Below are 55,583 nucleotides of genomic sequence, written 5' to 3' on the forward strand. Positions count from 1 at the left end.
CCGGGAGCGCGGCGGCGACCACGGCGAGAACGCACCTGCGCCAGAGGCGGGGACGTCTCGATGGGGTCATGGGGGGACCTCCAGAGTGGGGTGGAGCAAGCGCGGGGTGCCTGCCCTCTGGTGCGGCCAATGTCGCCCGTCCGGACCGGTCCGTCAAGAGGTGAGAGAGCGCTCTCATAACGTTGTGCGTATGTGATGTTCGCTCTGACCAGGAAGTATAGCTGGCATAACCTCTGTGAAAGAGCAGTTCTGAGATCGCTCTCTTGACAGGTACCGGGGTCGGGGCCATCCTCTGCGAGAGCGCTCTCTCGACCGAGATCCGGGTCGCATCCCGACACCACCCCCCGAGGACAGCCATGCTCAGATCCCATCGCCGTCTCGCGTCCGGCCTCGTCTCGGCCGCCGTCCTGGCGCTCGGCCTCTCCGCCTGCGGCGGAGACGGCGGGTCCGGCTCGGACTCGACGGTCACGCTGACCGTCGACACCTTCAGCACCTTCGGCTACGAGGAGCTGTTCAAGCAGTACGAGGCCGACCACCCCGGCATCAAGATCAAGCACCGGAACGTGGTGCAGCTCGACGAGTACCTGCCCCGCCTGGAGCAGTGGATCGCCGCGGGCAGCGGCGCCGGCGACGTCGTCGCCATCGAGGAGGGGATCCTCACCAAGTTCATGGCCCACCCCGACAAGTTCGTGAACCTGCTCGACTACGGGGCGGGCTCGCTGCAGGGCAACTTCCTGGACTGGAAGTGGAAGCAGGCGCTCACCCCCGACGGGAAGTACCTGGTCGGACTCGGCACCGACATCGGCGGCCTGGCCATGTGCTACCGCACCGACCTGTTCAAGAAGGCGGGCCTGCCGACCGACCGGGACAAGGTCGGCAAGCTCTGGCCGACCTGGGACGACTACATCGCGACCGGCAAGAAGTACGCCGGCGCGGTGAAGGACTCCAAGTTCGTCGACGGCTCGGTGAACCTCTACAACACGATCCTCGCGCAGGCCGCGAGCCAGAGCGTCGGCTACACGTTCTTCGACCCGTCCGGCAAGCTCGTCGCGGGCAGCAACCCCGCGGTCAAGAGCGCCTGGGACACCACCCTGAAGATCCAGCAGGCCGGGCTGTCCGCGGGCCTGAAGTCGTTCGAGCCGAGCTGGGGCTCCGGCTTCAAGCAGGCCAAGTTCGCGACGATCGCGTGCCCGTCCTGGATGCTCGGCGTCATCAAGGAGAACGCCGGCGCGGGCGCGGCGGGCAAGTGGGACGTCGCCGCGATCCCGGGAGGCTCGGGCAGCCGCGGCGGCTCGTTCCTGGCGGTGCCGAAGCAGAGCAAGCACGCCGAGCAGGCGGCCGAGCTGGCCAAGTACCTCACCAGCGTGAACAGCCAGATCGTCGCGTTCAAGGCGCGCAACAACCTGCCGTCGTCGCCGCAGGCGCTGGACGACCCGGCGGTGAAGTCGTTCAAGAACGAGTACTTCAGCGACGCGCCGGTCGGGGAGATCTACGCCGCCGGAGCGAAGGCGGTCAAGCCGCTCTACCTCGGCGCCGACAACAACCCGGTCGGGCAGCGCTTCGAGGACGCGCTCCTCGCGCTGGAGCAGGGCCGGCTCGCGCCCGGCGCGGCATGGAAGAAGGCCCTCGCCGACGCCGAACGTGAAGCTCGATGACGATCTCGATCGGTTCCCGTACGGGGCCCCGGGCGGCCGGTCCGCCCGGGCCCCCGGCGCCGCGCCGCCGGGCGCGCACCGTGCTCGCCCGGTGGGATGTGAAGTTCTCGCCCTACCTGTTCGTCTCGCCGTACTACCTGCTGTTCTTCCTGTTCGGGCTGTTCCCGATGGGATACACGGTCTGGGTGGCGATGCACGACTGGGAGCTGCTCGGCGCCCACGAGTTCATCGGTTTCGAGAACTTCCGGCTCGTCCTGGCGGACCCGCAGTTCTGGAACTCCGTCCGCAACACCCTCGCGATGTTCGTCATCGCCACCGTCCCGCAGCTGCTGCTCGCGCTGGTGCTGGCGAACGCGCTCAACCAGCGGATGCGCGCCCGGACGCTCGTCCGGATGGGCGTGCTCGTCCCGATGATCACCTCGATCGCCGCGGTGGCGATCGTGTTCAGCCAGCTGTTCAGCCGTGACTTCGGCCTGGTCAACTGGGTGCTCGGCTGGTTCGGGCCGGAGCACCTCGACTGGGCGGCGCGGCGCTGGACGTCCTGGCTGGCGATCTCGGTGATGGTCGACTGGCGGTGGACGGGCTACAACGCGCTGATCTACCTGGCCGCGATGCAGTCGATCCCGCGCGACCTGTACGAGGCGGCGGCGATCGACGGGGCGTCCCGCGCCCGCCAGTTCTGGACGATCACGCTGCCGATGCTGCGGCCGACCATCATCTTCACCGCGATCGTCTCCACGATCGGCGGGTTCCAGCTGTTCACCGAGCCGCTGCTGTTCGGCAACGGCGACATGGCCGGCGGATCGCTGCGGCAGTTCCAGACGGTCACCATGTACATGTTCGAGAACGCGTTCCGGCGGTTCGACTACGGCTACGCGTCCGCCGTCTCCTGGATGCTCTTCATGCTCATCCTCGCCGGGTCCCTCCTCAACTTCGCCTGGTTGCGGCGCGTGGGAGGCGGCGCCAAATGATGATCGTCAGGACGCCGGGCAGGCCCCGGCGGAGGCGCGGCGGTTCCGTCGCCGCTCTGTGGGACGCCGGCCCGCTCACCCGGGTCACGCTGCTCGCGACGATCGTGCTGTCGCTGTTCCCCATCTACTGGATGTTCGTCGTCGCGACCCGCACCAACGACGTCGTCGGCGCGACGCCGCCGCCGCTCACGCCGGGCGGCGAGCTGGGCCGCAACCTGTCCCGGCTGTTCGGCAACGAGCAGGCGCACTTCACGCTCGGGCTGGTCAACTCGGCCATCGCCGCCTCGACCGTCACCGTCTCCACGCTGCTGTTCGCCTCGCTGGCCGGCTTCGCGTTCGCCAAGCTGCGCTTCCGCGGGCGCGGGGCGCTCCTGCTGGTCATGCTGGCGACGATGATGGTGCCGGTCCAGATGGGCATCATCCCGCTCTACATGCTGATGGCCGAGATCGGCTGGACGGGGAAGCTCCAGGCCGTCATCGTGCCGTTCCTGGTCACCGGCTTCGGCGTGTTCATGATGCGGCAGTACACGATGCAGGCCGTCCCGGACGAGCTCATCGAGAGCGCCCGCATCGACGGCTGCTCGACGTTCCGCATCTACTGGAGCGTCGTCCTGCCGGTGCTGCGGCCCGCGATGGCCGTCCTCGGGCTGTTCACGTTCATGCAGACCTGGAACGAGTTCATCTGGCCGCTGGCCGTCCTCAACCCCGACAACCCGACCGTCCAGTACTCCCTCAACCTGCTCAACGGCGCCTACTACACCGACTACTCGCTGATGTTCACCGGCACCGCCGTGGCGACGCTCCCGCTGCTGGCCGTCTTCGTGCTGTTCGGACGCCAGATCATCAGCGGGATCATGGACGGCGCTCTCAAGGCATGACGAGCCGCCCGCGCAGCCGCCGTCCGACGCGCCACCCTTCACCAGCGGAGAGACCAGCCGAAACGATGACCGCCACGACGCTCCGTACCGACGACCGGCCCCTCACCTTCCCGCCCGGCTTCGCCTGGGGAGCCGCCACCGCCGCCTACCAGATCGAGGGCGCCGTACGCGACGACGGGCGCGGCCCCTCGATCTGGGACACCTTCTGCCGCGTCCCCGGCAAGGTCGCCGGCGGGCACACCGGCGACGTGGCCTGCGACCACTACCACCGCTTCCGCGACGACGTCCGGCTGATGGCCGACCTCGGGCTGGACGTCTACCGGTTCTCGGTGGCCTGGCCGCGGGTGCAGCCCGACGGCTCCGGCCCGGTCGACCCGCGCGGCATCGGCTTCTACGACCGGCTGGTCGACGCGCTGCTCGACGCGGGGATCACGCCGTACGCCACCCTCTACCACTGGGACCTGCCGCAGGCGCTGGAGGACCGCGGCGGCTGGACGTCCCGCGACACCGCGCTGCGCTTCGCCGACTACGCCGGCTTCGTGCACGCCCGCCTCGCCGACCGCGTCGACACCTGGACGACGATCAACGAGCCGTGGGTCGCCGCGTACCTCGGCTACGGGGCGGGCGTGCACGCCCCCGGCCGGACCAGCGCCGCCGACGCCTTCCGCGCCGCGCACCACCTGCTCCTCGCGCACGGGCTGGCCGCCCGGCGGCTGCGCGCCGCCGGCGCCGGGAGCGTCTCGCTGACCCTCAACCTCGCGCCGGTCGTCGCGTCCGGCTCCGCGGAGCCGGACGCCGCCGCGGCCGGCCTCGTGGACGCGATGCTCAACCGGCAGTTCCTCGACCCGGTGCTGCGCGGCGAGTACGCCGGGCCGGTGCTGGCGGCGGCGTCCCGCCACGGGGGGCTCGACCACGTCCGCGGCGACGACCTGGAGGTGATCTCCGAGCCGATCGACTCACTCGGCATCAACTACTACAACCCGACCTACGTGGCGGCCGCCCCCGGCACCCCGCCGAACCCCGCCTACCCCGGCTCGGCGGGCATCGCGTTCCCGCCGGCCGGGCCGCCGCACACCGCGATGGGCTGGCCGATCGTCCCGGCCGGCCTGGGCGACCTGCTGATCCGGCTCAGCCGCGACTACCCGGGTGTGCCGCTCGTCGTCACCGAGAACGGCGCCGCGTTCGACGACGTCCCGGACGCGGACGGGCGGGTGCGCGACGACGCCCGGATCCGCTACCTGGACGCGCACCTGCGCGCCGCGCACGCCGCGCTCACCGCCGGTGCGGACCTGCGCGGATATCTCGTATGGTCGTTCCTGGACAATTTCGAATGGGCCGAGGGTTACGGCAAGAGGTTCGGCATCGTCTACGTCGACTACGCCGACCAGCGCCGGCTGCCGAAGGACAGCGCGCAGTGGTTCCGTGACGTCATCGCCCGCAACGGGCTCGGGGGAGAGGCGGAGTGAAACGTCCCACGCTGGAGGCCGTGGCGGCCAGGGCGGGGGTCTCCCGCGCCACGGTGTCGCGCGTGGTCAACGGCTCGTCCACGGTCAACCCGGAGATCCGCGCGGCCGTGGAGCGCGCCGTCGAGGAGCTCGGCTACGTCCCGAACTCGGCGGCGCGCAGCCTGGTGACCCAGCGCACCGGGTCCATCGGCCTGGTCGTCTCCGAGCCGCCCGCCCGCGTCTTCTCCGACGACCCGTTCTTCTCCCAGGTCATCCGTACGGTGAGCCAGGAGCTGGAGGCCGCCGACAAGCAGGTCGTGCTCATGATGCCGTCCTCGCCCGCCGGCCAGGCCAGGGTCGAGCGGTACGTCGCGGGCGGCCACGTGGACGGGGTCATCCTGCTCTCCCTGCACGGCTCGGACCCTCTCCCGGCCGCGCTGATCCGGACGGGCGTCCCCGTGGTGTCGCACGGCCGCCCCGTCTCCACCGCGCGCCCGCCGTACTGCGACGTCGACAACGTCGGCGGCGCGCGCACCGCGGTGGAGCACCTGCTGTCCAGGGGCCGCCGCCGCATCGCCACCATCACCGGCCCGCTCGACATGTCCGCCGGGCTGGACCGCCTGGCCGGCTACCGGGAGACGCTCTCCGGCACCGGCCGCCGCTCCCTGGCCGCCATGGGCGACTTCACCCGCGAGTCGGGCGCGGCCGCGATGCGGCAGCTCCTTGAGGACGACCCCGGTCTCGACGCGGTGTTCGCCGCGAGCGACCTGATGGCGATCGGCGCCGTGTACACGCTGCGGAAGGCGGGCCGCCGCGTCCCCGACGACGTCGCCGTCGTCGGTTTCGACGACATCGACGCGGCCCGCTTCACCGACCCGCCCCTGACCACGGTCCGCCAGCCGATCGACGACGTGGCCCGGACCATCGTCCGCCTGCTCCTGGCGGGCGTCGACGACCGGGCCGAGCCGGTGATCTTCCCGACCGAGCTGATCGCCCGCGACTCCACCTGACGCCGCCGCCCGGCATCAGTGCCGCCCGATGCCGGCGCCGGTGTGGCCGGAAGAGGCCAGAATGCCATTCCGTGGCCGCGGCATAAAGTGCCGCATTTCTGGAAATATTCTTTACCGGATGGTGGTCCGTTCAGTCGCCGGAGGCGGCCGGCGCGTCGTCATCGTGTTCTTCCATGAGGTCGAAGAACCGCCGGATCGCCGCGGCCCGATCACCGCCGTCGGCGTTGGTGATCTCCATGCTGCCGCGCCCGGGGATCTTGACGACGATCTTGCGGTCCGGGGCGCGGCGCACCCATTCCCGCAGGAAACGGCCGAGCGATACCAGTACCGGGGAGCTGCCCACGGCCAGCATGATCGCGCCCACCGCCGCCGGATCGAACCCCTTGCCGGAATCGGCCGCCGAACTCCGCCGCGGCTCGATTTTGACATCGAATGCACGCAGTTCCGTGCGAAGTTGGGTCTCCAATCGATCGACCTGAATAGGGTCGCCCTCGATACCGATCGAAACCGTCGTCGTCATTGGCGCGATGATACACTACGGCGCTTATAGCGGGAAGTGCGGTGCGCAAGGGGGTTGAATGGCCGGGCTGCGTCGTGCGCTCCTGTTCGTCACGGACGACTACGCGGACCCGGAATTCGGTCGTCTGCTCGCCCCCGCGGTCGACGCCGAGCGGCTGTCCGAGGTGCTCGCCGATCCGCGCATCGGCGCCTTCGAAGTGAAGAAACTGCGCAACGAGCCCGCCAGTGCCGTGCTGGAGGAGATCGACGACTTCTTCGCCGACCGCGACCCCGACGACCTGCTGCTGCTCTATTTCTCCGGGCACGGCGACAAGGACGCCGACGGCGAGCTGCACTTCGCGATGACCAACACCCGAAAGTCCCGGCTGGTCTCCACCGGCGTGCCGGCCTCGACGGTGCGCAAGATCATCGATGCGAGCGGCTCGCAGAGCGTCCTCGTGTGGCTGGACTGCTGCGTCAGCGGCGCGTTCCCCGAGGGGCTGAGCCCCAAGGGGGAGCCCGGTGACGGCGTCGCCGGGCAGCTCGACCCCGGGCGCGGCTGCTACGTGATGACCGCGGCCACGTCGGTCCAGACCGCCTTCGAGGACGCCACCGACGAGGACGCGCCCTACTCGGTGTTCACCGACGTGATCATCACCGGGCTCGGCACCGGCCAGGCCGACCTCGACGCCGACGGCAGGATCACCGCCGCGGAGCTGTTCGACTACGTGCGCGCCGAGATGCGCAGGCGCGACGCCCGGCAGACCCCGACCAAGAGCCACCGCGGCACCGAGGAGCCCGTGGTCGCCTGGAACCGCCACCTCGCGGAGCTCCCGGCGGACGTGCCGGCCGAACTGCGCGCCGTGCTCCTGCGCGGGACGCCGCAGCAGCAGCGCGACGCCCTTCGCGACCTCGCCCTGAAGGCGAGGCGCGGCGGCGACGCGACCGTCCTGGAGCTGCTGACGGGGTCGCCGAGCGCCGCCCTGGCGGGCCTGGCGGCGGAGGTCGTCGCCGAGGTCGACGCCGAGCTGCGGGCCCGCGGCATGGACGACGAGGCGGTGCTGGAGGCGGCGCGCGCCGACTACCTGCGCTGGGTCGTCGCCACCCACGACCACCTCCAGATCACCGGCCTGCACCGGGCCGGCGGCACGGTGGAGATCCCGCTGGAGCGCATGTACGTCGCGCTGCGCGTCGACCCCACCAGCCCCACCGAGCGCGCCGCCGCGCACGAGATGCTGGTGCGCGACCTCGAGCAGCGGGTGCGGCTGGCCGACCTCACCCCGGAAGAGGAGGAGCGGCTGTGGTGGAAGGCCCACACTGAGCTGCCGGTGGCCGACCACATCGCCACCGGGGCGCGGCTCAACACGCCCCTGCTCAACATCGGCGAGGTCTGCCGGACGCGCACGCCGGTGGTCGTCCTCGGCGACCCGGGCAGCGGCAAGACGACGATGGCGCGGTGGCTGGCCATCATGCACGCCCGGGCCATGCTGGACGGCGCCGACGAGGTGACCGTGCCGGTCGGCAAGATCGACGCCGCCCGGGCCGACTCCGACGCCGGCTTCCGGCTGGGCCGGCCGCTGCTGCCCGTGCTGGCCAGGGTCGCCGAGTTCGCCGAGCGGATCGACGCCGGCGGCGAGGGCGCGCCGAGCGTCCTGGACTTCCTCGCCGAGCACTCCTGGTTCGGGTCCCGCCCGGTGTGGAGCCGCGACGTCGCCGGGCACCGGACCGGCGACCCCGTCCCGGCGCCGATCCGCCGCGAGCTCCTGCGGCGCGCCGTCGCCGAGGGACGCGCCCTGATCGTCCTCGACGGCCTCGACGAGATCGCCGACCCGGCCGCGCGGGTCAGGGTGTCGGAGGCGGTCACCGAGTTCGTCCGCGCCGCCTCCCGCGAGGGCAGCCGGCTGTTCATCACCAGCCGGATCGCCGGGTACCACCTCCGGCCGCTGCCGGCGTCGCTGACCCACGTCACGATCGAGCGGCTCACCGACGAGTCGATGCGGGTGTTCTTCCACGCCTGGATGCGCGAGGTGGACCGGCAGATCCGCGGGGCGGACGCCCGTACCGGCGATGACACCGGCGATGACACCGGCGATGACACCGGCGACGAGACCGGCGCCGACGAGGCCGCCCGGCGCGCCGACCACCTGCTGGAGCTGCTGCACCGGCCGGACGGCCGCTACGTCCACGAGCTGGCGACCAATCCGCTGCTGGCGAGCACGATCGCGACGATCTACGAGGCCGAGGACGGCTCGCTGCCCCGGCAGCGGGTGGAGGTCTACCAGAAGGCGGTCGACCGGCTCGTCGCGGTCTGGTACGAGCGGATGTCCGCCGCGGACGTGGCGCGGCTCACCGAGCACATGTTCGCCGTCCTGCGCAGCGTCGCCTACCACGTCCACACCCGCAAGCCGACCGGGGTGATCGCGGAACCGGAGTTCCGCGACCTGTTCCGCACCGAGCTGGCCCGGCTGCGCCCCGACTCGGTCGAGGAGATGCTGGAGACGCTGCTGCGCGCCATGCGCGACGAGGTCGGGCTGCTCGCCTCCAGCGCGCCCGGCGCCTACCGCTTCTCCCACCAGACCTTCCAGGAGTTCCTCGCCGCGCAGTACCTCCTCGACCAGCCCGCCGCGCGGGTGCTGGGGCATCTCGGGGACCCGCGCTGGCGCGAACCGATCCTGATGCTGCTCGGCCTGGTCAACTGGCGGCACCCGAGCCGGCTGCCGGGCCTGGTCGAGGCGATGCTCGCCGAGGGCGGCGCGCTCGGCGAGCGGTTCCCGGAGTCGGCGCTGCTGCTGGCCGACGCGTTCGCGGAGATGGCGGACGCCGCGCCCGGCCCGATCCGCACCGTGCTCGGCAGCCTGCTGCGCAGCCACCGGGTGCTGTCGACCGGCGGCCGGCTGCCGCACGTCCGCGAGCTGATCGAGGGGGCGGTCGCCGGGCTGCGCCGCGGCGAGCACGGCCCGGTCGTCGACGAGGTCCTGACCGAGACGCTGCGCCGGCCGCCGGACGACACGGTGCTGGCCTGCACCACCGCCAGGATGGTCACCGCGCTGGAGATCCACGAGCCGGGCGTGGTCGCCGCGCTCGCCGAAGCCGCCGCCCGCTGGGACGACGCCGGCCTCGGCCACCCGATCGCCGAGGCGCTGGGCGTCGCGGCGGCGCGCGCGGCCGACGCCGGCTCCGCCGCGGCGCTGCTGCCGCACAACCGCGTCCGCGCCGTGCTGCGCCGCAACCCGGACCTCGTGACCCGCATCGCCGGGGACCCGCGCTGGGGCGCGGTGCTGCTGGCCCTGTTCGGCGGCGTCCTCGACCTGGCCACGCGCGAGGACCTGCACCAGTACATCCGCATGGCCAACTACCTCCAGCTCGACGAGGAGGTGCGCGCGGGCTTCCTGCCCGTCTTCACCAGGCGGTGGGGCAGGGACGACCCCATCTACGCCATCGCGGTGCACCTGGACGTGAAGGGCATGGCCGACCGCAAGCGCCACGCGCGGCCGCCCGAGCTGAGCGCCGACGCGATCGTGCGCGACTCCCCGTTCGCCGGCGACTTCCTCGCCGCGCTGGCCCGCGACGACTTCGCGGGACTGCTCGACACGCTGCGGTCCCGCGTCCGGGACGGCGACCTCCGGTACCGCGGCGACGCGCTCCTCGCGCTCTGGGCGGCGGGCGCCGACATCGACGAACGGCTCGCCGCCGACCCCGAGGCGGCCGGCGCCGTCCGGCAGCGCATCGGCGCGCTGGCGGTCACGCTGCGAGACGGCGTCCTGCGCGCCGGGCAGCGCGCCGAGCGGGACCTGCAGGCGGCCGCGGTCTCCGGACGGCTCGACGCCGGGAGCTGGGGCCGGCTGGCGGAGGCCGTCACCGCCGTGCTCCTGCGGGCGGGCGCCGAACCGCTGCGGCTGGACTCCGACGAGCTCCCGCCGGAGCACCGGCGCCGCGCGATGGTCGAGGACCTCTTCCACCGCTTCGCCGGCTGGGGCGACAACGCCCTCCTCGACGCCGCGAAGTTCGCCGACGCCCACAAAGGCCGGACGGACGCGGTGATCACGGCGCTCAACGACGCCGGGTCGGCGCGGCACGCCGACTACGGCCTGTACCGGTACTGGTGGCCCGCCGACCGCCTGGCCTTCCCCCGGCACGACCCGCTCGACATCCCGGTCGGCGTCCTCGACATGCTGTCCCGGGTGCCGAGGGACTTCACGCTCGCCGGCCACTGGGTGCTGTCGGACGTGCTGCCCGCCCTCGTCAAGGTCGATCCCGAACTGCTTCCCGAGGCGCTCGCCATCGCGGCGGCCGTGGTGGAGTGGCGCGGTGAGGTCGTCGCGGCGCTCGATCCCGAGCTGCTCCGCGCCGACGACCCGGTGCGGTACGTCCTCGCCCGCGCGCGCCGGCTGGCCGATCCGTGGCACCGGACGCGGTCGCTGGCCCGGCTCGCGGAGCTGTTCCCCGACCACCGCGACGTGCTCACGGCCGAGGCGGTGGAGGCGGCCGGGCGGCTGACCGCCCCGCGGCAGCTGTTCGAGGCGCACGAATGGCTGAGCCGGCTGGTCCGCGGCGCCGCGGACCGGGACCGGCACGTGCGCGCGTGCGAGCGTGCGGCGGACCTGCTGACCGACCCGGTCGACGCGGTGATCGCGCTGCTGCGGCTCGCGCGGCTGCACCCGCCGGGCAGGTTCGCGGAGCTCGTGCACGCCGCCGTCGAGCGCAGCCGGCGGGTCCCCGGCAGCGCCGACCGGGCCAGGCTGCTCCAGGTGATCGGCGAGCACTACGCCGACGACGAGCGGACCGCCGCGGCGGTCGCCGCCGCCATCGCCGGACTCGGCGACCCCGCCGAGCGGGCGTACGCGGCCCGGCGCTGGGGCGACCTGCTGTGGACGCTGCCCCGCGGCCCCGGATGGGACGCCGAGCTGTGGACGCTGCTGGGCGTCTACGCGCGGGCGGCCGAGTACGCCGACCCGGCGCCCGGCGGCGAGAGCGCGGACGCCGGGAACGCGGACGCCGGGAGGGCGGAGGTCGTGCGGGCGGACGGCCGGGCCGTCCGCGCCCTGGACCGGACGCTGGAGCCGCTGGCGGCCGGCGACCTGGACGGCCCGCTCCGCGAACGGCTCGGCGGGCTCGTCGACATCGACCCCGACTCCGAGCCCGTCGTGACCCGCTGGCTGCACCACCCCGACCAGACGGTCGCGCGGACGGCGGCGCTCATGCTGGCCGAGTACCGGGGCCTGCGGGTCGACATGGTCGACGCGCTGTTCGGCCTGCAGTCGGCGCAGGCGGACCTCGTCCGGCACCGGGCCATGGACGTGCTCGCCGGCATGTCGGGCCGGCCCTACCGCTGCCTCTCGACGGTGGGCGCCGCCTTCTGGCTGGACTCGACGGTCCGCGCCGGTCAGATCCGCGACATCGACCCGGTGGCGGCGCAGGCGCTCACGTGGTTCCCCGAGAGCGTCCTGGTGGACACGCCGGGGGAGTTCGACGCCCTGTGCGACATGGTCGAATCGGGCGCGGGCGAAGCCGTCAAGCAGGTGATCCGGAGAGCCTGCGCGCTGAGCGACCGGACGTGGCGGCGGTTGCTGGAGCGGCTCGCGCACGGCTCGCCGGCCCTGCAGGCCGTCCTTCTGGACTCGGTCAGCGCCATCGCCTCGCGCTCGTTCCGCAAGGACGATTCCGACTGGATGGACGACCAGGCCAAGGAATGGCTGCTGAACCAGGACCGGCGCCGTGAGCTGTGGAGCGTGCTCGAAAGCCTGGACAGGGACCGGCTCGCGCGGCTCCCGCTGCGCTCGCTGGACGAGGACGCCGTCCTCGCCGCGGTCGTGGACGCGCTCAAGGAGACCGGCGGGTCGCTCGCCGGCGACAGCGTCGCCCGCGCCCGGCGCAGGGTCGAGGCCACGGCGGCCCGGTCGTTCGGCGAGCTGCTGTCCGGGGAGCCCGCCGAGGTCCTGCCCCGGCTCGCCGGCCACGGCGCCACGTTCTTCGGCGGCGCGAGGCGCTCCGAGGAGGCCGTCACCCGGTACCTGAACTCCGGCGACACCGGCCTGCCGTGGATCGAGCTGCTGGTGCGGTGGGCCGAGGAGCTGCTCGCCGAATCCGTCAACGACGGGCCCGGCGACCCGAACTACCTGCGGTCGTACGTCCTCCAGCTGCTGGCCGCGGCGGCGGACATCAACCGCGACACCTTCCGCAGGGCCGCCGATCCGTCCCGCTTCGAAGGGCTGCTCGTCGAAGCCCTCCTGTTCGCCTACGCCTACCCGACCCGGACGAGCGCCGCCAAGCTGCTCGGCATCCTGCGGCTCGGCTCCGAAGCCGTGCTGAACGCGCTGCTCAAGGCGCTGTCGGACGTCCAGTTCGTGCGGCTGGCGGCCATCGACGCCATCCCCGAGCTGCGCGGCATCGACCAGGCCGCGGTCGACCGGCTGACCCGCGGCCTGCACGAGCCCAGCGCGACCAGGGCCTGGGCCGCGGCCCAGCTGCTGGCCGCGATCGCGCGGACGCGCACGCTGCCCGACGGGCTGCGCACCATGATCATCGACGCGCTGGCCGGCGCGGTGGCCGACCCCCGGTCGCACCGGACGATCCATTTCGCGCACACCATCTCCGCCATCCCGGAGATGCCGCAGCTCGACGACGCCTTCGCCGACGCCCTGCGCATGGTCTACGGCTTCCGCGACACCGTCCCGGAGGCCCCCGCCGCCGGCGACGCCGCCGCGCCGTCCGCCCAGAACTGACCGGACGCGCCGAGCCGGGGGCTCCGAGAGCACCCTGGGCGGCGCCGCGCGCCTTCCCGGCCGAGCCGCCCGCCGGCCGGCGTTCCACGAACAGAGCCATCGTCCCGGCACGCCGGAGCCGGGGTGGTCCGAAACGGCGCTGCTGCCGGCACGGCCGAAAAAAGCTGCTATCGATCTATTGAATATATTCAATGCGCCCCTTACGTTGGTGCGCCATGAGGACGCGCCGCCGGAAGGGGCAGAGCCGTGGCTGAGCAGACGATCGACGCCGCCGTCGCCGAACTGCTGCGCCGCGAGCGCGGCCGCGAGGACGGGGGCAGGCTCACCGAACACTGGCCCGGCCTGGACGTCGCGACCGCCTACCGCATCCAGGACGCCGTGCTGGACCGCAAGGTGGGCGGCGGCGAGACCGTCGTCGGGGTGAAGCTCGGCCTCACCTCGCGTGCCAAGCAGCGCCGCATGGGCGTCGACGTCCCGCTGACCGGCTGGCTCACCGACGCGATGACGCTGGCGCCCGGCGAGCCGGTGCCGGTGGGGGAGCTCATCCACCCGCGCGCCGAACCCGAGATCGCCTTCGTCATGGGCGGGCGGCTGACCGGGCCCGGCGTGACGGCGGAGCGGGCGATGCGGGCGGTCGCGAGCGTGCACGCCGCGTTCGAGATCATCGACAGCCGCTTCCGCGACTTCGCCTTCGACCTGCCCGACGTGGTGGCCGACAACGCGTCCTCCGGCCGGTTCGTCCTGTCCGCCCGCGCCGTCTCCCCGGACGGCCTGGACCTCGCCGCCGAGAAGTGCCGGCTCGACGCCGGCGGCGGCACCGCCGCCACCGCGACCGGCGCGGCCGTCCTCGGGCACCCCGCGAACGCCCTCGCGCTCGCCGCGAACGGCCTGGCCGAGCGCGGGAAGGCGATCGAGCCCGGCTGGATCGTGCTGACCGGCGCCCTCACCGACGCCTGCCCACTGCGGGCCGGCGGCGTCATCGCCGCCGAGTTCGCCTCACTCGGAGCCCTGTCCGTCACCGGAACCCACTGACGACCTCGCCGCGCCCAGCGCGCCTCCTCCCTGGAGTACCGACATGTCCCTTCTCCACCGCGACCACCCAGGACGCCCGCTCGCCGCGTGCGCGGCCGCCGCGGCGCTCGCCCTCACCGCCCTCACCGGCTGCGGATCCGGCGCCGCGGAGGTCTCCGCCGACGGCACGGCGGAGGTGAAGCTCGGCGTCATCCCGATCATCGACATCGCGCCCGTGAAGCTCGGGATCACCAAGGGCGTGTTCGCCCGCCACAAGCTGAAGGTCACCACGCAGGACGCGCAGGGCGGCGCGGCCATCGTGCCCGCCGTGGTCAGCGGCGACTTCCAGTTCGGCTACTCCAACATCGTCAGCCTCCTGGTCGCCCGCGAGAAGGGCGTCCCGGTGACGATGGTGTCGGTCGGCGCCCGCGCGTCCGACGACGTCATGGACGACGGGTCCGGGCAGCTGATGACCCGCGACCCCGAGATCGCCAAGGTGGCCGACCTCAAGGGCAGGAAGGTCGCGGTCAACACCCTCAAGGGCATCAACGAGGTCGCGGTCGCGTCCGTCCTCAAGAAGAACGGGCTCGCGCGGAGCGACGTCGAGCTGGTCGAGGTGCCCATCCCCACCATGCCCGCTGCGTTGAAGAACGGCCAGGTCGACGCCGCCATGCTCAGCGAGCCGTTCATCACCGTCGCCGAAGGGCAGGGGGCGAAGCCGCTGCCGGTCAGCTACGCGGGCATGGGCGAGCACCTGCCGTTCGCCGGCTGGTTCACCTCCAAGCAGTACGCCGCGAAGAACCCCGGCGTCGTGAAGAGGTTCACCGCCGCGCTGAAGGAGGCCCTGGCGTACGCCGAGGGCCACCCGGACGAGGCGAGGGCGGCGCTGAACGGCTACCTGAAGCTGGAGCCGGGCCTCAGCGACAAGGTGACCCTGCCGGGCTGGAACCCGGAGGCGGGCAAGTCGGAGATCGCCCCGCTCGCGCGGCTCACCGTCGAGACCGGCCTCATCGGCAGCACCCGCCCGCTCGACGAGCTGTTCGACGAGTGACATGACCAGGACCGTCCCGATCATCGCGAAGAGCCGCTCCCGGGGCGGCGCGGCGCCCGCCGGACGGCGGCGGGCGCCGGCCGCGCCGGCGGCGGCCGCGCCCGAGCCGCGCGGCCGCGGCGTCCCCGACCGGCTGCTCGGCCCGCTCGGCGTCGCCGCCTTCCTCGTCCTGCTGGAAGTGGTCCCGCGCAGCGGCGCGGTCTCGCCCGACGACCTGCCCCCGTTCAGCGCCATCGCCCGTGCGCTGGCCGACGAGGCCGGCGACGGCGCGTTCTGGGGCGCGCTGCTCGACACGCTCCGCGGCTGGGGGTACGGGCTTGCCATCGCGATCGCCGCCGGCCTGAGCCTCGGGCTGCTGATCGGCAGCGTGCCGTTCCTGCGCGAGGCCACCGCCTCCACCATCGAGTTCCTCCGCCCGATCCCTTCGGTCGCCCTCGTCCCGCTGGCGGTGCTGCTGTACGGGACGCGGCTCGGCTCCACGCTGATGCTGGTGGTGTACGCCGCGACCTGGCCCGTCTTGCTGCAGGCCGTCCACGGGGTGCAGGACGTCGATCCGGTGGCGCGGGAGACCGCGGCGACCTTCCGGTTCTCCCGGTGGGCGCGGCTGCGGCACGTGGTCTGGCCGACCGCGCTGCCGTACCTGCTGACGGGCGTCCGGCTCGCCGCGTCGGTGGCGCTGATCCTCGCCGTCGCCGGCGAGCTGATCATCGGCGCGCCGGGGCTCGGCAGCGAGATCGCGCTGGCCCAGGCGAGCAACGCCGTCGCCGACATGTACGCCCTGATCCTCGTCACGGGCGCGCTCGGGGTCGGCGTGAACCTGCTGACCCGGGCGCTGGAGCGGCGGGTGCTGGCCTGGCACACGTCCGTGCGGACGGAGGTGCCCGCGTGAGGACCGTACTGCGCGGCGCCCGCCGCGCCGGCCACCTGCTCGCACTGCCCGCGCTGCTGCTGGCGCTCTGGTGGGCGGCGACCGCGCGGAGCACGGACTTCTACTTCCCCCCGCTGCACACCATCCTGAGCGCGTTCGGCAAGACGTGGTTCTCCGGACGCCTCGTGGCCGACGTGCTGCCGAGCGTCCTGCGCCTCGCCGCCGGCTACGCGGGCGCCGTCGCGGTGGGCGTGGGCATCGGCGTCCTGATCGGATCCCACCGCCGGGTGCGGCTGGCGGCCGAGCCGGTGCTGGAGTTCTTCCGCGCGGTCCCGCCGCCCGTGCTGATCCCGGTGCTGATGCTCTTCACCGGCATCGGCGACACCATGAAGATCACCGTCATCGTGCTCGGCTCGATGTGGCCGGTGCTGCTGAACACCGCCGAGGGCGTCCGCGCGATCGACGACGTGCTGGCCGACACCGCCCGCTCCTACGGGCTGACCGGGGCCGCCCGGCTGCGCCGCCTGGTGCTGCCGTCCGCCGCCCCGCAGATCGTCACCGGCATGCGGCAGGCGCTGTCCATCTCGATCATCCTCATGGTGATCAGCGAGATGTTCGCCAGTTCCAGCGGCCTCGGCTACACGATCGTCCAGTTCCAGCGGGGGTTCGCCGTCCCCGAGATGTGGAGCGGGATCCTGCTGCTCGGCCTGCTGGGATTCGCGCTCTCCCTGCTGTTCGGGCGGTTCGAGTCGCGCGTGCTCCGCTGGCACCGCGGCCGGCGTCAGGCCCAGAGAGGAAAGTCATGACCGGCACGGACATCGCGTCCCGCGGCGCCGTGGACGGCGCGAGCGGCCCCGCCCTGCTCGACGTGCGCGGGCTCACCAAGACCTACCAGGCCGCCGACCGGACGGTGGAGGCGGTGCGCGACCTCACCTTCGGGGTCGGCGCCGGCGAGCTGGCCTGCATCGTCGGCCCGTCCGGCGCGGGGAAGACCACCCTGCTCAAGTGCGTCGCCGGCCTGCTCGCGCCGAGCGGCGGCGAGGTGGTGCTGGAGGGCCGCCCGGTCCACGGGCCGCCCGAGAACATGGCGGTCGTCTTCCAGGAGTACGGGCGCAGCCTGTTCCCGTGGATGACCGTCGAGCAGAACATCGACCTGCCGCTCAGGCAGAAGAAGGTGCCCAAGCGGCGGCGCGCCGAACTGGTCGCCGAGTCGCTGGCGTCGGTCGGCCTCGCCGACGCGGCGGGCGCCTACCCCTGGCAGCTGTCCGGCGGGATGCAGCAGCGGGTGGCGATCGCCCGCGCCGTCGCCTACGAGCCGGCGGTGCTGCTCATGGACGAGCCGTTCGCGGCCGTCGACGCGCAGACCCGCGCCGAGCTGGAGGACCTCACCCGCGAGCTGTGGCGGCGGCTCGGCATGACCGTCCTGTTCGTCACCCACGACATCGAGGAGGCGGTGTACCTGGGGCAGCGCGTGCTGGTGCTGTCCGCCGCGCCGACGGTCGTCATCGAGGACGCCGCGATCGACCTGCCGGCCGAGCGGGAGCAGCTCGCGACGCGCTCCGCCCCCCGGTTCGCCGAGCTCCGGGCGCACATCTACTCGCTCGTCCAGCGGGCGAAGACCTACCATGACGGCGATCCCGTGGAGGTGCCGCGGCCATGAGGGACGACGCGACGAGGGACGGCGCGACCCGCGGCGACGTCTTCGCCGGGACGCTCGCGGAGCTGACCTGGCACGAGGTCGACCGCGCCGCCCGCTCCGGCGCCGTCCTGCTGTGGGCGTTCGGCGTGATCGAGCAGCACGGCCCGCACCTGCCCACCGGCACCGACGTCTACCTGCCCGGCGCGCGCCTGCGCGACGTCCAGTCCCTGCTCGCCGAGCGCGGCGTCCGGGCACTGATCGTCCCGCCGTACTACTGGGGCGTCAACGTCGTCTCGGGCGCCTTCCCCGCGTCCTACGGCGTCCGGCCCGAGCTGATGCGGGAGGTCATGGCCGACCTGCTCGCCGGGATGGCGCGCGACGGGTTCCGGCACGTGTTCTGCTTCTCCGGCCACGGCGACGCGCTGCACAACCGCACGGTGCACGACGGAGTGCGGACCGCGGCGGAACGCACCGGCGTGGACGCCAGCTTCGTCACCGAGCCCGCGCTGGCCCGCCGCATCGGCCTCCGCCTCGACGACCCGCACCTGACGCTCTGCGGGCCGGACGAACCCCCGCCCGAAGGCCCGCCCGACGTGCACGCGGGGCAGTGGGAGACGTCCCTGATGATGCACCTCCACCCCGATCTCGTGCGCGAGGACGTCCGCGTCCGGCTGAGGCCCAGCGGCCTCGGCCCGGCCGAGCTGGCGACGTGGCGGAAGGGGTTCGAGCACGCCCGCCGGGTGACGCCCGACGGCTACTTCGGCGACCCGGCCGCCGCCGGCGCCGGCGAAGGACACCGCATCCAGGCGGCCGCCGCCGAGCAGGCCGCCGACGCCATCGCGCTCCGCCTGCGGCGCACGGCGTCCCCCCACCCCCAGGAAGGACGGAGGAACCATGGCTGAGATCAGCCTCGCCGTGGCCGCGAGCCACGCTCCCGGCCTCACCGGCTGGTTCGACAAGGCACCCGAGCCCGACCGGAAGACGGTGCTCGCCGCCTACGCCGAGATCCACGACGCCATCGTGGCGTCCCGCACCGACGTGCTCCTCGTCATCGCCAACGACCACATCGCGAACGGGTACGTCAGCGACTACAACGACTTCACCTTCGGGCTGGCCGAACGCCACACCGGCCCAGACGAGTGGTTCAAGCCCTGGCTGCGCGTCCCCGACTACGAGCTCCCCGGGCGCCCGGACGTCGGCGAGACCCTGTACGAGAGCGTCAAGGACTGCGCCCCGCGCGTGCGCGCCGTCCGCGAGAACCTGCGGTACGACGACAACCTGTCCGTCCCGACGACCATGGCCGACCTCGTCTCGACGGGTGTGGCGGTCGTCCCCGTCCTGCAGAACTGCACGGTCCCGCCCGTCCCGGACGAGAAGGTCTGCTACCGGCTCGGCGAGACGCTCGGCGAGGCGATCCGCACCCGCCTGCCGGACGGGCTGCGGGTCGGCCTGTTCGGCTCCGGCGGCCTGTCGCACGAGCCGGGCGGCCCCCGCTACCTGGAGATCGACGAGAAGTTCGACCGCTGGTGGCTCGACCTCCTCGTGGAGGGCGACCACGAGCGGATCCTGACCGACGTCACGTTCGAGCGGATGGAGGAGGCCGGTTCGGGCGGCACCTCCGAGCTGCTGTCCTGGATGGTCGTCATGGGCGCGATCGGCCCCCGCCCGTGCACGGCCCTCGGCTACGCCGCCGTCGACCAGTGGCGCTGCGGGTTCGGCGCCGTCCGCTGGGAGCTGTCATGACCCCGCAGACCGGAAGAACGGACACCCCCGAAATGGCACTGGAGCACTTCGACCCGCGGCTGCGGGCCAACGACCTCGTGCAGGAGCTGAAATGGGACCGCGAGCTGCGGGCCCGGTTCGAGACGTCCGAGAAGGAGGTGCTGGACGCCTACCCGCTCACCCCCGAGGAGCGCACGGCGATCCTCGGCCGCGACTTCCGGACGCTGTTCGAGCTCGGCCTGCACCCCTACCTCCTCGGCCAGCTCGCCCGGCTCATCTACGGCACCGGCGAGAAGGCCGGCACCTCCGGCGCCGCGACCGCGCTCATCAGGTCGCTGCTCGGGGACCGGTACGAGGCCTACATGGCGGAGCGCGGTGAGTAGCACCCCGCCCGAGCCGCATCCGCGGACGCCGGTGATCGACGTCCACACGCACGCCATGCCGATGCCGTTCCTGCGGCGGCTGGAGCGCAGGGGGCTGGCCGACCTGTCCCGCCGCGCCGACCGCGTGCTGAACCTCGACCCGGTGCTCTGCGGGCTCGCGCCCGGATCGCCCATCCCGCTCGCCCCCGAGCAGTACGACATGGAGCTGCGGCTGGCGTCCCTCACCGCGATGGGCGTGGACCACCAGGTCGTCGCCGCGCCGCCGTTCGTGTTCGCCTCCGAGTGCGGCGACGACCGGCTCGTCATGGAGGTCACCCGGCTCGCCAACGACGCGCTCGCCGAGTTCGTCGCCGGGTCCGGCGGCCGCCTGTCCGGCCTCGGCCAGATCCCGGTCGGCCACCCCGGCGCGGTCGCCGAGCTGACCCGCTGCCTGGACGAGCTCGGGCTCGCCGGCGCCACCATGGGCACCTTCGGCGGCGGCCGCGAACTCGACGACCCGGTCAACGAGGAGCTGTGGAAGACCCTCGACGCGCGGCGCTGCTTCACGCTGCTGCACCCGAGCCGCGTCTCGTCCCGCGACCGGCTGTCGGACTACCACCTGGTGCAGCTGCTCGGCTACCCGATGGAGACCGCGCTGGCGACCGCCCGGCTCATCTTCGGCGGCGTCCTCGACCGGCACGACCTCGTCCTGTGCCTCGCGCACGGCGGCGGGTGCGCCCCCGCCGTCGGCGGCCGCCTCGACCTCGGCTGGCGGCGCAAACCCGTCGCGCGGGTCACCCGCGGGACGCCGAGCGACTACCTGCGCCGCCTCCTGTACGACACGGCGGTGTTCGACACCACGGCCCTGCGCCGGCTCGTCGAGGACGTGACCGCCGGCCACGTCCTGCTGGGCACCGACACGCCGTTCGACCTCGTCGACGACCAGCCGCTGCGCACCGTGCGGGCGCTCGGCGCCGGCGCCGCGCAGGAGGCCGCCATCCTCGGCGGCAACGCCGCGCGCTTGCTCGGGGTGCGCGCGACCCCCGACGATCGTGCCGCACCGCCCCTCCACACCGCAGCCGAAGGACCGACACCATGAGCACCGACAACCCGGCGACCGACCTGCCCCGGCTCAGCCTCGCCGAGACCGTCGCCAAGCGCATCGAGGCCCGCATCGCCGAGGACGCGCTGCCGAACGGCCACCGCCTCGGCACCCGGGACAGCCTGCGCCGCGAGTTCGACGTCGCCGCCGCGACGCTCAACGAGGCGGTCCGGCTGCTCGCGGCGCGCGGCACGGTCACCGTCCGCCCCGGCGTCAAGGGCGGCATCTTCGTCGCGACCCCGCCGCCGCTGGTGCGGCTCGGCCGCAAGATGCTCGAACTCAGCGGCGACTCCGTGCCGGTCTCCGACTGCCTCGTGATGCGGGACGCGCTGGAGCCGCTGCTCGCCCGAGAGGCCATGCGGCACCGCACCGCCGCCGACATCGCCGACCTGCGCGGGCTCGCCGAGGACATGGCCGTGGCGGCGGAGGCGGAGAGCGGCGTCGGCTACCTCGCCGCGAACTGGGCTCTGCACCGCCGCATCGCCGAGATAACCCCCAACAAGATCCTCCAGCACACCTACGTGTCGCTGCTGGAGTTCGTGGAGAACCGGCTGCGCGGCGTCACCCCCGACGAGCCCGCCGCCCGCTACGTGGACGGCCCCGCCGTCCACCGGGAACTGGTCGAGGCGATCGCGGGCGACGACCCGCAGCGCCTGGACGCGGCCGTCGCCGCGCACGGCGCCCTGACCGCCGCCCGCGGAGGCGGCGCATGACCGCCCTGGTCGTCATCGACATGCAGAACGACTACTGCCATCCGGACGGCGTCTTCGCGCGGGCCGGGCTCCGCGTCACCGGGCTCGACGGCCTCGTCGAGAACGTCAACACGCTCGCCGCCGCGGCCCGCTCCGCCGGCCGGCCCGTCATCTGGGTGCGGATGGAATGGGCGTCGGACGCCGACGTCGGCCTGCTCGCCGAACGCAGCCCGTTCCTGCGCGAGGAGGGCCTGCGGCCCGGCACCTGGGGCGCCGAGCTGGTAGCCGGCCTCGACCGCGCGCCCGGCGACCACGAGATCGTCAAGCCGCGCTTCGACGCCTTCCACCGCACCGGCCTGGAGGACCTCCTCCGCGGCCTCGGCGCGGAGACGCTCGTCGTGGCGGGCGTGCGCACCGACTTCTGCGTCGAATCGACCGTCCGCGCGGCCTTCTTCCGCGACCTGAAGGCCGTCGTGGCCCGCGAGGCCGTCGCCGGCTACGTCGAGGACCTGCACCGCAACAGCCTGCGCCTCATGGGGACGGTCTTCGCCGACGTCGTCTCCGTGGACGAGGCGGCCGGGCTCCTCTCCGCGGAGGCCCCCCGATGCCCCTGATCGAGGTGACCCTCGTCGCCGGGCGGACCCCCGAGCAGCTCCGCACCCTCATCAGCCGGCTGACCGACGCCGCCGAGGAGGCCCTCGGCGCGCCCCGGCCGAGCATCCGCGTCATCCTCCGCGAGGTGCCCGCCGCGCACTGGGCCGCCGGCGACGTGACCATCGAAGAACGCGACCAGGAGTGACCATGGAACTGATCCCCCACGTCATCGACGGGCGGGAGACCGAGTCCCGCGACGGTGCGCGCTTCCCCACCGTCGACCCCTACACGCGCCGCCCCTGGGCCGAGGCCGCCCTCGGGGGCCGGGACGAGGCCGCGCTCGCCGTCACCGCCGCCCGCCGCGCGTTCGACGAGGGCCCCTGGCCGCGCATGGGATACGCGGAGAGGGGCGCGATCCTGCACCGGCTCGCCGACCTGATGGACGCCCACCTCGACGAGCTGGCCCTCGCCGACACCACCGACATGGGCAAGCCCGTCGCCGACACCCGCGGCAAGGACGTCCCCCGGTCGGCGTCCAACATCCGGTTCTTCGCCGACCACGCGCGCCTGTCGGCCGCCGAGGCGTTCCCGATGGACAGCGGCCACCACGCCTACACCCGCTTCGAACCGGCGGGCGTCGTCGCCGCCATCGCGCCGTGGAACTTCCCGCTGATGCTGGAGACCTGGAAGATCGCGCCCGCGCTGGCCTGGGGCAACACCGTGGTGCTGAAGCCGGCCGAGCAGACCCCTGCGTCCGCGTCCCTCCTCGCGCGGCTGGCGCTGGAGGCCGGGATGCCGCCCGGGGTGCTGAACGTCGTCCACGGGCACGGCCCCGGCTCGGCCGGCGAGGCCCTCACCACGGACCCGCGCGTCGACCGCATCACCTTCACCGGCGAGTCCGCCACCGGCCGCGCCATCGCCGCCGCGGCCGCCGCGAACCTCACCCCGGTCAGCTTCGAACTCGGCGGCAAGGGCGCCAACCTCGTGTTCGCCGACGCCGACCTCGACCTCGCCGTCTCCTGGTCGATCAAGGCCGTCTTCACCAATGCCGGGCAGGTCTGCCTGGCCGGCAGCCGCCTCTACGTCCAGCGCGACATCTACCAGGAGTTCGTGGACCGCTTCACCGCCGCCGCCGAGGCCCTGATCGCCGGCGACCCCAAGGACCCCGCGACCCAGTTCGGCCCCCTGGCCTCCGAGGAGCACCACGCGAAGGTGACGTCCTACCTGGACACCGTCCCGGCCGACGGCGGCAAGATCGTCACCGGCGGTCCGGGCGAGGGCCTGTTCGTCCACCCGACGATCGTCCTGGACGCGCCTCCCACCGCCCGCGTCTGCCGCGAGGAGATCTTCGGCCCGGTGGCGGTCGTCACCCCCTTCGACACCGAGGCCGACGCCGTCGCCGCCGCCAACGACACCCCTTACGGCCTGAACGCCATGGTCTTCACCGAGAACCTGTCCCGCGCCCACCGCGTCTCCGCCGCCCTGAGGGCCGGCACCGTCTGGACGAACTGCTTCTTCATCCGCGACCTGCGCGCCCCCTTCGGCGGCGTCGGCGACTCGGGCATAGGCCGCGAAGGCGGCACCTACAGCCGCGAGTTCTTCACCGAACCAAAGGCCGTGGTAATGGCCGTCTGATCGTCCTCGCGGGTCAGTACCGGGACCGCTCGACCGCAGAGAGCCGCACGATGAGATGGGTTCAATGCCTCTTGCGGGTGGCGGAGATCGGTTCGGTCTGACCCGGACGTCAGACGCCGGTGGCCAGTAGTTGCCGCACCTGCTGTGCGCAGCTCTTCAACGGGGCCGGGCTCTGTGCGACCTTCGCCATGGTCATGGCGCCGGAGTAGGCAGCGACGACGAAAAGGGCAAGGGCATGTGGATCGGCGTGCTGGCCGGAGCCCGATCCCTGATCCGACCGCAGTTTGTCCTCGATGGCCGACCGCCACTTCTGGAAAACTTCCTGGAGGGCGTCGCGGAATTCCGGGTCCACCGTTGAAAGCTCGACCGACAGATTGTTCAAAGGGCATCCCTGAACTTTGTTGTCCGCCTCGATGCCCGCCACGATCTTCTCGAACACCGCGTCTATGCCCTCGGCGGCAGTCGGTGCGGCTACCACCGGCTGGATCCAGACCTCCTCGATCGTCGCTGCGACCCGGTCACGGATGACGGCCAGCCCGAGTGACTTCTTCGTAGGGAAGTGGTGGTGCATGGCCCCGCCGGTCACACCGGCGGCTCGCGCGATCTCATGCGTGCTCGTGGAGTGGTAGCCGCGGACTTGGAATGCCTCTGCCGCCACGTTCAGCAAGCTACGGCGAACCGCAGCGGGATCCCTGGAGCGACGGCGTCGCGCCGGCTCGGCGTCGGTCGGCATATGCGGACGTCCGCTTGGGTCGGGAGTCATGGACCCAGCCTAGCATCTGACAGAACCGGCCAGCCGGTCTGTAACTGAGAAACCGGCTCCCCTTCGCCTATGGGCCTGACCATGCCACTCAGATCAGCCCTCGGGCTTCGTCGGATTCTGAGGCCAGACCGAGACGCCGGCCGACCAACGGCAGAACTTGCCGTCGCGCACAGTCAGGATCTCGACGCCGTACACCGCCATGTGCTCGTTCGTTTCAGCGTCGACCCAGGTGCCGGTCCATGATGCCGCGTAGTGGGGCGAACTGATGAACTCAAGCTGCTTTGAGAGCTGGTAGTCGCGCATGCTTGCGAACCGGGCGGTCAGCGCTTCTCGGAGCTTGTCCTTGCCCGTGAAAGGCGGCATGGAGCCATACTGGACCTCCACGTCATCGGTGAAGTTGTCGAGAATCCCTTCAACATCACCTATAGAGAAAAGGTATTCGTAGTGTCGAAGAGCGGCTTTCACCGCAGCCTCAGAAAGCTCTGTGAGCATTATTTGCCTCTCAGGGGTCATGTCCGCATACGGCGAGGGTGGCGTCAGCCGTGGAGTTGTGAGCGCGATGTGGGGGCCAGTCTCAGGATCTGCGGTGGCATCAGCAGGTGCCGGATGATCTCCGGGTAGATCTGGGTGCGCCAGGACTCATCGCGGCCGAGTCCGGTCAGATATTCGTGATAACCTTCCAGGTCGCTGAAACCCGAGAACACCACCAGCACGTTCTCGCCTTCGCGTACTGGGAGCCGCGGGAAGTTATTCGGGGAATGCTCGGTGACGAACGCACCGAGCATTCCAGTCCCGGTAGCCCGCATGATCCGTTCGATGGTCTCTTCTTGAGAGCTCAGACGGTCCGCGCTCGTAGGCGCCGGAAAATGATAGATCGTTGCGATCACGATTCCGGGCGGCTCTTCGGCTCCTGCCGGCGGACGGTGGCGAGCGTCCTGGAGGGTGAAGCCCGAGTCCGACCTGGCCGGCCGCAGCAGCATCGAATCACTGCTATCGATCATCATTGACCTTGCGGTGCTGCCGTGTTCGGCCCAGGTCGGCCCGTCGACATAGAACGCAGTGAGCGCTCGTTCGCGGGCCGGCATATCTGCGAAACCCCTGAGCCAGACGAACCTGTTCGGGTTTCCCAGGTCTCGGAATTGGCCGATGATCCTCATCCCGGCCGCTTCCTGGGGTTCGATGAGCTCAGTATCGAAGAGCTCGACGAAACGATCTCTAGTCCCTGGATAGAGCGTGTACTGACGAAACTCGATGATCGGACTGTGCAGCCCGTCGTCAAGTCGCGGACGTTCCGCTGCGGTCCCCTGCTGTGCAGCCATCCAGCCACCTCGCTTGGTTCATGGCCCGGCAGTTCCTGGCTAACAGACCGGGCGTCCGGTTCTTAGGTTACAGACCGGCTGGCCGGTTCTGTCAAGGCGCCGGACCTGGCCCGGCCTTCGCCGAGACGGCCCAGGACTCCCGAAGCTCCGTCGAGGGGCAAGGTAGGGATCGTCGCGGTCAGCCGGTGGGCAGCTCGACGCGAGCGGCCGGGGTGCCAACCTCGCGTCGGGGGCACTATCCGGTCTTGAGCTCGGGCCGTACCTGTAGATGGGCGCCGCCTACGGCGAACGCTCTGGGGGGCGGGTGAACCGCCGCAACGGCCGCCGATCCCGCGACTGGGACACCTGCGCCGGCACCGTGGAGCCGGCCATCCCAAGCTTCGGTCCGGGTCCTACTTCCCCGAGTGGCTGCTGGAGCGGCGCCACCGCCCCGAGCAGGCCCTGGTCAGCGTCGTGGCCACCTCGTATCTCCTGGGGTCTCGACACGGCAGGTGGACAAGCTGGTGGAGCAGATGGGCGGCCAAGTCTCGGAGATGCCGAAGGTGCTGGACGCCCAGGTGGCCGCGTCCCGCACCCGGTCGCTGCGGCCACGTCCAAGTGCGGGCCGGGCGGGGTTCCCGTGTTCTGCGCCCCCGGCAGGATTCGAACCTGCGACACCCGCTTTAGGAGAGCGGTGCTCTATCCCCTGAGCTACGGAGGCTTGTCGTCGCTCGCGCTAGAGCGTAGCGGACGGCACGTACAGGGTAGGGGAAGGGGAGCGGTGAGCGCTTCTTCTTATGGGGTGGCCGGGGACTCTAGGCCGGGTGGGGCCGGTGTGGGTACGCTTCGGTGCCGTGACGGGACGGCATCGCGGGCAGCCCAAGGGCACTGCCGCCGAGGAGGAGAGGGGCGAGCGCGCGTCCCGCGGCCGGCGGATCGCGATGATCGCCGCCGCCTTCGCGGTTCCCGTTCTGGTGGCGTCCATGGTCGCGGTCGGGATGCGGGACGAACCCGGCCGGGAGCGGCCGGAGACGGCGGGGACGCCCGTGCAGAACCTCGCGTCGGTCACGCCGGAGAGCGAGCCGACGTACGGGGAGTACGTGCCGCCCGAGCAGGAGCCGGAGCCGGCGACGAAGGCGCCGAGGCGGGCGCCCGCGCCGGTGACGAAACCGCGGAAGTCCGCTACTCCGGAACCGACGCCCACCCCGTCCAGGGTGCGGCGGCCGTGCCCGGCGGGATGGGACGACGTGTGGTGGATGCGCCGGTGGTGCGAGAGGCGTGGTCACCGTGACCGTTGAACCGGTTACGGACAGGTCATCGTAGAACCTGTAGTAGCGTTCTGCCGCTGTTTCGCATCTGGGCATCAGGAGGAAGACCCGTGCCGAACCCCCGGTCGGCGGCGCTGACCGCGGCATTCCTGGTGATGGCGACGCTGTCATCGAACGCCGCGCACGCGGCCGCGGGCGGCCGGGCGGACACGCTGGAGTCGCTGCGCCGCGAGGCGACCAAGGCCCGTGAGCAGCTGGAGAAGGCCACCGACCAGATGAAGGGCCGGCAGAAGGCGCTGGCCGCGTCGCAGGTGAAGCTGCGCGGGACGCTGAAGGACCTCGCCGTGGCCGAGGCGGAGCTGAACAAGATCCGGGGGCCGCTGGCCAGGCTGGCGAACTCGTCCTACCAGCAGAGCGGCGCCGCCGGGTCGATGGCGATCTTCGGGGGCGGCGACCCGGGCGAGGCGCTGCGGTCGACGGCGGACGTGACGCTGCTCGCCCGGTCGCAGCAGGCCCTGGTGGACCGTGCCGACGACCTGCAGGACCGGCGGCAGCGGCTCGCGTCCACCGCGCAGGACCTGCAGTCGCGCAACGCCGTCGAGCAGACCCGCCTCCAGCAGGAGGTGGACGGGCTGAAGGCCAAGTCGGCGCAGCTGACGAAGCAGCTGAACGCGATGCTCGACAAGCTGGAGGTGTCGCGGCAGAAGCGGCTGGAGCTCGGGTGCGACAAGAGCCTCGCGGCGGACGCGAAGAAGTTCCCCAACGGGCTGATCCCGGCGAAGTACCTGTGCCCGCTGCCGCAGAAGGGCGGGCACCGGCTGCGGGCGGACGCGGCGCTCGCGTTCTACAAGCTGAACGCGGCGTACAAGCGCCGGTTCGGGCGCGACATGTGCGTGACGGACGCGTACCGGAGCCTGTCGGAGCAGCACGCCGTCTACGCGCGGCGGCCCGGTTTCGCGGCCGTCCCCGGGACGAGCAACCACGGCAAGGGCCAGGCGCTCGACCTGTGCGGCGGTGTGCAGAACTCCGGTTCGGTCCAGTTCAACTGGATGGAGGCCCACGCCGGGAAGTACGGCTGGATCCACCCGGCGTGGGCCTACAGCAACCCGTTCGAGCCCTGGCACTGGGAGTACGGCACCGAGAACGCCTGACCCCCCGTGCCCGGGGTCGCTAGGAGGGGATCTCGGTGGCGGGGACGAGTTCCGCGGTGCAGTACCGGCAGCGGCGGGCCTTCACGGGGATCTCGCTGAGGCACTGCGGGCATTCGCGCTCGGTGGCCTCCTTGCCGCGGTCCATCCGCTCGATCAGCTTCGCGGTCGGCAGCACGACCAGGAAGTAGACGATCACCGCGGTGATCAGGAACGCGAACGCCGAGGTGAGGAAGATCCCGTAGGGGAACTCCGTGCCGTTGACGGTGACGGTCAGGCGGGTGTAGTCCGGCTCGCCGCCGACGAGCGCGATCAGCGGGGTGATGAACGAGTTCGCGAAGTCCTTCACGAGGCTCGCGAACGCGGCTCCGACGACGAACGCGACCGCGAGGTCGACCAGGTTCCCGCGGAAGAGGAACTTCTTGAATCCGCTCATGAACGTGCTCCAGGGGATGTGCGGGGCGCGCCCCCCGAGACTGGCGGACGCAGGAACGGTTACGGATGGTAATGAACCGTCCTCTGTTCGCCAAGTCGCCGCTCAGGACGGGTACGCCCAGCGGCCGGTGATCGTCACGGACAGGGGCGGGGCGGCGGCTGCGAGGGCCAGGGCTTGGGCCCTGTCCGTCGCGAGGACGATCAGGGCTCCTTCCTGCCCGCTGTCGCCTTCTGCCCGCGGGACCGCCACGACTGGCACTCCCGAAACCACGACCCGGGCTTCGGGTTGTGCGGTCGGCGGTGGAACGGTCACGGGCCTGATGGTCCGGGTGCTCGAGTACGGCTCGTTCGCCGGGGGCCGCCGGGCGGGTTCGGCCGCGGGCGGGAAGTCCGGGGTGGGGGGCGAGGTGCGGGACAGGACGTCGATGCGGTCGCCGGGGCGGAGCAAGCGGGCGGCGGCCGCATCGGCTACGCGGACCGGGGTCGCGACCGTGCCGGGGCCGTAGCCCTTAAGCAGGGCGGCGCTCACCACGCGGGCGTCGGTCAGCGGTTCGTTCTTGCGCATCGGCGCTGCCAGCACGCGGCCCACGGGGGACGAGCGGAGAGCACCCGAGGGGACGGCCGAGGGCGGGAGGTCTATGCGATGCAGGTCGGACGGGGTGAGGGTCTTGCCGGCCGGGAGGTCGCGGGCGGCGGCCGGGACCCGGACGGACGGCGGCGGCCCGGGCCGCAGGGCCAGCAGGGCCAGCCCGGCGGCGGCCGCGGCGAACAGGGATGCAAGCGGCCGCCGCAGGCGGGTTAACCGGCTCGTCACGGGAGTTCCAGCGGGAGCTTCATGCCGTCGAGGACGTTGGGGCAGGGGCAGGTGCGCTCGGCGGGGAGGCTCTTGACCACGTCGCCGACGAGGGTGCGGAGGCGGTCGATGTTCTCGCCGAAGACGCGGAACACCTCCTCCATGGTGACGCCCTCGCCCTCCTCGATGCCCGCGTCGAGGTCGGTGACGAGGCAGAGGGACGTGTAGCAGAGCGCCAGTTCGCGGGCGAGGACGGCCTCCGGATACGCGGTCATGCCGATGAGCGTCCAGCCCTGGGCCGCGAACCACTGGGATTCGGCGCGGGTGGAGAAGCGGGGGCCCTCGATCACGACGAGGGTGCCGCGGTCGACCGGGTCCCAGGAGGCGTCGCGGGCGGAGGCGATGGCGGTGCGGCGGCCGGTGGGGCAGTACGGGTCGGAGAACGACACGTGGATCGCGGCGCCCTCGTCGTAGTAGGTCTGCTCGCGCCCGGACGTCCGGTCGGCGAGCTGGTCGGGGACGGCGAGGGTGCCGGGGCCGTAGGCGGGGGTGAGCGAGCCGACCGCGGACGGCGCGAGGACCTGCCGGACGCCGAGGGAGCGCAGCGCCCACATGTTGGCCCGGTAGGGGATCCGGTGCGGGGGGAAGCGGTGGTCGCGGCCGTGCCGGGGGACGAAGGCGACGCGGCGGCCGGCCAGCTCGCCGACCGCGATGGGGTCGCTCGGCGGGCCGTAGGGGGTGTCGACCTCGACCTCCTCGACGTCGTCGAGGAACGAGTAGAAGCCCGACCCGCCGATGACCCCGATGTCGGCGGTGGGCTGGGCAGCGGAAGTTGGCATGGCGTCGACATTAGCCACCCCGCGTCCGGGGGCGGCAGGCCGTCCGGAATTGTGGACAACTCGGAGAAGGGGCCCGGCCGAAGCCGGGCCCCTTCCCTTCCCCGTCCCGGCCGGAGCCGGGCGTCCGGTCAGCCGACCGGGTCCAGGACCCTGGGCTCGGCCGCCGGCTCCTCCTTGGCGAGGCGCCCCGGCGTCCAGATCCGCCGCCCGATGTCATGCGACAGGGCCGGGAGCAGCAGGGACCGGACGACGAGGGTGTCCAGCAGGACGCCGAACGCGACCACGAAGCCCATCTCCACCATGCCGACCAGCGGCAGCGTGACCATGGACGCGAACGTCGCCGCCAGCACCAGCCCGGCCGAGGTGATCACACCGCCGGTCACGGTGAGCCCGCGCCGGATGCCGCGGCGGGTGCCGAGGGCCTGCGACTCCTCCCGGACGCGGTGCATGAGGAAGATGTTGTAGTCGACCCCCAGCGCGACCAGGAAGATGAACGCCAGCAGCGGGAATCCCGCGTCGGTCCCCTCGAACCCGAAGCCGTGCTCGAAGATCAGCGCGCAGGCCCCGAGGGAGGCGAGGAACGACAGCACGACGGTGCCGATCATCAGCAGCGGCGCGACGACGGCGCGCAGCAGCGCGATCAGGATCAGGAACACCACGGCCAGCACGATCGGGATGATCACCTTGTTGTCGCGGGCGGAGGCGCGCTTGATGTCCAGCGACGTCGCGGTCATCCCGCCGACCTTCGCGTCCGCGGACGGAATCTCGTGCACCGCGGTGCGCAGCCGGTCGATGGTGGTGCGCGCGGCCTCGCTGTCGGCGGGGTCCTTCAGCACCGCCTCGTACTTGACCAGGCCGTTCACGGTCGCGGGCGTGCCGAGTTCGGCGATGCCGGACGTCCCGCGCACGGTCTGGGCGATCTGGTCGGACGCCGCGGCCCGCCCGATGATGACGGCGGGGGAGCCCGACCCGGCCGGGAAGTGGCGGGCGACGACCGCGGAGCCCTTCACCGAGTCGGGGGTGCCGGTGAACTGGCCGGCGTCCGACAGGCCGTCCGCCTTGAGCGACCCCAGTCCCAGTGTGAGGACGATCAAGCCCAGCATGGTGACGGCCCAGAGCGCGCGCGGGCGCTTGCCCACCAGACCGGCCACGCGGCTCCACACGCTGTGCTCGGCCTCATACGCCTCCGGCTTGAGGTACTTCTCGTCGAACCGGGGGACGAGCGGCCAGAACAGCCAGCGGCCGAAGATGACCAGGAGGGCCGGAAGCAGCGTCGTCATGGCGGCGAGCGCGGTGAGGACGCCGGCGGCGGCGACCGGGCCCAGGCCCGAGGTCGAGTTCATGTCGGCGATCAGCAGGCACAGCAGCCCGACCGCGACGGTGGCGGCGGACGCGATGATCGCGGGCGCCGCGCGGCGCAGCGCGAAGGCCATGGCCTCGTGCCGGTCCTCGTGGCGGTGGAGTTCCTCGCGGTAGCGGGCGACGAGCAGCAGGGCGTAGTCGGTCGCCACGCCGAACACGAGAACGGTCAGGATTCCAGCGCTCTGCCCGTTGACGGTGAGGTCCGCGTACTTGGCGAGCAGGTACACCGTCGACTGGGCCAGTCCCAGGGCGAAGACGGCGCTGAGCACCGGGACGAACCACAGGATCGGGCTGCGGTAGATGAACAGCAGAAGGACGATCACGACGAGGCCCGCGGCCATGAGCAGGAAGCCGTCGAGGCTCTGGAACACCTCGAACATGTCGGCGCCGCTGCCGGCCGGGCCGGTGACGTGCGCGGTCAGCCCGGGAGGCCCGCGCTTGGCGATGTCGCGCGCGTCGTCGACGGCCTTGGTGATGTCCTCGTCCGTGAGCGGTACGAGCGTCTGCAGCGCCTTGCCGTCTTTGGCGGCGAACGGCCCCTGCACCTGCTGCGCCCCGGGGAGCTGCTGCAGCGCCGTGACGTCCGCGGCGGCCTTGGCGCGGTCGGCCGCGGTGATCCCGGTGGACCGCTCGTAGACGATGACGGCGGGCATCGTCTCGTCCTTGCGGAACTGCTCCTCCAGCTCCACGACCTGCGTGGACTCGGCGCCGGCGGGCAGCCAGGCCGCCGCGTCGTTCTCCTCGACGTCGCCGAGCTTGCCGGCGAGCGGGCCGAGGGCCACCAGCAGGACGACCCAGACGGCGAGGACGGCCCACTTGCTGCGGCGTCCGGCGATCAGTCCGGCGAGCCGGCGGGCGGGCGGTCTCGGCGGGGGAGGGCTCGGTGTGCTCATGGTCCTCTCCTGAAGGCTCGGTCAATCGAGATATGTCGTGTCTGCCGCATATTCTCTCGGTTGCCGAGAGGATGTCAAGTACTATCGCGAGATTGCGGCGGTGCGGATGCGAGCGTTCCGGACGGGAGAGGCCGGCGGGCGCCTCCCATCCCCTCAATCGTCGCCAGGAGGCACCCGTTCGCGCGTCCAGCGAGAGAAGGGAACGCGCCTACTTCTCTCGGGGCAGGAGAGGACCGCGGTCTACCCCTTGAGATGTAGACCGCGTCCCGGCACGCCGAAAGCCGGAGGATCCGCGGTGGGATCCCCCGGTCGGCCGTGCGGGAGTCCTAGGAGGTCAGGCGACCTTTTCGGACGAGGAGGACGTGCTGGACGACTTGCTCGACGAGGAGGAGTCACTGGAGGACGAGGAGGAACTGCCCGAGTCGGACGAGCCGGACGAACCGTTCGCCGAGCCGTTGGACGAGCCGTTCGACGAGGCCCCCACGGTCGAGGACGACGTGCCCGAGCCGCGGCTGTCGGTGCGGTAGAAGCCCGACCCCTTGAAGATGATCCCCGCCGCGGAGAACACCTTGCGGAGCCTGCCGCCGCACGCCGGGCATTCGGTCAGCGAGTCGTCGCTGAACTTCTGCACGACCTCCAGAGGCTCGCCGCACTCGGTGCAAACGTACTGATACGTCGGCACGGTTCCTCCTAGCTGACTCAGCCCGGCGGAGGTCCGCGGACTGGCACTCACTCTGAACGACTGCTAATGGTACCCGCGTCTGGAACGCGGTTCGTCCCCGGCCTGTTCCCGAGTCGGTCAGGGAACCGTCCGCGAAGGTCAGGCGCCGGTCTCGCCGAACCAGCCCGCGAGCCTGCCCTTGCGGCTGACCGCGCGCAGCCGGCGTTCGGTCGCCTCCCGCACCGCGTCGGTGGTGACGACCAGGAGCGTGTCGCCCGCCGCGAGGGGCGTGGAGGGCTCCGGGACGAAGCTCGACCCGTTCCGCACGACGAGGGTGACGGCCGCGCCCGGCGGCAGCCGCAGCTCGAAGATCTCCACGCCGCTCATCAGCGAGTCGGGCGGGATCCGGACCTCCAGCAGGTCGGCGTGCAGTTCCTCCAGCGGCGCCGCCTCCACGTCCAGCTCCCGGGCCTGCTCGTCGTTCTTCAGCCGGCACCAGCGCGCGACCAGCGGCAGCGTGGGGCCCTGGATCAGGGTGAACAGGACGACGATGTTGAAGACGATCGCGAACAGCCGGTCGGCGCTGGGGACGTCCGCGACCATCGGGATGGTCGCGAGGACGATCGGGACCGCGCCGCGCAGCCCGGCCCAGGACGTGAAGATCTTCTCGCCCCAGGTCAGCTTGAACCCGACCGTGGACAGCGCCACCGACACCGGGCGGGCGACGAGCAGCAGCACGAACCCGACGATGAGCGCGGGAAGGACCTGGTCGGGGAGGTCGCCGGGGTCGGCCAGCAGCCCGAGCATGACGAACAGCCCGATCTGCGCGAGCCAGCCGACGCCCTCCGCGAAGCCGCGCGTGGCGGGCCGGTGGGGCAGCCGCGCGTTCCCGAGCACGACGGCGCTGACGTAGACGGCGAGGAACCCGCTGGCGTGCAGCAGCGAGGCCGCGCCGTAGGAGCCGACGGCCAGCGACAGCACCGCGATGGGGTAGAGGCCCGACGCGGGCAGGGCGATGCGGCGCAGCGCCTGCGCGCCGAGCCAGCCGATCGCGATGCCGATGACGGCGCCGGCCGCCAGCTCGTACACCATCTCGCCGAGCAGCTCGACCAGGTTGGGCGCGCCGGCGTGGGCGCTGAGCGTGACCACGATGATGACGACGGGGGCGTCGTTCATGCCGGACTCGCCCTCCAGCAGGCCCATGAGCCGGGAGGGCAGCGGCAGCCGCCGGAGCACCGAGAACACGGCCGCCGCGTCGGTGGGCGCGAGCACGGCGCCGAGCAGGAACGCGGGCCGCCAGTCCATGCCGACGAGCCACATGGCGGCGACCGCCAGCACGGCGATGCTGATCAGGGTGCCGAAGAAGGACACGCTGATCGCGACGGGCACCGCCGGCCGCATGCGCCGCCAGGCGGTGGTGATGCCGCCCTCGTAGAGGATCAGGACGAGGGCGGCGAGGCCGAGGGTCTCGGCCAGTTCGGCGTTGTCGAAGTGGATGTGGAGGGGGCCGGACTCGCCGATGAAAAGGCCGAGGCCCATGTACGCCAGCAGGGTCGGGAGTCCCGCCTTGTGGGACAGCCTGACCGCGATGATGGCGCAGAGTACGAGCGTGGCCCCGAGGAGTAGCCAGATGTCGAGATGCACATCCCACCCTTCGGGGTCGTCAAAGTTGAACGTTTAGGAATCCTACAGATTCAACGGTCGATCGCCCACTTTGTGTTGATGGACGGCATGTCGGAAACCGGCACTATCGCCGAATGACCTGCGGTTTTACCCCGTTGACTATGTTATGCACCTCCCGTCCCTGTACAGCGGCGGTGACGTTGTCGCGCACCGCGGCGATGAGGTTCCGCCGCGACTGGACGGACGACCCGGCGGCGTGCGGCGACAGCAGGACGTCCTCGCGGGAGCGCAGCGGATGGTCCGGCGGCAGCGGCTCCCGGTCGAACACGTCGAGGGCCGCGCCCGCCAGCCGCCCCGACTCCAGGGCGGCGAGCACGGCGTCGTCGGGCGCGATGCCGCCGCGCGCCACGTTGACCAGCAGCGCCCTCTCCGGCAGCAGCGCGAGGCGGGCCGGGCCGATCATGCCCCTGGTCTCGTCCGTCAGCGGCAGGGCGAGGACGAGGATGTCGGACGCCGCCACCAGCGCGTCCAGCTCCCGGTACGTCGCCGCCGCCTCGGGGCGCCGCCGCCTCGTCCAGTACGAGACCGCGCAGCCCAGCGCCGCGAACAGCCGCGCCGCCTCGGCGCCGATCGACCCGAACCCGACGATGCCGACCCGCTGCGTGTGGATCTCCCGCGGGTCGCGCGCGGCCATCTCCGCCTGCGGCCACCCGCCCGCGCGGACCGCCCGGTCGCCCCAGGCGAGGTTCCGGCACAGCGCGAGCGCCGCCCCGAGCACCCATTCGGCGACGCAGCGCGCGTTGAAGCCGGCCGCGTTCGCCACCGGGACGTCCGCGGCGGTCAGCGCGGCGAGGTCGAGGCGGTCGACGCCGACCGCGGGCACCTGGACGAACGACAGCCGCCGCGCGGCCGCCACGGCCTCGGCGTCCAGCACGAGCCCGTGCGAGAAGTCGGCGATCACGATGTCGGCGGACGGGAGGGCGGCGAGGAGGCCGGCGCGGTCCCGGGTCGCCGGGAACACCACCTCGGCGGCGCCGCCGAGCGGCTCGAACATGGCGCGGACGGTCTCCCGCCCGATCGGGGCCAGGGACAGGATCCGCCACGGCGCCGTCATCTCGACCTCCCCAAGAACCCCTGCGCACCGCGTGCCGGCCGCCGAGGCGCGCCCGCTACGCGATCTTGTGCCTCCCAGCCTATGAGCCCGCCGTCCGGGCACGGCGGCTCAACCCCGGCGGGCTCAGCCCGGCGAGTTCGACCCAGCGGACTGGCTCAGCCCGGCGGGCTCGGTCCGGTCGGTTCGGCCGGGTCGGTTCAGTCGGCTCGGTTCAGTCGACTCGGCCCGGTCGGCTCGGTCGGGTCGGTCGGCTCAGCTCAGCCGGATCAGGCCCTCGGACGGCGTGACGGCGGCGCGGACGCGCTGGTCGTGCGGCTCGGCCGGCAGCGCGTCCACCAGTTCGCCGTCGTACAGCAGCGCGACCGTGAGGATCGCCGGGCCGACGCGCGCGAGCGCCCGGTCGTAGGAACCGGCGCCGCGGCCGAGGCGCACGCCCGTCCGGTCGACCGCGACCGCCGGGACGAGGACGACGTCCGCGCCGGCGATGGCGCCCGGCCCGCGCGGCGGCTCGGACGGCTCCAGGCACCCGCGCGCCCCGGGGACGAGCGAGTCGGGGCCCTCGTAGGACGCCCAGTCGAGGTCGCCGTCCGGGAGCAGGAGCGGGAGCAGCACGTACGCGCCGCGCTTCCACAGCGCGAACAGCAGGCTCCCGGTGTCCGGCTCGTCGCCGATCGAGGCGTACGCCGCGATCGTCCCCGCCATCTCCACCTCCGGGACGGTCAGCAGCGCGTCCCGGATGGGCCGCGCCGCCGCCGACCGGGCCTCCGCCGGCATCGCCGCACGCCGGGCCAGCATTTCCGCGCGGAGATCGGTCTTCGAAACGATGTCGTGCACGCTGTCGTCCTCACGGATGGCTAGGGTCGGTACATGGCCGACATTGCACCTGTGCTCAAGGCGGTCGTCCCGGCGGCCGGCCTCGGTACCCGATTCTTGCCCGCCACCAAGGCGACCCCCAAGGAAATGCTGCCGATCGTCGACAAACCGGCGATCCAGTACGTCGTCGAGGAGGCGGTCGACGCCGGCCTCACCGACGTCCTGATGGTCACCGGCCGCAGCAAGCGGTCCATCGAGGACCACTTCGACCGAGCCTACGAGCTCGAGGAGGCGCTGCGCGCGAAGGGCGACGAGGAGCGGCTGGACGCCGTGCACGAGTCCAGCGACCTCGCGATCATGCATTACGTCCGGCAGGGCGAGCCGAAGGGCCTCGGGCACGCGGTGCACTGCGCGCGCCAGCACGTCGGCCGGGAGCCGTTCGCGGTGCTGCTCGGCGACGACATGATCGACGCCCGGGACAAGCTGCTGCGGCGCATGATCGAGGTGCGCGAGCAGTACGGCGGCAGCGTCATCGCGCTGATGGAGGTGGCGCCCGACCAGGTGTCCGCGTACGGGTGCGCGGCCATCGAGGCGACGGACGAGGACGACGTCGTGCGCATCTCCGACCTCGTCGAGAAGCCGTCCGCCGAGGAGGCGCCGAGCAACTGGATCATCATCGGCCGGTACGTCTGCGATCCCGCGGTGTTCGACGTCCTGGAGAAGACCCCGCCCGGGCGCGGCGGCGAGATCCAGCTGACCGACGCGCTGCGCACCCTCGCCGACATGCCCGCCGACCAGGGCGGGACGGTCTACGGCGTGAAGTTCCGCGGCCGCCGCTACGACACCGGCAACAAGCTGGAGTACCTGCGGACGGTCGTCCAGTTCGCGGCGGAACGCCCCGATCTGGCGCCGGAGTTCATCCCGTGGCTGCGCGAATTCGTCCAGCGGGAGCACGGCGTGGGGGACGCGGGCGGCGCGTGACGGCCCGCCACACTGGGGAGCGTGGTCATGAGAACGGTCGATGAGCATCTGACGGAGATCCTCGGCAGCGTGAAGGTGCTGCCGCCGCTCGACCTGGCGCTGCTGGAGGCGCAGGGCACGGTACTCGCCGAGCCCGTGTCCGCGCCGGTGCCGCTGCCGCCGTTCGACAACTCGGCGATGGACGGCTACGCCGTGGTCGCGTCCGACATCGCGGCCGCCACCGACGCGGCCCCGGTCGCGCTGCCCGTCGTCGGCGACATCGTCGCGGGCGACTCCGGCGTCTCGGCGATCCGGCCCGGCCTGACCGCGCGGATCATGACGGGCGCGCCGCTGCCCGCCGGCGCCGACGCGGTCGTCCCGGTCGAGTGGACGGACGGCGGGAACGCCACCGTCAAGGTCTTCCGCGCGGCGCCGCCGGGGAACTACATCCGGCGGTCCGGCGAGGACGTCCTCGCCGGGCAGGTCGTCGCGGAGGCGGGCACGCGGCTCACCGCGCCGCAGATCGGCATGCTCGCGGCGGTGGGACGGCCCCGGGTGACGGTGCGCCCGAAACCCCGCGTGGTGGTCGTCGCCACCGGCGACGAGCTGCGCGAACCCGGCTCCACGCTGGCCCCGGGCCAGATCTGGGAGTCGAACAGCTTCATGCTCACCGCCGCCGTGGTCGAGGCGGGCGGCGTGGGCTTCCGGCAGGCGACCGTCGAGGACGAGCCGGGGAAGGTCCTGGAGATGCTCCACGACCAGCTCGTCCGGGCCGACGCCATCGTCACCACCGGCGGCGTCTCCATGGGCACCAGGGACGTCGTCAAGGAAGTGCTCACCGGCACGGGGACGGTGGGTTTCCACAAGGTGGCCATGCGTCCCGGCAAGCCGCAGGGGTTCGGCCTCCTCGAAGGCACGCCCGTGTTCACGCTGCCTGGAAACCCGGTGAGCGCCTACGTCTCGTTCCAGGTCTTCGTGCGTCCCGCGCTGCTCGCCATGCAGGGGCTGGCGCCGGAGCCGCTGCCCACCGTGAGCGCGGTCCTGGCCGAGGACGTCACGTCGCCTGCGGGGCTTCGCCACTTCCTGCGCGGCAGGCTGACGTTCGGACGCGGCTCCTACAGCGTCACCGCCGCCGAGGTGCAGGGCTCGCACCAGCTGGGCTCCCTCTCGTCGGCGAACGCGCTCATCGAGCTTCCGGAGGACGTCGAGGCCATGCCGGCCGGTTCCCACGTCAACGTGCTGAGGTTGCCGTCTTGACAGAGTTCACCCACCTGGACGCCACGGGATCGGCCCGCATGGTCGACGTGTCGGCCAAGGACGTCTCCGCCCGGACCGCGACGGCGACGGGTTTCGTCCGGCTGTCGCCCGAGTGCGTCGCCCTGCTGCGCGCCGGCGACATCCCCAAGGGCGACGCCCTGTCCGTGGCCCGCATCGCCGGGATCATGGGGGCCAAGCGCGTCCCCGACCTCGTCCCCCTGTGCCACCCCATCGCGCTGCACGGCGTCACGGTCGACCTGGAGATCCGGGACGACGGCGTGGCGATCAAGGCGGTCGCCCGCACGGCCGACCGCACCGGCGTCGAGATGGAGGCGCTCACGTCCGTCAGCGTCGCCGCGCTCGCCCTGATCGACATGGTGAAGGCCGTCGACCCGGCCGCGGTGATCACCGACGTGCGGGTCGAGGAGAAGACCGGCGGCAAGACGGGGGTGTGGCGGCGTTGACCAGGGCGATGGCGGTGACCGTCTCGAACCGCGCCGCCGCAGGCGTATACGCCGACAAATCCGGGCCTGTCCTGGTCGAGATGCTGGAGGACCTCGGCTGCCAGGTGGACGGCCCCGTCGTGATCCCCGACGGCGACCCGGTCGAGGAGACGCTGCGCGACGCGGTCGCCGCCGGCTACGACGTCGTCGTCACGACGGGCGGGACGGGCCTCACCCCGACCGACCAGACCCCGGAGATGACCCGCCGGGTCCTCGAATGGGAGATACCGGGCATCGCGGAGGCCGTCCGGCTGGAGGGCCGCGAGAAGGTGCCCGCCGCGATCCTCTCCCGCGGCCTCGCCGGCGTCGCGGGCGGCACCCTCATCGTGAACCTCCCGGGCTCGACCGGCGGCGTCCGCGACGGCATGACGGTGCTGGGCCGCGTCCTGACCCACGCCCTGGACCAGATCAAGGGCGGCGACCACCCCCGCCCTTGACGCGGGAGGTCAGCGCGGGCCGAGGACGCAGAACTCGTTGCCCTCCGGGTCGGCCAGGACCGTCCACGGGACGTCGTCGCCCTGGCCGACGTCGGCGTCGGTGGCGCCGAGCGCCTTCAGCCGCGCCACCTCGACCGCGGGATCGTCGCCGCGGTACGGCCGCAGGTCCAGGTGGACGCGGTTCTTCACGGTCTTCACGTCGGGCGTGCGGAGGAATTCGAGGTACGGCCCCACGCCCTTGGAGGAGCGCAGTGTCGCGTGCTCGCCGGCCACCTCGTGGACGGTCCAGTCCATCGCCTCGCCCCAGAACCGGGCCATGGCCCGCGGATCCGCGCAGTCGACCACCACCGCGGCGACCGGCCCGGTGTCCTGGTAGACCGGGCGGGGCTCCAGCACGCAGAACTCGTTGCCCTCCGGGTCGGCGAGGACCGTCCACGGGACGTCCCCCTGGCCGATGTCGGCGGGCGTCGCGCCGAGATCCCGCAGCCGCGCGACCAGGTCCGCCTGGTGGGTCGCGGACGTCGTGGCGAGGTCGATGTGCACCCGGTTCTTCCCCGTCTTGGGTTCCGGAACGCGAAGGACGTCGATGCAGAGGGCGCTCGGGTCGGGATAGTCGAAGCCCTCGGGTTCGAGGTTGGTCACGCCCGGTCCTTCGCTGTCGATGCTCCAGCCGAGCGCCTCCGCCCAGAACCGGCCGACCACAGAGTCGTCCTGGGCGTTCATCGCGATCTGAACCAGCCGTGCAGCCATGACGGCGATCCTATGTACGCCCGGACAGGACGGCGAAGTCACGCCTTACCTGCGCGTCCGCGCCGTGCGACCATCACATGCGTGCACCGAGAGGATTCCATGCCGGAGGACGAGCCCCCTCGCGGGACGATCCTCACCAACGCCCGGATCGTGACGCCGGACGGCGTCCGCCACGGCGACCTCCACATCGCGGACGGCAAGATCACGACAGCGGCCGCCGGTGACGAGATCGACCTCGCCGGACGCTACGTCGTCCCCGGCTTCGTGGACATGCACGTCCACGGCGGGGCGGGCGCGTCCTACCAGCGTCCCGACCGGGCCCGCCGCGCCGCGTCCTTCCACCTGGCCCACGGCACCACGACCACGATGGCCAGCCTCGTCACCGGCGACGAGCGCGAACTCGCGGACGCCGTGACCGGCCTGGCGGACCTCGCCGCCGACGGAGTGATCGCCGGCATCCACCTGGAAGGCCCCTACCTGTCCCGCGACCGCTGCGGCGCCCACGACCCCGCGCTGCTGCGCGCTCCCGACCTCGCCGAGTTCCGCCGGCTCGTCCGGCTCGGCCGGGGACACGTCCGCATGATCACCCTCGCCCCGGAACTGCCCGGCGCCCTCGACCTGGTGCGGGAGGCCGCGGGCTCGGGCGTCATCGCGGCCGTCGGCCACACCGAGGCCGCCGGCGACACCGTCCGCGCCGCGTTCGCCGCCGGCGCCCGCGTCGCCACCCACCTGTTCAACGCCATGCGGCCGCTGCACCACCGCGAGGGCGGGCCGGTCGCCGCCGCGCTGAACGACCCCCGCGTCACCGTCGAGCTGATCAACGACGGCGTCCACGTGGAGCCCGCCGTGGCCCGCCTCGCCTTCGCCGCCGCCGGACCCCGCGTCGCGCTGATCACCGACGCCATGGCCGCCGCCGGGATGGGCGACGGCGACTACCGCCTCGGCGTCATGGACGTCCAGGTGCGCGGCGGCCGCGCCACGCTCGCCGGCGGGACGACCATCGCCGGGAGCACGATCACGATGGCGGACGCGTTCCGCCGCGCCGTCACCGACGTCGGCATCCCCATCGAGGACGCCGTGCGCGCGGCGTCCCTCACCCCGGCGCGCGCGCTCGGCGTCGCCGACCGCTGCGGCTCCCTGGAGCCCGGCAAGGACGCCGTCCTGGACGGCGACCTGCGCGTCCTCCAGGTGATGAAACAGGGCACGATCGTCCCGCGTGCCCGAATTCTCGGCGACAATTGATGGCGTCCAGAGGTCCGCCCAGGGAATCATGGAACCGTGGAACGTTTACGGGGATGGCCGGTCACGCTGACCGAGGGTCCCGTCGGGCTGCGCCCGCTGCGGCACCGCGATGCCGCCGTGTGGCGTGAGCTGCGGGTCCGCAACGCCGACTGGCTCCGCCCGTGGGAGCCCACCAACCCCGAGACGCCGCTGTTCCGCAGCGGCCTCGGGCCGTACCTCAGCATGGTCCACACCATGCGCCGCGAGGCCCGCCAGGGCCTCGCGCTGCCCTGGGTCGTCACGCACGAGGACGAATTCGCCGGTCAGCTCACCATCGGCGCGATCGTCTGGGGCTCCGCCCGTTCCGCGCAGATCGGCTACTGGGTGGACAAACGGGTCGCCGGACGCGGCGTCATTCCCACCGCCGTCGCGCTCGCCGTGGACCACTGTTTCTTCACCGTCGGACTCCACCGCCTCGAAGCCAATATCCGCCCGGAGAACACCGCGAGCCGCCGCGTCGTCGAAAAGCTGGGATTCCGGGAAGAGGGAATTCGGCGCCGCCACCTGCACATCGACGGGGCCTGGCGCGACCACATCTGCTACGCCCTCACCGTCGAGGACGTGCCCGGTGGCCTGCGCGCACGCTGGCTCGCCGAGCGCAAACAGGCATTTCCCCGCCGCACATGAGCCGGCCGTGACTTTCCCTCCGTAAGAATCCTGCGATCGAGAAGGCCCGGCAAACGGAGAGTAACGGCGAGATCGATCTCGCGACACACCGCCCCTTATGCTCGTCAACCTCTGACACCCCCTCGTACCGTGCGGGGCGTGACCCTGCTCCCATTGCACGTTCGCGCGCCGAAAGTCGGCCCGCCTGTTAAGCGTGCCCTGGGACGGTGGGGCCGGTGAGCAGCGCAGTCCTCTATCTCGCCATCGTCGCCGTCTGGGCGATCGTCCTCGTGCCGATGTGGCTGCGCCGCGACACCGAGACGACCGGTATCTCCCGCCTTCTCCACAAGCGTCCCGACGAGGACGAGGCGGAGGAAACGCTTCCCGAAGAGGCCCCGGAACCCCGGCCCCGCCGCCGGGTGACCCGGGCCGCCGTCATCGCCCGGCGCCGCCGCCGCACCGCGGGCCTGACCGCCCTGGTCCTCACCGCCGTCGCCGTCGCCGCGTCCGGCGTCGCGCCCTGGTGGGTCGTCCCGCCTCCGGCGGCCCTGCTGGCCGGCCACCTGGCGCTGCTCCGCGTCGCCGTCGGCATGGACGCGGCCCGCCGCCGCGCCGCCGCCAAGGCCCGCGCCGCGGCCCGCGCCCGCGCCCTGGAGGCCCGCCGCGCCGCCGAGGCCGCCGAACCGGCCGAGGTCATCGACCTCATCACCCCCGACGAGGTCTTCGACCAGTACGCCGACGACCGCCGCGCCGTCGGCGAATAACAGGTGCGCGAGCACTCCCCGATGTTTGCTAACCTTACGGAGTCCTCGGGGCTGTGGCGCAGTCCGGTAGCGCACCTCGTTCGCATCGAGGGGGTCAGGGGTTCAAATCCCCTCAGCTCCACGAGTCGGGCCACCCTGGTCGACGCTTTGCGTCTTCCCTGGTGGCCCGCTGTATTCAACCGGGGGACACCCCCGGACCCCCGATGGTCAAAGGCCGGTCCCACACTGGGAACCGGCCTTTTTGATCTCCGTATGGCAGCGAAATACAGCTACGGCCCAAGCCGAGTCGCTTGCCGAGCTTCCGCAGGGCCTTCCGCGTGGCCCCCCGTCGAGTGAGGATGGCGAACGAGACGGAGCGGCTGGCGGGTTTCCTGTACGAGATCGGGCTCTCAAGCGCTACAAGCGCACTGGCTGGCTTGTGGCGGGCGTGAAGGATCCCGAGAACATCGCCGATCACCGAGCGTCAGACGCGCGGCCTGCCGGAGGTGGTCACCGCGATGATCACAGGCGCCGTCGCGGAGTACGAAGGCAAGGTCAGTCCCGAGGCGATGTGCGCTCGCGACGCCGACGAGCTTGAGTGCCTCATCCAGGCCATCGAGTACCGGGAGCACGGCAACCAGAACACCCGACCGTGGATAGACAGGTTGCTCGCCACCACACCCGCGATCTGTGAGGCGAAGGGGTCACCGCGGCTGTTTGTTGGGGGTTTTAGTTAGGGCTTCCTTGGTTAGGGTTTCCATGCGGCGGCAGGCTCGGGCGTAGAACCTTACCTGGGTTAGGCGGCCGAAGAGCATGAAGCCCAGGCGGACTATGGGGTTCGGGATGGAGCCTCGTTGCGAGAAGACGTGAATGTGGAATTCGACCTCGCCGGTGTCGAGCCATTTACGTACCTCTTGGTCCATCTGGCCTCGTTCTAGGTGGCCCTCCAAGGTTCGGTAGTTCCAGCCCCACACTCGTGCGCGGCGGCCGTCCTGTTCGATGTATCCGTCGACGACCCTGCCGATGCGCAGGCCCAGGTAGAAGCGCAGGCCGTAGAAGCGGCCCTGCAGGAGCATGTCCTGGCCCGGTTCGGGCGGTCCCGAGCGGCAGACCTCGCGGATGATGCCCGGGTCGGCGTACGCGTAGTTCTTCACCAGGTCGCGGGCTATCTCCCAGCTTCCGCCGGGCACCGGGGGGCCGGGCGGCTCGGGCGGCAGCGGCTGCCGGTAGTCGTCGACGTGCCAGCCTTTCTCCGGGCGGCTCATGTCGTGCTGGTCCGGATCGAAGTTCAGGGGGAGCCGGTGCAGGGCGGCGCGTTGCTGCATCATCCGGTGCTGGACGCGGGTCCCGCCGCTCATTGGGCGTCCTCCCCGGAGGTCTGCTGGACGGCGTCGTATGTGGGGCCGCGCACCTGCTGGAACAGGCCGGCCGGAGGCAGGCCGCGGATGGGGTTCCGGGCAGGGTTGAAGCGCGTGCTGTCGTTGTGTGCGGATTTCAGGAGTTGCAGTTCGCCGAATCGTTCCCAGGGGCCGAACTCGGTCGCCACTACCAGGGTCAGCCGTAGTGGCTCGTCCATGGAGTGCGCGAGTGCGGCCAGGTCGGCCGGGATGGAGGGTTCGGGCGCGACGGCGCCCAGCAGGATGCGGCGGTCGCCGGCTCTGTACGGGAGCAGGGAACTGTAGAAGGACGGGCTCCAGTGGGTCGCCGGGCGCAGCAGGTGGCGGCCCAGCGGGGTGTGTCCGGTCGTGGCCAGCAGCAGTTCCGCGGGGGCATCCCCGGCCTGGTGCCAGCGCAGTGCCAGGCCCAGGAAATCCGGCAGCGGCGGTGGCAGGCCGACTGCTCGGGAGAGCCGGGCTTCGCCGTGCAGTTCCGCGTGGTCGTCCAGGAGCGGTACGCCCCAGTGCTGGGACGTTCCGTGCAGGACGAGCGTGGCGTCGAATACGAGCCCCTTGGGATGCAGGGGGCGGTCGCGCAGCCGCGCCGCGAGGGCGAAGGTGCGCGCGAATGCCGTGGTGATCGCCCGGGTCACCAGTTGCCTTCCGGGGGCGGAGACCTCCGCGCGCTCGGTCTGGACCTCCACGTCGCCGTCCATGCGGCCGCCGGACAGCTCGGCGACCCGGGTGCAGAAGTGCGCCCACATGTGGAGCTGCATCTCTTTGGCGATGCCCACTCTCTCGTAGAGGACCTCCGCCAGCCGGTCGCCGCTCCGCGCCCACGACTCGATTGTGAACACGAGGTCGTCCTCCCGGGCATCGGCCGCCCGGAACTCGATCTCCCCGGCCTCCAGATGGCCGCGGAGCGTCGCGAACCGGAACGACACAGGTGTGCGTTCCACGACGCGCACCGGGCAGTTCCAAGGCCCCGGCATGTGGACGACGTACTCGTCCCCCATTTCCAGGGGGCGGGACGTTCCCGAGGTCTTGTCGAAGACCGCGATCTCCACCGGCGACGCGGCGTTGAGGTCGTCGCCCAGGCGGTCGATCAGTTGCGCGGCGTTCAGCGGGCTGCCGGAGATCCTGACCGTGTATCGCCGCTGGTAGAGCGGGCCGACGCCGTGCCGGGCGTGCTGCAGCCGGTCCCCGCCGCGCCGCGGGAGCCGCTCGACGTCCGAGCGGACCCCCGTGCGCAGCCTGCGCCGCGGCACCCCGCGGGAGCGCCGCAGCCAGCGCCACGTCGCGAGGCCCATGCCCGCGGGCCAGCGCAGCGCGCGCAGGCGGCGCCGCGAACGTATGCGCATCACGTCCCCCGATTCCGCCCCTGGCGTTTCACCGACGCGGCGTACCCGCGATGACCAGGGCGAACCATGCCTCAGGGGCGCAGCAGGGCCTTGATCGCGCGGCGTTCGTCCATGGCCTTGTACGCCTCGGCGGCGTCCTCCAGGGGCAGGGTCAGGTCGAAGACAAACGGGCTTGAGTGTCAGGGCGCGGACGCCGGGCGGCTCACCGGCCGGTCCGACGGCGTGGGTGGGATCAGCGCCACCGGGCAGGCGGACATGCGGAGGCACGCCGTTCTGACCGGTCCGCGGGGTCTCGGCGCGTCGCCCAGAACCAGGAGGTCCGCCTTCGCCGCCAGGTGCAGCAGGGTCCGGACGGGGTTGCCGAAGGCCAGCTCCTGCCGGACGCGCACGGGGGGCTCGGCGCCCAGGACGGCCCGGATGTCGGCGGCCAGGGCGCGGCGCGCACGCTCGCGTTCCCGGTCGAGGGACGCGATCAGCCGGTCGCGGCGGCCGTGCCACGAGCGGACGGCCAGGATCTCGGCGTGCCGCCGCGCCGCCTCGCCGGCGGCCCAGTGCAGGGCGGTCAGGGACGCCGGGGAGCCGTCCACCCCGACGACGATCCGCGCCGGGGCGGGAGGGTGCACCGGCCGCGGTGCCCGTGTGCTCAAGGATGTCTCCCTCGGTGGTGAGGTGCGGCCCCTCATGCTCGCGGCGTGCGCACCGGGCTCCCCATGGCCAAGGGTCCTCAGCGGCGGGGACGAAGGTCCGTTCAGGTGAGGGCGAGCACCTGCATCGCCAGGCGGGCGGCGCGGCCCCCCTCCTGTTCGGCGACCGCGAGCGCGGCGGGGGCGTCGAGGTCGCTGAGGAGCGCCTCGGTCACGGCCGCCTCGGCTGCCGGGGAGCGGTCGGCGCGGCCGGCGGCGGTGTGCAGCCGGTCCAGGCGGGCGGCGGCCTCGTCGAGGACGCCGGGCGTGTAGTCCCATTCGTCGTGCCACGGCGCGGTGATCAGCATGAGCCGCACGGCGGCGGGCGGGTGGTCGGGGACCAGGTCGGAGACCAGGACGAGGTTGCCCGTCGACTTGGCCATCTTCACGCCGTCCCGCCGGACCATGCCGATGTGCAGCCAGGTGCGGGAGAAGGGGCGCACGCCGGTCAGCGCCTCGGCCATCGCCGACTCGTAGGCGTGGTGCGGGAAGCGCAGGTCGGTGCCGCCGGCGTGCAGGTCGAGGGACGGGCCGAAGGTCGTCATGGCCATCGCGGCGCACTCGGCGTGCCAGCCGGGACGGCCGGGACCCCACGGGCTGGGCCAGGCGGGTTCGCCCGAGCGGGACGGGCGCCACACGGCGACGTCGAACGGATGCTCCTTGCGCGGATCATCCGGTTCGTCCCCGTACTCGGCCAGGAGGGCGTGGGCCTCGTCGCGGGCCAGGCCCGTGCGCCGGCGGGCGTCGGCGCCGCGGAAGTACACGGCGCCGTCGCGGACGTAGGCGTGGCCCGCGGTGAGCAGGCCCTGGGCCAGCGCGATGACCTCGCGGACGTGGTTGTGCGCCCGGGGCTGGTGGTCGACGGCGCGTACGCCGAGGGTGTCGAGGTCGCGCTCGAAGTAGTACTGCTGGACGGCCGCGAAGCTGTCGTAGGGGCTGCCGGCGCGGTGCGCGGCCTGGTACAGCACGTCGTCGACGTCGGTGACGTTGCGGCAGACGCGCACGTCCCCGCCCGCGTGCCGCAGGACGCGGGCCGCGACGTCGGCCCAGACGAAGGTGCGGGCGTGGCCGAGGTGGGTGGCGTCGTACGGGGTGATCCCGCAGACGTACATCCGGGCGGGGCCGACGACCGGCAGCGGGCGGCCGCCGATCCGGAGGGTGCGGTCGGGTGCGTTGAGTTCCACGGGGGTTCCGGTCCTCACGATGGTCGGTAAGCCCAGAAGGCCGTCATCCTCCCAGTGTGCGAAGTGGGAGGTAAAGACCGAACCGGGACCTTGGTCCCGGCCGCAGGGGACTTTGGGACCCTGATCCGCGACCCGCCGCGTCAGAGGCTTGGGGCATGGCAGAGCTCTCCGGCGGGGTGCGGGCGCGGGTCGTCGCGGTCATCGGGGCGTCCCACGAGGGCGGGACGGTCCTCGACGGCCTGCTGCGCGGTGGTTTCGACGGCTCCGTCTACGCGGTGAACCCGCACTGCGCCGGGAACGGCGCGGGCGGCGTCCGGTGCGTGGCGACGCTCGCCGACCTGCCCGAGCCGCCCGACCTCGCGGTCATCGCCGTCCCCGCGTACGCGGTGCCCGGCGTGGCGGGGGCGTGCGGCCGGTCCGGCGTGCCCGCCGTCGCGGTGGCCGGCGCGGAGCTGTCCGATGAGCAGGAGCGCGGGCTGCTCGCCGCCTGCCGCGAGCACGGGATGCGGCTGGTCGGGCTGGACGGCCTCGGCGCCTGACGCCGCCGCGCGCCGGTCAGCCGTCCTTGCGCGCCACGGCCGTCCAGCCGGCGTCGGTGACGTACTCGCCGCCCGCCGGACGCCATTCGTGCAGGCGGACGACTCCCGGGTCGAGGACGGTCAGCCCGTCGAGGAGCGCGGCGACCTCGTCGCGGGTCCGGGCCACCAGGGGCGCGCTCGCCGACTCCGAGCGGTAGGTCTCGCCGACGCGGATGTTGCGCTGCTCCTCGGCGGCCGCGTGGGAGAGGACGACGTGGCTGCCGGGCGGCACCGCGTCGATCAGCCGCCGCATCTTGCCCGCCGGGTCCTCGGCGTCGGGCAGGAAGTGCAGGACGGCGACGAACAGCAGGCACACCGGGCGCGAGAAGTCGAGCAGCTCGCGGGCGGCGTCGAGTATCTCCCCGGGGGAGCGCATGTCGGCCTGGACGATCGAGGTCTGCGCGTCGGTGGCGAGCAGCGCCCGTGCGTGCACGACCACCATGGGGTCGTTGTCGACGTACACGACCTTCGCGTCGGGGCGGACCGTCCGCGCCACCTCATGGACGTTGCCCTGGGTGGGGAGGCCGGTGCCGACGTCCAGGAACTGGTCGACGCCCTCACCGGCGACGAAGCGGACGGCGCGCTGCAGGAACGCCCGGTTCGCGCGGGCCACCCCCTCGACCGTGGGGAGCGCCTCCAGCACCTTCTTGGCGGCGGCACGGTCGGAGGCGTAGTTGTCCTTGCCGCCGAGGAAATAGTCGTACATCCGGGCCACGCTCGGGACGGTCGCGTCCTCGGGCCGGTCGCCCGCGGATTCGCCGTCGGATCCGCCCTTCACGTGCTCGTCGTCCACGGTTGGGACCTCCCGGCGGGTTCAGTTCATGATCAATCAGTGTACGACGGACATTCCGCCCGGACCGGAGGAACGCGAGGGCGGCGTGTCTAATCCTCGGTGACCAGGGAAGATCCACGGCAGAAGCGGGCTCCGCGTCCGCTTCCACTCGGTACCATGCATGATTGCCGCAGGGCAGAGATGCGGTCGGAGGGACGGTCATGACCGGCAGCGGGGAGCGCGTCGGCGATCACCCGGGTCGGGGGGCGCCGCAGGCCGCCGAGCCGTCCGCCCCGCCGCGGCGGCTGCCCTTCAACGCGGGCACGCTGAAGGTGGCGCGGGGGATGGTCGTGCAGTGCGCGACCGCGGCCGGGCTCGACGAGGACCGCGTCCAGGACGCCGAGCTCGTGGTCAGCGAGCTGACCGCCAACTCCGTCGAGCACGGCGGCGGCAGCGGCGTGCTGTGCCTCTGGCACGACGCGACGCACCTCATCATCGAGGTCAGCGACGCGGGGCACATCGACGATCCGCTGGCCGGGCGGCGTCCCGTCCCGCCCGACACGGTCGGCGGACGGGGCCTGCTGCTCGTCCACAAACTGGCCGATCTGGTCCGCATCCACACCGGCCCCGGCGGGACCACCATCCGGGTGTACTTCACCCGTGCGATCATGTGATCATGAGCGAGGTCTCCGCGCGCGGGTACGGACCGGATCACGAGTCGCCGTTCGCCTTCGGGCTGCACCACGTGCAGCTCGCCATCCCGCCCGGCAGCGAGGACGACTGCCGGGCCTTCTACGTCGACGCGCTCGGGATGCGCGAGATCGCGAAGCCGCCGGAGCTGGCCGCGCGGGGCGGGCTGTGGGTGCGCGCCGACGACCTGGAGATCCACCTCGGCGTCGAGCAGGGCTTCCGCCCGGCGCGCAAGGCGCACCCCGGCATCCGGGTCGCCGACCTGGACGGGCTGGCCGAGCGGCTGGCCGAGCACGGCGTCGAGGTGACATGGGACGGCGCCTTCCCCGGTCATCGCCGCTTCTACGCGTCCGACAACCTCGGCAACCGGCTGGAGTTCCTGCAGCGGGACGCCTCCGCAGCGGAGGGCTGACGCTCAGGGGAAGCCGCCGGCGCGGCCGAGCAGCGCCGGCACCGGGCTGCCGAGGCGCTCGCCCAGCCACGCCGCCGTCTCGGTGAGCGGGGCCATCCGGACGCCCGTGGCGACGCCCATGCGGTCGAGCGAGTAGAGCAGGTCCTCGGTCGCGATGTTGCCGGTCGCGGCGGGCGCGAACGGGCAGCCGCCGAAGCCGCCGGTGCTCGCGTCCAGCGCGCTCACCCCGTGGTCGAGCGCGGTGAGGGCGTTGGCGTAGCCGGTGTTGCGCGTGTTGTGGAAGTGGCAGCGCAGCGGGACGCCCGGGGCGGCCTCCGCGGCGCCGGTCAGCAGCGTCCGCACCTGCGCGGGGACGCCCACGCCGATCGTGTCGGCCAGCGCGATCTCGTCGGGCTCGCTCTCGGCGACCCGCCGCACCAGGTCGAGGATGCGGCCGGCGGGCACCTCGCCCTCGAACGGGCAGCCGAACGACGCGGCGATCGTGACCGTGCGGAAGAGCCCGGCGGCGCGCGCGTCGGCGGCGATCCGCGCCCAGTTGGCCACCCCCTCCTCGACCGTGCAGCCCTGGTTGCGGCGGCTGAACTCGTCGGTGGCGACGACCACGACGTTGACCTCGTCCACGCCGGCGGCGAGCGCCCGGTCGAGCCCGCGCTGGTTGAGAACCAGCCCGGCGTAGCGGACGCCCGCGGACCGGGGGACGCGCTCCATCACGGCCTCGGCGTCCGCCATCTGCGGGACGCGCTTCGGGTTGACGAAGCTGACCGCCTCGATCCGCCGCAGCCCGGCGGCGACGCTCCGCTCGATCAGCCGCACCTTGTCGGACGCGGGCAGGACCGCGGCCTCGTTCTGCAGCCCGTCCCGGGGGCCCACCTCGATCAGTTCGACGCTCGCCATCGGCCATCCCTTGTATGCAATGCGCGAATGCTCTGCAGAATCGTTCAGGTCAGACTCTTGTGTCAAGCGACCTCAATGCATATCTTGCATGCAATCAACGGAACGAGGGGGTTCGGATGGTCCGTGCCGTGGACCGTGTGTACACGCGGCTGCGCGCCGACATCCTGGACGGCGTCCACCCGCCCGGCGCGCGGCTCGGCGAGGCCGAGCTGGCCGAGCAGACCGGCTCCAGCCGGACGCCGGTCCGCGAGGCGCTGCGCCGGCTGGAGGTCGAGGGGCTGGTCGAGGTCCTGCCGCACCGCGGCGCCCGCGTCCCGGACTGGACGCCGGAGGACCTGGAGGAGATCTACGACCTGCGGATGCTGCTGGAGGGCGCCGCCGCGCGCCGCGCCGCCACCCGCATCGAAGGCAAGGACGCCGACCGCATGGCCGAGCTGTGCGACCTCATGGAGCGGGCCACCGCCGCGGGCGACGGCCAGGACCTCGACCGGGTCGCCGAGCTGAACGCCGAGTTCCACGGCATCGTCCGCGCCGCCGCGGCCAGCGCCCGGCTGGTGTCGATGCTCAACGCCGTCGTGCAGCTCCCGCTGGTCATGCGCACCTTCCACCGGTACTCGCCGGACGACCTCGCCCGCAGCTGCGCCCACCACCGGGAGCTGGTGGCCGCGCTGCGGGCGGCCGACGGCACCTGGGCCGAGTCGGTGATGCGGGCCCATGTGCTCGCCGCGAAGGCGGTGCTGCTGCGCGCCGCCCGCGACCAAGCGCCGGCCGGCGACCGGGACGACACCGGCGGCCAGGACGGCACAGACGGCACGGACGGCCGGGACGACGCGACCGAAACGAGGATCCGCTAGATGTCAACGCACGACGGCGCCCCGCGGGACGCCCGGGGACCGCTCGCCGACCTGCGGGTGGTGGAGATGGGGCAGCTGCTCGCCGGGCCGTTCTGCGGCCAGCTGCTCGGCGACTTCGGCGCCGAGGTGATCAAGCTGGAGTCGCCGGGGACGGGCGACCCGATGCGCCAGTGGGGGCGGGAGAAGCCGCACGGCAAGTCCCTGTGGTGGCCGGTGGTCGCCCGCAACAAGAAGTCGGTCACCTGCAACCTGCGCACCGCCGAGGGGCAGGACCTGGCGCGCCGGATCATCGAGCGCGCCGACATCGTGGTGGAGAACTTCCGCCCGGGCACGCTGGAGCGCTGGGGGCTGGACTTCGAGTCCCTCCGCGAGCGGAACCCGGGGCTGATCCTCGTCCGCGTGTCCGGGTTCGGGCAGAGCGGCCCCTACGCGCCGCGCGCCGGATACGGGTCGATCGGCGAGGCGATGGGCGGCATCCGCTACGTGACCGGCGACCCGGGCAACCCGCCGTCCCGCGCCGGGATCTCGCTCGGCGACTCGCTCGCCGCCGTGTTCGCGACGATCGGCGCGCTCGCCGCCGTCCACCACCGCGGCAACACCGGCCGCGGCCAGGTCGTCGACTCCGCCATCTACGAGGCGGTGCTGGCGATGATGGAGTCGCTGCTGCCCGAGTGGGCCGTCGCCGGCTACCAGCGGGAGCGCACCGGGTCGGTGCTGCCGAACGTGTCGCCCAGCAACGTGTACCCGACCGCGTCCGGCGAGATGATCCTGATCGCCGCCAACCAGGACACCGTGTTCGCGCGGCTCGCCAAGACGATGGGCCGCCCCGAGCTGGCCGACGACCCCCGGTTCGCCGGGCACGCCGCGCGGGGCCGCAACATGGCCGAGCTGGACGAGCTGATCTCCGCCTGGTCGGCGACGCTCGAGACCGCCGATCTGCTGGAGACCCTCCACGAGGGCGGCGTCCCGGCCGGCCGCATCTACACCGCCAAGGACATGTTCGAGGACCCGCACTTCGCGGCCCGCGAGGCGATCGTGCGCCTCGCCCACCCCGACTTCGGGGAGCTCCCGATGCACAACGCGTTCCCCAAGCTCAGCGAGACGCCCGGGGCGGTGCGCCACCCCGGCCCGGCGCTCGGCGAGCACAACCGGGAGGTGTACGGCGGCCTCCTGGACCTCCGAGAAGACGAGATCGCCGCGCTGGCCGAGCGCGGAGCCATCTAGAAGCGAGCCGAAATGATCGAGCACGGCATCGGGAGGCCGGCATGGGTTATCGCCTAGGCGTCGATGTAGGGGGCACGTTCACCGACGTGCTGCTGGTGGACGAGGAGACCGGGGTCAGCCACCGCGCCAAGACCGCGTCCACCCCGGCGGACCAGTCCGAGGGCGTCCTCAACGGCATCCGCAAGGTGTGCCGGGACGCCGGGATCGAGCTGTCCGAGGTGGCGCACGTGCTGCACGGCACGACGGTGGCGACCAACGCGATCCTGCAGGGCAGGGGCGCGCGGGTCGGGCTGGTGACCACCCAGGGGTTCCGGCAGGTGCTGCAGATCGCCCGGTCGTTCGTGCCGGGCGGGCTGGCCGGCTGGATCATCTGGCCGAAGCCCGAGCCGCTCGCCCGGCTGGAGCACACGGTCGAGGTCCCCGGCCGGATCGCCGCCGACGGCTCGGTCGTCGCCCCGCTGGACGAGGACCGCGCCCGCGCCGAGCTGCGCCGCCTCGCCGGGGCCGGCATCGAGGCGCTCACGATCTCGCTGATCAACTCCTACGCCAACGACGAGCACGAGCGGCGGCTCGGCGAGCTGGCCGCCGAGGAGCTGCCGGGCGTCCCGGTGTCGCTGTCCAGCCGCGTCCTGCCGGAGATGCGGGAGTACGAGCGGACCGTCACGACCGTGGCGAACAGCTACGTGCAGCCGGAGGTCGCCCGGTACGTGAGCAACCTCGACCGGTCGCTGACCGGCAGCGGGATCGCGGCGCCGCTCGCGGTGCTGCGCAGCGACGGCGGGCTGACGCAGGCGGCGAAGGCGGCCGAGGACCCGGTGGCGCTGCTGCTGTCGGGCCCGGCGGGCGGTGTGACCGGCGCGGTGTGGTTCGCCGAGCAGGCCGGGTACCGCGACTTCCTCACGTTCGACATGGGCGGCACGTCCACGGACGTGGCGCTGGTCCTCGGCGGGCGCCCCCGGATCGGCCGGGAGACCAGCGTCGGCGACCTGACCGTCCGGGCGACCAGCGTGGACGTCCGCAGCGTCGGCGCCGGCGGCGGATCGATCGCGCACGTCCCCGAGCTGACCAAGGCGCTGCGGGTCGGGCCGCAGTCGGCGGGCGCCGACCCGGGCCCGGCCGCGTACGGCGCGGGCGGCACCGACCCCACGGTGACCGACGCGAACGTCGTCCTCGGGTACCTGCCGACGGAGCTCGCCGGCGGGGAGATCACGCTGGACGTGGAGGCCGCCCGCAAGGCGGTGGGCGGCATCGCCGAGGCGATGGGCCTGCCGAGCGTGGAGGCGGCTGCGGCGGGGATCATCGACATCGTCAACGAGAACATGCTGGGCGCGCTGCGGCTGATCAGCGTCCAGCAGGGCTTCGACCCGCGCGACTTCGCGCTGATGTCGTTCGGCGGGGCGGGGCCGCTGCACGCGAACGCGCTCGGCAGGCTGACCGGTTCGTGGCCGGTGATCGTGCCGCCGTCGCCGGGCGTCCTGTGCGCCTACGGGGACGCCACGACCTGCGCCCGCGACGAGAGCGCCCGCACGATGGTGCGCCGCTTCTCCACCCTCGACGACGCCGAGCTGCGCGCCGTGCTCGCCGAACTGGAGGACGCGGCCGCCGCGCGCCTGGAGTCGGAGGGCGTCCCGCGCGGCAGCCAGACCGCGACGTACCAGATCGACCTGCGCTACCACGGCCAGGGCTTCGAGATCCCCGTCGAGATCGACCGCGAGACCGTGGACGGCGACCTGCTCACCGAGCTCGGCGCCGCGTTCGACGCCGAGCACAAGCGGCTGTTCTCGTTCCTGCTCGACAACGAGCGCGAAGTGATCAACCTGCGGGTGACGGTCAGCGGGCCGCGCCCGGAGGTCGCCTGGCGGACGCTGCCGGAGGGGGACGGCGACCCGTCCGGGGCGCTGGTCCGCGAGACCGAGGTGTGGATGGACGGCGCGCACGTGCCCGCCCGCATCTACGACCGCGCGAAGCTGCGCGCGGGGGACGTGGTGACCGGCCCGGCCGTCGTGGTCGAGATGGACTCCACCACCCTCGTCCTGCCCGGGCACGCCGCGACCGTGCACCCGAGCGGCAGCCTGCTGATCCGTCCCACTGAGGAGGGCTGATGGCCGAGATCCTGCAGACCACCACCGAGCCGGTCGGCCGGGTCGACGTCG

56 protein-coding genes, 2 tRNA genes and 2 pseudogenes (2 of these 60 only partly in view) are annotated in these 55,583 nt (G+C 72.5%); 38 read left to right on the top strand and 22 right to left on the bottom strand.

Annotated features, from left to right (window positions below; translation table 11 throughout):
* Positions 1–70: the beginning of a glycoside hydrolase family 16 protein gene (locus tag ABTW95_RS09220; protein WP_396449128.1), read on the bottom strand. Its footprint begins 1,331 nt before the window's first position; only the first 70 of its 1,401 coding nucleotides appear in the window; its start codon is at positions 68–70; its stop codon lies off the left edge, out of view.
* Between the two features lie 286 nt (positions 71–356).
* On the opposite strand from ABTW95_RS09220, the gene ABTW95_RS09225 reads away from it, so the two are divergent.
* The 5 genes from ABTW95_RS09225 (at position 357) to ABTW95_RS09245 (ending at position 5,959) form a co-directional block, all read left to right on the top strand.
* Positions 357–1,655, top strand: a complete 1,299-nt coding sequence (locus ABTW95_RS09225) for an ABC transporter substrate-binding protein (RefSeq protein WP_500225854.1) — start codon at positions 357–359, stop codon at positions 1,653–1,655.
* Entirely contained in the window at positions 1,652–2,626 is a 975-nt protein-coding gene (locus ABTW95_RS09230) for a carbohydrate ABC transporter permease (RefSeq protein WP_396453879.1), read from the top strand. Before ABTW95_RS09225 ends, ABTW95_RS09230 begins: the two co-directional genes overlap by 4 nt.
* A complete protein-coding gene (locus ABTW95_RS09235; protein ID WP_396449131.1) occupies positions 2,623–3,504 on the top strand; it encodes a carbohydrate ABC transporter permease in 882 nt (293 codons plus the stop codon). Before ABTW95_RS09230 ends, ABTW95_RS09235 begins: the two co-directional genes overlap by 4 nt.
* A 65-nt stretch (positions 3,505–3,569) precedes the next feature.
* Complete coding sequence (locus ABTW95_RS09240) at positions 3,570–4,970, top strand: GH1 family beta-glucosidase (RefSeq protein ID WP_500225857.1); 1,401 nt, start codon at positions 3,570–3,572, stop codon at positions 4,968–4,970.
* Entirely contained in the window at positions 4,967–5,959 is a 993-nt protein-coding gene (locus ABTW95_RS09245) for a LacI family DNA-binding transcriptional regulator (RefSeq protein ID WP_396449133.1), read from the top strand. Before ABTW95_RS09240 ends, ABTW95_RS09245 begins: the two co-directional genes overlap by 4 nt.
* A gap of 130 nt (positions 5,960–6,089) precedes the next feature.
* Here the strand turns inward: ABTW95_RS09245 and ABTW95_RS09250 are convergent, their stop codons facing one another.
* The gene (locus ABTW95_RS09250) at positions 6,090–6,479 is read right to left on the bottom strand and encodes a hypothetical protein (RefSeq protein WP_500225860.1); all 390 of its coding nucleotides are present in this window, start codon (positions 6,477–6,479) and stop codon (positions 6,090–6,092) included.
* A 58-nt stretch (positions 6,480–6,537) separates the two neighbouring features.
* Here ABTW95_RS09250 and ABTW95_RS09255 point away from each other — a divergent pair, with 58 nt between their 5' ends.
* The 14 genes from ABTW95_RS09255 (at position 6,538) to ABTW95_RS09320 (ending at position 23,855) form a co-directional block, all read left to right on the top strand.
* Positions 6,538–13,179, top strand: coding sequence for a caspase, EACC1-associated type (locus ABTW95_RS09255; protein WP_500225863.1), 6,642 nt, complete (start codon positions 6,538–6,540; stop codon positions 13,177–13,179).
* 246 nt (positions 13,180–13,425) lie between these two features.
* Entirely contained in the window at positions 13,426–14,211 is a 786-nt protein-coding gene (locus ABTW95_RS09260) for a 2-keto-4-pentenoate hydratase (protein ID WP_500225865.1), read from the top strand.
* A gap of 43 nt (positions 14,212–14,254) precedes the next feature.
* Complete coding sequence (locus tag ABTW95_RS09265) at positions 14,255–15,241, top strand: ABC transporter substrate-binding protein (protein ID WP_396449137.1); 987 nt, start codon at positions 14,255–14,257, stop codon at positions 15,239–15,241.
* A gap of 1 nt (position 15,242) precedes the next feature.
* Positions 15,243–16,130 carry an ABC transporter permease gene (locus ABTW95_RS09270; RefSeq protein WP_500225869.1) on the top strand — a complete coding sequence of 296 codons (888 nt, stop codon included), beginning with the start codon at positions 15,243–15,245 and terminating at the stop codon, positions 16,128–16,130.
* Positions 16,127–16,915 (top strand): ABC transporter permease, encoded by a 789-nt coding sequence (locus tag ABTW95_RS09275; RefSeq protein WP_500225870.1) that lies wholly within the window; start codon positions 16,127–16,129, stop codon positions 16,913–16,915. Before ABTW95_RS09270 ends, ABTW95_RS09275 begins: the two co-directional genes overlap by 4 nt.
* On the top strand, positions 16,912–17,769 hold the full coding sequence (locus ABTW95_RS09280) for an ABC transporter ATP-binding protein (RefSeq protein ID WP_500225872.1): 858 nt from the start codon (positions 16,912–16,914) through the stop codon (positions 17,767–17,769). The genes ABTW95_RS09275 and ABTW95_RS09280 overlap by 4 nt, the downstream gene beginning before the upstream one ends.
* Positions 17,766–18,650: a creatininase family protein gene (locus tag ABTW95_RS09285; protein WP_500225873.1), complete on the top strand. Its 885-nt coding sequence runs from the start codon at positions 17,766–17,768 to the stop codon at positions 18,648–18,650. Before ABTW95_RS09280 ends, ABTW95_RS09285 begins: the two co-directional genes overlap by 4 nt.
* Positions 18,643–19,491, top strand: a complete 849-nt coding sequence (locus ABTW95_RS09290; RefSeq protein WP_396449142.1) for a DODA-type extradiol aromatic ring-opening family dioxygenase — start codon at positions 18,643–18,645, stop codon at positions 19,489–19,491. Before ABTW95_RS09285 ends, ABTW95_RS09290 begins: the two co-directional genes overlap by 8 nt.
* Positions 19,492–19,523: 32 nt before the next feature.
* Positions 19,524–19,853 (top strand): extradiol ring-cleavage dioxygenase, encoded by a 330-nt coding sequence (locus tag ABTW95_RS09295; RefSeq protein WP_500225874.1) that lies wholly within the window; start codon positions 19,524–19,526, stop codon positions 19,851–19,853.
* Positions 19,846–20,931, top strand: a complete 1,086-nt coding sequence (locus ABTW95_RS09300) for an amidohydrolase family protein (protein WP_500225875.1) — start codon at positions 19,846–19,848, stop codon at positions 20,929–20,931. Before ABTW95_RS09295 ends, ABTW95_RS09300 begins: the two co-directional genes overlap by 8 nt.
* Entirely contained in the window at positions 20,928–21,647 is a 720-nt protein-coding gene (locus ABTW95_RS09305; RefSeq protein WP_396449145.1) for a FadR/GntR family transcriptional regulator, read from the top strand. The genes ABTW95_RS09300 and ABTW95_RS09305 overlap by 4 nt, the downstream gene beginning before the upstream one ends.
* Positions 21,644–22,240 carry a cysteine hydrolase family protein gene (locus ABTW95_RS09310; protein ID WP_500225877.1) on the top strand — a complete coding sequence of 199 codons (597 nt, stop codon included), beginning with the start codon at positions 21,644–21,646 and terminating at the stop codon, positions 22,238–22,240. Before ABTW95_RS09305 ends, ABTW95_RS09310 begins: the two co-directional genes overlap by 4 nt.
* Positions 22,231–22,425, top strand: coding sequence for a tautomerase family protein (locus ABTW95_RS09315; protein WP_396449147.1), 195 nt, complete (start codon positions 22,231–22,233; stop codon positions 22,423–22,425). Before ABTW95_RS09310 ends, ABTW95_RS09315 begins: the two co-directional genes overlap by 10 nt.
* Before the next feature lie 2 nt (positions 22,426–22,427).
* A complete protein-coding gene (locus ABTW95_RS09320; protein ID WP_500225879.1) occupies positions 22,428–23,855 on the top strand; it encodes an aldehyde dehydrogenase in 1,428 nt (475 codons plus the stop codon).
* A gap of 109 nt (positions 23,856–23,964) precedes the next feature.
* Here the strand turns inward: ABTW95_RS09320 and ABTW95_RS09325 are convergent, their stop codons facing one another.
* From ABTW95_RS09325 to ABTW95_RS09335, 3 genes are all read right to left on the bottom strand, one after another.
* A complete protein-coding gene (locus ABTW95_RS09325) occupies positions 23,965–24,513 on the bottom strand; it encodes a TetR/AcrR family transcriptional regulator (protein WP_500225880.1) in 549 nt (182 codons plus the stop codon).
* Positions 24,514–24,711: 198 nt separating this feature from the next.
* The gene (locus ABTW95_RS09330) at positions 24,712–25,131 is read right to left on the bottom strand and encodes a nuclear transport factor 2 family protein (protein WP_500225881.1); all 420 of its coding nucleotides are present in this window, start codon (positions 25,129–25,131) and stop codon (positions 24,712–24,714) included.
* Positions 25,132–25,154: 23 nt separating this feature from the next.
* Positions 25,155–25,937, bottom strand: coding sequence for an NIPSNAP family protein (locus tag ABTW95_RS09335; RefSeq protein WP_500225883.1), 783 nt, complete (start codon positions 25,935–25,937; stop codon positions 25,155–25,157).
* Between the two features lie 271 nt (positions 25,938–26,208).
* Here ABTW95_RS09335 and ABTW95_RS09340 point away from each other — a divergent pair.
* A pseudogene (locus ABTW95_RS09340) lies at positions 26,209–26,533 on the top strand (transposase); the annotation flags it as partial.
* Positions 26,534–26,564: 31 nt separating this feature from the next.
* On the opposite strand, the gene ABTW95_RS09345 reads toward ABTW95_RS09340, so the two are convergent.
* Positions 26,565–26,637, bottom strand: a tRNA-Arg gene (locus ABTW95_RS09345).
* A 133-nt stretch (positions 26,638–26,770) separates the two neighbouring features.
* On the opposite strand from ABTW95_RS09345, the gene ABTW95_RS09350 reads away from it, so the two are divergent.
* Positions 26,771–27,214: a hypothetical protein gene (locus tag ABTW95_RS09350; protein WP_500225884.1), complete on the top strand. Its 444-nt coding sequence runs from the start codon at positions 26,771–26,773 to the stop codon at positions 27,212–27,214.
* An 80-nt stretch (positions 27,215–27,294) separates the two neighbouring features.
* Positions 27,295–28,335 (top strand): D-alanyl-D-alanine carboxypeptidase family protein, encoded by a 1,041-nt coding sequence (locus tag ABTW95_RS09355; RefSeq protein WP_500225886.1) that lies wholly within the window; start codon positions 27,295–27,297, stop codon positions 28,333–28,335.
* Positions 28,336–28,354: 19 nt separating this feature from the next.
* Here ABTW95_RS09355 and mscL read toward each other — a convergent pair whose 3' ends face one another.
* The 8 genes from mscL to ABTW95_RS09395 all read right to left on the bottom strand — a co-directional run bounded on the left by mscL (position 28,355) and on the right by ABTW95_RS09395 (position 36,886).
* Complete coding sequence (gene mscL, locus ABTW95_RS09360; protein ID WP_396451844.1) at positions 28,355–28,768, bottom strand: large conductance mechanosensitive channel protein MscL; 414 nt, start codon at positions 28,766–28,768, stop codon at positions 28,355–28,357.
* A gap of 102 nt (positions 28,769–28,870) precedes the next feature.
* On the bottom strand, positions 28,871–29,581 hold the full coding sequence (locus tag ABTW95_RS09365) for an SAF domain-containing protein (RefSeq protein WP_500225887.1): 711 nt from the start codon (positions 29,579–29,581) through the stop codon (positions 28,871–28,873).
* Entirely contained in the window at positions 29,578–30,399 is an 822-nt protein-coding gene (locus ABTW95_RS09370; RefSeq protein WP_500225889.1) for an S-methyl-5'-thioadenosine phosphorylase, read from the bottom strand. Before ABTW95_RS09370 ends, ABTW95_RS09365 begins: the two co-directional genes overlap by 4 nt.
* Positions 30,400–30,527: 128 nt before the next feature.
* Positions 30,528–32,654 carry an MMPL family transporter gene (locus ABTW95_RS09375; protein ID WP_500225890.1) on the bottom strand — a complete coding sequence of 709 codons (2,127 nt, stop codon included), beginning with the start codon at positions 32,652–32,654 and terminating at the stop codon, positions 30,528–30,530.
* A 334-nt stretch (positions 32,655–32,988) separates the two neighbouring features.
* Complete coding sequence (locus ABTW95_RS09380; protein ID WP_500225891.1) at positions 32,989–33,336, bottom strand: FmdB family zinc ribbon protein; 348 nt, start codon at positions 33,334–33,336, stop codon at positions 32,989–32,991.
* 138 nt (positions 33,337–33,474) lie between these two features.
* Positions 33,475–34,959: a potassium/proton antiporter gene (locus ABTW95_RS09385; RefSeq protein ID WP_396453889.1), complete on the bottom strand. Its 1,485-nt coding sequence runs from the start codon at positions 34,957–34,959 to the stop codon at positions 33,475–33,477.
* 103 nt (positions 34,960–35,062) lie between these two features.
* A complete protein-coding gene (locus ABTW95_RS09390; RefSeq protein ID WP_500225893.1) occupies positions 35,063–36,052 on the bottom strand; it encodes an NAD(P)-dependent oxidoreductase in 990 nt (329 codons plus the stop codon).
* A gap of 252 nt (positions 36,053–36,304) precedes the next feature.
* A complete protein-coding gene (locus tag ABTW95_RS09395) occupies positions 36,305–36,886 on the bottom strand; it encodes a 5-formyltetrahydrofolate cyclo-ligase (protein ID WP_396453891.1) in 582 nt (193 codons plus the stop codon).
* A 33-nt stretch (positions 36,887–36,919) separates the two neighbouring features.
* Here ABTW95_RS09395 and galU point away from each other — a divergent pair, with 33 nt between their 5' ends.
* Genes galU through ABTW95_RS09415 form a run of 4 tightly spaced genes read left to right on the top strand, consistent with a single transcriptional unit; the run spans position 36,920 to position 40,022 of the window.
* The gene (galU, locus tag ABTW95_RS09400; RefSeq protein ID WP_396453892.1) at positions 36,920–37,846 is read left to right on the top strand and encodes a UTP--glucose-1-phosphate uridylyltransferase GalU; all 927 of its coding nucleotides are present in this window, start codon (positions 36,920–36,922) and stop codon (positions 37,844–37,846) included.
* A 27-nt stretch (positions 37,847–37,873) separates the two neighbouring features.
* Complete coding sequence (gene glp, locus ABTW95_RS09405; RefSeq protein ID WP_396451859.1) at positions 37,874–39,082, top strand: molybdotransferase-like divisome protein Glp; 1,209 nt, start codon at positions 37,874–37,876, stop codon at positions 39,080–39,082.
* Positions 39,079–39,546 (top strand): cyclic pyranopterin monophosphate synthase MoaC, encoded by a 468-nt coding sequence (moaC, locus tag ABTW95_RS09410; RefSeq protein WP_396451861.1) that lies wholly within the window; start codon positions 39,079–39,081, stop codon positions 39,544–39,546. Before glp ends, moaC begins: the two co-directional genes overlap by 4 nt.
* Before the next feature lie 8 nt (positions 39,547–39,554).
* On the top strand, positions 39,555–40,022 hold the full coding sequence (locus ABTW95_RS09415; protein WP_396451867.1) for a MogA/MoaB family molybdenum cofactor biosynthesis protein: 468 nt from the start codon (positions 39,555–39,557) through the stop codon (positions 40,020–40,022).
* Between the two features lie 9 nt (positions 40,023–40,031).
* On the opposite strand, the gene ABTW95_RS09420 is transcribed toward ABTW95_RS09415, so the two are convergent.
* Positions 40,032–40,772 carry a VOC family protein gene (locus tag ABTW95_RS09420; RefSeq protein WP_396453893.1) on the bottom strand — a complete coding sequence of 247 codons (741 nt, stop codon included), beginning with the start codon at positions 40,770–40,772 and terminating at the stop codon, positions 40,032–40,034.
* Positions 40,773–40,871: 99 nt separating this feature from the next.
* Between ABTW95_RS09420 and nagA the strand changes: the two genes are divergently transcribed.
* The 5 genes from nagA (at position 40,872) to ABTW95_RS09445 (ending at position 44,139) form a co-directional block, all read left to right on the top strand.
* Positions 40,872–42,014: an N-acetylglucosamine-6-phosphate deacetylase gene (gene nagA / locus ABTW95_RS09425; protein WP_500225932.1), complete on the top strand. Its 1,143-nt coding sequence runs from the start codon at positions 40,872–40,874 to the stop codon at positions 42,012–42,014.
* A gap of 36 nt (positions 42,015–42,050) precedes the next feature.
* The gene (locus ABTW95_RS09430; protein ID WP_396451864.1) at positions 42,051–42,680 is read left to right on the top strand and encodes a GNAT family N-acetyltransferase; all 630 of its coding nucleotides are present in this window, start codon (positions 42,051–42,053) and stop codon (positions 42,678–42,680) included.
* 215 nt (positions 42,681–42,895) lie between these two features.
* Positions 42,896–43,423 (top strand): divisome protein SepX/GlpR, encoded by a 528-nt coding sequence (gene sepX, locus ABTW95_RS09435; RefSeq protein WP_396451866.1) that lies wholly within the window; start codon positions 42,896–42,898, stop codon positions 43,421–43,423.
* A 47-nt stretch (positions 43,424–43,470) separates the two neighbouring features.
* Positions 43,471–43,544: transfer RNA gene (locus tag ABTW95_RS09440), tRNA-Ala, on the top strand.
* A 376-nt stretch (positions 43,545–43,920) separates the two neighbouring features.
* A complete protein-coding gene (locus ABTW95_RS09445; RefSeq protein ID WP_500225895.1) occupies positions 43,921–44,139 on the top strand; it encodes an HD domain-containing protein in 219 nt (72 codons plus the stop codon).
* Here the strand turns inward: ABTW95_RS09445 and ABTW95_RS09450 are convergent.
* From ABTW95_RS09450 to ABTW95_RS09470, 5 genes and pseudogenes are all read right to left on the bottom strand, one after another.
* Positions 44,107–44,760: a DUF1990 family protein gene (locus tag ABTW95_RS09450; protein ID WP_500225897.1), complete on the bottom strand. Its 654-nt coding sequence runs from the start codon at positions 44,758–44,760 to the stop codon at positions 44,107–44,109. The two genes, ABTW95_RS09445 and ABTW95_RS09450, sit on opposite strands and share 33 nt — an antisense overlap.
* Positions 44,757–46,139: a DUF1990 family protein gene (locus ABTW95_RS09455; protein ID WP_500225898.1), complete on the bottom strand. Its 1,383-nt coding sequence runs from the start codon at positions 46,137–46,139 to the stop codon at positions 44,757–44,759. The genes ABTW95_RS09450 and ABTW95_RS09455 overlap by 4 nt, the downstream gene beginning before the upstream one ends.
* Positions 46,140–46,210: 71 nt before the next feature.
* A pseudogene (locus ABTW95_RS09460) lies at positions 46,211–46,303 on the bottom strand (zinc-binding dehydrogenase); the annotation flags it as partial.
* Positions 46,304–46,318: 15 nt separating this feature from the next.
* Entirely contained in the window at positions 46,319–46,786 is a 468-nt protein-coding gene (locus ABTW95_RS09465) for a universal stress protein (RefSeq protein WP_396449469.1), read from the bottom strand.
* Between the two features lie 101 nt (positions 46,787–46,887).
* Positions 46,888–48,006 (bottom strand): cysteine--tRNA ligase, encoded by a 1,119-nt coding sequence (locus tag ABTW95_RS09470; protein ID WP_500225900.1) that lies wholly within the window; start codon positions 48,004–48,006, stop codon positions 46,888–46,890.
* A 155-nt stretch (positions 48,007–48,161) separates the two neighbouring features.
* On the opposite strand from ABTW95_RS09470, the gene ABTW95_RS09475 reads away from it, so the two are divergent.
* Positions 48,162–48,545, top strand: a complete 384-nt coding sequence (locus ABTW95_RS09475; RefSeq protein ID WP_396449471.1) for a CoA-binding protein — start codon at positions 48,162–48,164, stop codon at positions 48,543–48,545.
* A gap of 16 nt (positions 48,546–48,561) precedes the next feature.
* Here ABTW95_RS09475 and ABTW95_RS09480 read toward each other — a convergent pair whose 3' ends face one another.
* The gene (locus ABTW95_RS09480; protein WP_500225902.1) at positions 48,562–49,377 is read right to left on the bottom strand and encodes an SAM-dependent methyltransferase; all 816 of its coding nucleotides are present in this window, start codon (positions 49,375–49,377) and stop codon (positions 48,562–48,564) included.
* Positions 49,378–49,577: 200 nt separating this feature from the next.
* Here ABTW95_RS09480 and ABTW95_RS09485 point away from each other — a divergent pair, with 200 nt between their 5' ends.
* A complete protein-coding gene (locus tag ABTW95_RS09485; RefSeq protein WP_500225904.1) occupies positions 49,578–50,030 on the top strand; it encodes an ATP-binding protein in 453 nt (150 codons plus the stop codon).
* A gap of 2 nt (positions 50,031–50,032) precedes the next feature.
* On the top strand, positions 50,033–50,458 hold the full coding sequence (locus tag ABTW95_RS09490; protein WP_500225905.1) for a VOC family protein: 426 nt from the start codon (positions 50,033–50,035) through the stop codon (positions 50,456–50,458).
* Between the two features lie 3 nt (positions 50,459–50,461).
* Here the strand turns inward: ABTW95_RS09490 and ABTW95_RS09495 are convergent, their stop codons facing one another.
* On the bottom strand, positions 50,462–51,352 hold the full coding sequence (locus tag ABTW95_RS09495; RefSeq protein WP_500225907.1) for a hydroxymethylglutaryl-CoA lyase: 891 nt from the start codon (positions 51,350–51,352) through the stop codon (positions 50,462–50,464).
* 128 nt (positions 51,353–51,480) lie between these two features.
* Between ABTW95_RS09495 and ABTW95_RS09500 the strand changes: the two genes are divergently transcribed.
* The 4 genes in view from ABTW95_RS09500 to ABTW95_RS09515 are tightly spaced (at most 41 nt apart) and all read left to right on the top strand, a layout consistent with a single transcriptional unit that may run on beyond the window.
* Entirely contained in the window at positions 51,481–52,206 is a 726-nt protein-coding gene (locus tag ABTW95_RS09500) for a GntR family transcriptional regulator (protein ID WP_500225909.1), read from the top strand.
* A complete protein-coding gene (locus tag ABTW95_RS09505; protein WP_396449477.1) occupies positions 52,207–53,430 on the top strand; it encodes a CaiB/BaiF CoA transferase family protein in 1,224 nt (407 codons plus the stop codon).
* Positions 53,431–53,471: 41 nt separating this feature from the next.
* Positions 53,472–55,532: a hydantoinase/oxoprolinase family protein gene (locus ABTW95_RS09510; protein WP_396449478.1), complete on the top strand. Its 2,061-nt coding sequence runs from the start codon at positions 53,472–53,474 to the stop codon at positions 55,530–55,532.
* Positions 55,532–55,583, top strand: partial view of a hydantoinase B/oxoprolinase family protein gene (locus ABTW95_RS09515; RefSeq protein WP_396449479.1) — the 5' portion only. Its footprint extends 1,844 nt past the window's final position; the window shows 52 of its 1,896 coding nt (coding positions 1–52); the start codon lies at positions 55,532–55,534; the stop codon falls past the right edge of the window. Before ABTW95_RS09510 ends, ABTW95_RS09515 begins: the two co-directional genes overlap by 1 nt.

It is taken from the genome of Spirillospora sp. NPDC127506, assembly GCF_040302145.1.
GTDB lineage: Bacteria > Actinomycetota > Actinomycetes > Streptosporangiales > Streptosporangiaceae > Spirillospora.

Excerpts from the sequence above, each read along its gene's own strand:
- ABTW95_RS09225 (WP_500225854.1), top strand. The coding sequence starts at position 357 with ATGCTCAGATCCCATCGCCGTCTCGCGTCCGGCCTCGTCTCGGCCGCC.
- ABTW95_RS09230 (WP_396453879.1), top strand. The coding sequence starts at position 1,652 with ATGACGATCTCGATCGGTTCCCGTACGGGGCCCCGGGCGGCCGGTCCG.
- ABTW95_RS09235 (WP_396449131.1), top strand. The coding sequence starts at position 2,623 with ATGATGATCGTCAGGACGCCGGGCAGGCCCCGGCGGAGGCGCGGCGGT.
- ABTW95_RS09240 (WP_500225857.1), top strand. The coding sequence starts at position 3,570 with ATGACCGCCACGACGCTCCGTACCGACGACCGGCCCCTCACCTTCCCG.
- ABTW95_RS09250 (WP_500225860.1), bottom strand. The coding sequence starts at position 6,479 with ATGACGACGACGGTTTCGATCGGTATCGAGGGCGACCCTATTCAGGTC.
- ABTW95_RS09255 (WP_500225863.1), top strand. The coding sequence starts at position 6,538 with ATGGCCGGGCTGCGTCGTGCGCTCCTGTTCGTCACGGACGACTACGCG.
- ABTW95_RS09265 (WP_396449137.1), top strand. The coding sequence starts at position 14,255 with ATGTCCCTTCTCCACCGCGACCACCCAGGACGCCCGCTCGCCGCGTGC.
- ABTW95_RS09270 (WP_500225869.1), top strand. The coding sequence starts at position 15,243 with ATGACCAGGACCGTCCCGATCATCGCGAAGAGCCGCTCCCGGGGCGGC.
- ABTW95_RS09280 (WP_500225872.1), top strand. The coding sequence starts at position 16,912 with ATGACCGGCACGGACATCGCGTCCCGCGGCGCCGTGGACGGCGCGAGC.
- ABTW95_RS09285 (WP_500225873.1), top strand. The coding sequence starts at position 17,766 with ATGAGGGACGACGCGACGAGGGACGGCGCGACCCGCGGCGACGTCTTC.
- ABTW95_RS09290 (WP_396449142.1), top strand. The coding sequence starts at position 18,643 with ATGGCTGAGATCAGCCTCGCCGTGGCCGCGAGCCACGCTCCCGGCCTC.
- ABTW95_RS09295 (WP_500225874.1), top strand. The coding sequence starts at position 19,524 with ATGGCACTGGAGCACTTCGACCCGCGGCTGCGGGCCAACGACCTCGTG.
- ABTW95_RS09305 (WP_396449145.1), top strand. The coding sequence starts at position 20,928 with ATGAGCACCGACAACCCGGCGACCGACCTGCCCCGGCTCAGCCTCGCC.
- ABTW95_RS09310 (WP_500225877.1), top strand. The coding sequence starts at position 21,644 with ATGACCGCCCTGGTCGTCATCGACATGCAGAACGACTACTGCCATCCG.
- ABTW95_RS09315 (WP_396449147.1), top strand. The coding sequence starts at position 22,231 with ATGCCCCTGATCGAGGTGACCCTCGTCGCCGGGCGGACCCCCGAGCAG.
- ABTW95_RS09320 (WP_500225879.1), top strand. The coding sequence starts at position 22,428 with ATGGAACTGATCCCCCACGTCATCGACGGGCGGGAGACCGAGTCCCGC.
- ABTW95_RS09330 (WP_500225881.1), bottom strand. The coding sequence starts at position 25,131 with ATGACCCCTGAGAGGCAAATAATGCTCACAGAGCTTTCTGAGGCTGCG.
- ABTW95_RS09335 (WP_500225883.1), bottom strand. The coding sequence starts at position 25,937 with ATGGCTGCACAGCAGGGGACCGCAGCGGAACGTCCGCGACTTGACGAC.
- mscL (WP_396451844.1), bottom strand. The coding sequence starts at position 28,768 with ATGAGCGGATTCAAGAAGTTCCTCTTCCGCGGGAACCTGGTCGACCTC.
- ABTW95_RS09370 (WP_500225889.1), bottom strand. The coding sequence starts at position 30,399 with ATGCCAACTTCCGCTGCCCAGCCCACCGCCGACATCGGGGTCATCGGC.
- ABTW95_RS09375 (WP_500225890.1), bottom strand. The coding sequence starts at position 32,654 with ATGAGCACACCGAGCCCTCCCCCGCCGAGACCGCCCGCCCGCCGGCTC.
- ABTW95_RS09390 (WP_500225893.1), bottom strand. The coding sequence starts at position 36,052 with ATGACGGCGCCGTGGCGGATCCTGTCCCTGGCCCCGATCGGGCGGGAG.
- galU (WP_396453892.1), top strand. The coding sequence starts at position 36,920 with ATGGCCGACATTGCACCTGTGCTCAAGGCGGTCGTCCCGGCGGCCGGC.
- glp (WP_396451859.1), top strand. The coding sequence starts at position 37,874 with ATGAGAACGGTCGATGAGCATCTGACGGAGATCCTCGGCAGCGTGAAG.
- ABTW95_RS09415 (WP_396451867.1), top strand. The coding sequence starts at position 39,555 with ATGGCGGTGACCGTCTCGAACCGCGCCGCCGCAGGCGTATACGCCGAC.
- ABTW95_RS09420 (WP_396453893.1), bottom strand. The coding sequence starts at position 40,772 with ATGGCTGCACGGCTGGTTCAGATCGCGATGAACGCCCAGGACGACTCT.
- nagA (WP_500225932.1), top strand. The coding sequence starts at position 40,872 with ATGCCGGAGGACGAGCCCCCTCGCGGGACGATCCTCACCAACGCCCGG.
- ABTW95_RS09445 (WP_500225895.1), top strand. The coding sequence starts at position 43,921 with ATGATCACAGGCGCCGTCGCGGAGTACGAAGGCAAGGTCAGTCCCGAG.
- ABTW95_RS09450 (WP_500225897.1), bottom strand. The coding sequence starts at position 44,760 with ATGAGCGGCGGGACCCGCGTCCAGCACCGGATGATGCAGCAACGCGCC.
- ABTW95_RS09455 (WP_500225898.1), bottom strand. The coding sequence starts at position 46,139 with ATGCGCATACGTTCGCGGCGCCGCCTGCGCGCGCTGCGCTGGCCCGCG.
- ABTW95_RS09475 (WP_396449471.1), top strand. The coding sequence starts at position 48,162 with ATGGCAGAGCTCTCCGGCGGGGTGCGGGCGCGGGTCGTCGCGGTCATC.
- ABTW95_RS09485 (WP_500225904.1), top strand. The coding sequence starts at position 49,578 with ATGACCGGCAGCGGGGAGCGCGTCGGCGATCACCCGGGTCGGGGGGCG.
- ABTW95_RS09490 (WP_500225905.1), top strand. The coding sequence starts at position 50,033 with ATGAGCGAGGTCTCCGCGCGCGGGTACGGACCGGATCACGAGTCGCCG.
- ABTW95_RS09495 (WP_500225907.1), bottom strand. The coding sequence starts at position 51,352 with ATGGCGAGCGTCGAACTGATCGAGGTGGGCCCCCGGGACGGGCTGCAG.
- ABTW95_RS09505 (WP_396449477.1), top strand. The coding sequence starts at position 52,207 with ATGTCAACGCACGACGGCGCCCCGCGGGACGCCCGGGGACCGCTCGCC.
- ABTW95_RS09510 (WP_396449478.1), top strand. The coding sequence starts at position 53,472 with ATGGGTTATCGCCTAGGCGTCGATGTAGGGGGCACGTTCACCGACGTG.